The 57,671-nt window shown below is 73.0% G+C and carries 43 protein-coding genes, 1 tRNA gene and 1 pseudogene; 22 read left to right on the plus strand and 23 right to left on the minus strand.

All coding sequences use genetic code 11. The annotated features are described in order from the left end of the window. Positions 1-86: 86 nt before the first annotated feature. On the minus strand, positions 87-1,919 hold the full coding sequence (locus ABZ457_RS19765) for a 5'-nucleotidase C-terminal domain-containing protein (protein WP_359158867.1): 1,833 nt from the start codon (positions 1,917-1,919) through the stop codon (positions 87-89). A gap of 184 nt (positions 1,920-2,103) precedes the next feature. On the opposite strand from ABZ457_RS19765, the gene ABZ457_RS19770 reads away from it, so the two are divergent. Both ABZ457_RS19770 and pyk read left to right on the plus strand, forming a co-directional pair. Next, a complete protein-coding gene (locus ABZ457_RS19770) occupies positions 2,104-2,832 on the plus strand; it encodes an SIMPL domain-containing protein (RefSeq protein ID WP_359158869.1) in 729 nt (242 codons plus the stop codon). A gap of 123 nt (positions 2,833-2,955) precedes the next feature. Then, complete coding sequence (gene pyk, locus ABZ457_RS19775; RefSeq protein ID WP_359158871.1) at positions 2,956-4,383, plus strand: pyruvate kinase; 1,428 nt, start codon at positions 2,956-2,958, stop codon at positions 4,381-4,383. 125 nt (positions 4,384-4,508) lie between these two features. Here pyk and ABZ457_RS19780 read toward each other — a convergent pair. Then, positions 4,509-4,832, minus strand: a pseudogene (locus ABZ457_RS19780) (helix-turn-helix domain-containing protein); the annotation flags it as partial. A gap of 87 nt (positions 4,833-4,919) precedes the next feature. After that, positions 4,920-5,002: transfer RNA gene (locus ABZ457_RS19785), tRNA-Leu, on the minus strand. 92 nt (positions 5,003-5,094) lie between these two features. On the opposite strand from ABZ457_RS19785, the gene ABZ457_RS19790 reads away from it, so the two are divergent. Continuing rightward, the gene (locus ABZ457_RS19790) at positions 5,095-5,751 is read left to right on the plus strand and encodes a response regulator (RefSeq protein WP_018848683.1); all 657 of its coding nucleotides are present in this window, start codon (positions 5,095-5,097) and stop codon (positions 5,749-5,751) included. A 108-nt stretch (positions 5,752-5,859) separates the two neighbouring features. On the opposite strand, the gene ABZ457_RS19795 is transcribed toward ABZ457_RS19790, so the two are convergent. The 8 genes from ABZ457_RS19795 to ABZ457_RS19830 all read right to left on the minus strand — a co-directional run bounded on the left by ABZ457_RS19795 (position 5,860) and on the right by ABZ457_RS19830 (position 15,699). Next, entirely contained in the window at positions 5,860-6,576 is a 717-nt protein-coding gene (locus ABZ457_RS19795) for an ABC transporter ATP-binding protein (RefSeq protein ID WP_359158874.1), read from the minus strand. Continuing rightward, positions 6,573-7,619: an ABC transporter ATP-binding protein gene (locus ABZ457_RS19800; protein ID WP_359158876.1), complete on the minus strand. Its 1,047-nt coding sequence runs from the start codon at positions 7,617-7,619 to the stop codon at positions 6,573-6,575. Before ABZ457_RS19800 ends, ABZ457_RS19795 begins: the two co-directional genes overlap by 4 nt. Before the next feature lie 3 nt (positions 7,620-7,622). Continuing rightward, positions 7,623-9,464 carry a branched-chain amino acid ABC transporter permease gene (locus ABZ457_RS19805; protein ID WP_359158878.1) on the minus strand — a complete coding sequence of 614 codons (1,842 nt, stop codon included), beginning with the start codon at positions 9,462-9,464 and terminating at the stop codon, positions 7,623-7,625. Then, entirely contained in the window at positions 9,461-10,390 is a 930-nt protein-coding gene (locus ABZ457_RS19810) for a branched-chain amino acid ABC transporter permease (RefSeq protein WP_359158880.1), read from the minus strand. The genes ABZ457_RS19805 and ABZ457_RS19810 overlap by 4 nt, the downstream gene beginning before the upstream one ends. A 90-nt stretch (positions 10,391-10,480) precedes the next feature. After that, a complete protein-coding gene (locus tag ABZ457_RS19815) occupies positions 10,481-11,713 on the minus strand; it encodes a branched-chain amino acid ABC transporter substrate-binding protein (protein ID WP_359158882.1) in 1,233 nt (410 codons plus the stop codon). A gap of 281 nt (positions 11,714-11,994) precedes the next feature. Beyond that, positions 11,995-12,612, minus strand: a complete 618-nt coding sequence (locus ABZ457_RS19820; protein WP_359158884.1) for a Tat pathway signal sequence domain protein — start codon at positions 12,610-12,612, stop codon at positions 11,995-11,997. A 259-nt stretch (positions 12,613-12,871) separates the two neighbouring features. Continuing rightward, entirely contained in the window at positions 12,872-13,339 is a 468-nt protein-coding gene (locus ABZ457_RS19825) for a hotdog fold thioesterase (protein WP_359158886.1), read from the minus strand. A gap of 80 nt (positions 13,340-13,419) precedes the next feature. After that, complete coding sequence (locus ABZ457_RS19830; protein WP_359158888.1) at positions 13,420-15,699, minus strand: FdhF/YdeP family oxidoreductase; 2,280 nt, start codon at positions 15,697-15,699, stop codon at positions 13,420-13,422. A 240-nt stretch (positions 15,700-15,939) separates the two neighbouring features. Between ABZ457_RS19830 and polA the strand changes: the two genes are divergently transcribed. After that, complete coding sequence (gene polA / locus ABZ457_RS19835) at positions 15,940-18,597, plus strand: DNA polymerase I (protein WP_359158969.1); 2,658 nt, start codon at positions 15,940-15,942, stop codon at positions 18,595-18,597. Here the strand turns inward: polA and ABZ457_RS19840 are convergent. Then, complete coding sequence (locus tag ABZ457_RS19840; protein WP_359158890.1) at positions 18,510-19,526, minus strand: DUF4184 family protein; 1,017 nt, start codon at positions 19,524-19,526, stop codon at positions 18,510-18,512. The genes polA and ABZ457_RS19840 overlap by 88 nt on opposite strands. 251 nt (positions 19,527-19,777) lie before the next feature. Between ABZ457_RS19840 and ABZ457_RS19845 the strand changes: the two genes are divergently transcribed. Beyond that, positions 19,778-21,520: a lytic transglycosylase domain-containing protein gene (locus ABZ457_RS19845; protein WP_359158892.1), complete on the plus strand. Its 1,743-nt coding sequence runs from the start codon at positions 19,778-19,780 to the stop codon at positions 21,518-21,520. A gap of 49 nt (positions 21,521-21,569) precedes the next feature. On the opposite strand, the gene hrpB is transcribed toward ABZ457_RS19845, so the two are convergent. Both hrpB and ABZ457_RS19855 read right to left on the minus strand, forming a co-directional pair. Further along, positions 21,570-24,188: an ATP-dependent helicase HrpB gene (hrpB, locus tag ABZ457_RS19850; RefSeq protein WP_359158895.1), complete on the minus strand. Its 2,619-nt coding sequence runs from the start codon at positions 24,186-24,188 to the stop codon at positions 21,570-21,572. 189 nt (positions 24,189-24,377) lie between these two features. Next, positions 24,378-25,202, minus strand: coding sequence for a class I SAM-dependent methyltransferase (locus ABZ457_RS19855; protein WP_359158897.1), 825 nt, complete (start codon positions 25,200-25,202; stop codon positions 24,378-24,380). 423 nt (positions 25,203-25,625) lie between these two features. Between ABZ457_RS19855 and rpsA the strand changes: the two genes are divergently transcribed. The 4 genes from rpsA to ABZ457_RS19875 all read left to right on the plus strand — a co-directional run bounded on the left by rpsA (position 25,626) and on the right by ABZ457_RS19875 (position 29,429). Then, positions 25,626-27,119 (plus strand): 30S ribosomal protein S1, encoded by a 1,494-nt coding sequence (rpsA, locus tag ABZ457_RS19860; RefSeq protein ID WP_018848670.1) that lies wholly within the window; start codon positions 25,626-25,628, stop codon positions 27,117-27,119. A 206-nt stretch (positions 27,120-27,325) separates the two neighbouring features. Beyond that, the gene (locus ABZ457_RS19865; RefSeq protein WP_359158900.1) at positions 27,326-28,267 is read left to right on the plus strand and encodes a PAC2 family protein; all 942 of its coding nucleotides are present in this window, start codon (positions 27,326-27,328) and stop codon (positions 28,265-28,267) included. A 103-nt stretch (positions 28,268-28,370) separates the two neighbouring features. Continuing rightward, positions 28,371-28,970: a dephospho-CoA kinase gene (gene coaE / locus ABZ457_RS19870; protein ID WP_359158902.1), complete on the plus strand. Its 600-nt coding sequence runs from the start codon at positions 28,371-28,373 to the stop codon at positions 28,968-28,970. A 93-nt stretch (positions 28,971-29,063) separates the two neighbouring features. Further along, entirely contained in the window at positions 29,064-29,429 is a 366-nt protein-coding gene (locus ABZ457_RS19875; RefSeq protein ID WP_018848667.1) for a tetratricopeptide repeat protein, read from the plus strand. 49 nt (positions 29,430-29,478) lie between these two features. Here ABZ457_RS19875 and ABZ457_RS19880 read toward each other — a convergent pair whose 3' ends face one another. Then, complete coding sequence (locus ABZ457_RS19880; RefSeq protein WP_359158904.1) at positions 29,479-29,736, minus strand: DUF6343 family protein; 258 nt, start codon at positions 29,734-29,736, stop codon at positions 29,479-29,481. Positions 29,737-29,998: 262 nt separating this feature from the next. Between ABZ457_RS19880 and ABZ457_RS19885 the strand changes: the two genes are divergently transcribed. The 3 genes from ABZ457_RS19885 to ABZ457_RS19895 all read left to right on the plus strand — a co-directional run bounded on the left by ABZ457_RS19885 (position 29,999) and on the right by ABZ457_RS19895 (position 35,278). After that, positions 29,999-32,905, plus strand: coding sequence for a DEAD/DEAH box helicase (locus tag ABZ457_RS19885; protein ID WP_359158906.1), 2,907 nt, complete (start codon positions 29,999-30,001; stop codon positions 32,903-32,905). Further along, positions 32,902-34,362 (plus strand): SWIM zinc finger family protein, encoded by a 1,461-nt coding sequence (locus ABZ457_RS19890; protein ID WP_359158908.1) that lies wholly within the window; start codon positions 32,902-32,904, stop codon positions 34,360-34,362. Before ABZ457_RS19885 ends, ABZ457_RS19890 begins: the two co-directional genes overlap by 4 nt. A gap of 151 nt (positions 34,363-34,513) precedes the next feature. Further along, positions 34,514-35,278, plus strand: a complete 765-nt coding sequence (locus ABZ457_RS19895; RefSeq protein WP_359158910.1) for a chaplin — start codon at positions 34,514-34,516, stop codon at positions 35,276-35,278. On the opposite strand, the gene ABZ457_RS19900 is transcribed toward ABZ457_RS19895, so the two are convergent. Then, a complete protein-coding gene (locus ABZ457_RS19900) occupies positions 35,236-35,967 on the minus strand; it encodes a DUF2293 domain-containing protein (RefSeq protein WP_359158912.1) in 732 nt (243 codons plus the stop codon). The two genes, ABZ457_RS19895 and ABZ457_RS19900, sit on opposite strands and share 43 nt — an antisense overlap. A gap of 35 nt (positions 35,968-36,002) precedes the next feature. Between ABZ457_RS19900 and ABZ457_RS19905 the strand changes: the two genes are divergently transcribed. Then, on the plus strand, positions 36,003-36,980 hold the full coding sequence (locus tag ABZ457_RS19905; RefSeq protein ID WP_359158914.1) for a D-2-hydroxyacid dehydrogenase family protein: 978 nt from the start codon (positions 36,003-36,005) through the stop codon (positions 36,978-36,980). A 97-nt stretch (positions 36,981-37,077) separates the two neighbouring features. Here ABZ457_RS19905 and ABZ457_RS19910 read toward each other — a convergent pair whose 3' ends face one another. Next, the gene (locus ABZ457_RS19910) at positions 37,078-38,289 is read right to left on the minus strand and encodes a pyridoxal phosphate-dependent aminotransferase (RefSeq protein ID WP_018848660.1); all 1,212 of its coding nucleotides are present in this window, start codon (positions 38,287-38,289) and stop codon (positions 37,078-37,080) included. A gap of 87 nt (positions 38,290-38,376) precedes the next feature. Here ABZ457_RS19910 and ABZ457_RS19915 point away from each other — a divergent pair, with 87 nt between their 5' ends. Further along, the gene (locus tag ABZ457_RS19915; protein WP_359158917.1) at positions 38,377-39,045 is read left to right on the plus strand and encodes a winged helix-turn-helix transcriptional regulator; all 669 of its coding nucleotides are present in this window, start codon (positions 38,377-38,379) and stop codon (positions 39,043-39,045) included. A 71-nt stretch (positions 39,046-39,116) separates the two neighbouring features. Beyond that, on the plus strand, positions 39,117-39,758 hold the full coding sequence (locus ABZ457_RS19920; protein ID WP_359158919.1) for a uridine kinase: 642 nt from the start codon (positions 39,117-39,119) through the stop codon (positions 39,756-39,758). A 155-nt stretch (positions 39,759-39,913) separates the two neighbouring features. On the opposite strand, the gene ABZ457_RS19925 is transcribed toward ABZ457_RS19920, so the two are convergent. The 4 genes from ABZ457_RS19925 to ABZ457_RS19940 form a co-directional block, all read right to left on the minus strand. Beyond that, positions 39,914-40,861, minus strand: coding sequence for a PfkB family carbohydrate kinase (locus ABZ457_RS19925; RefSeq protein ID WP_359158921.1), 948 nt, complete (start codon positions 40,859-40,861; stop codon positions 39,914-39,916). After that, positions 40,858-41,769: a pseudouridine-5'-phosphate glycosidase gene (locus ABZ457_RS19930; protein ID WP_359158923.1), complete on the minus strand. Its 912-nt coding sequence runs from the start codon at positions 41,767-41,769 to the stop codon at positions 40,858-40,860. Before ABZ457_RS19930 ends, ABZ457_RS19925 begins: the two co-directional genes overlap by 4 nt. Before the next feature lie 150 nt (positions 41,770-41,919). Next, positions 41,920-43,179: an MFS transporter gene (locus ABZ457_RS19935; RefSeq protein WP_359158971.1), complete on the minus strand. Its 1,260-nt coding sequence runs from the start codon at positions 43,177-43,179 to the stop codon at positions 41,920-41,922. Between the two features lie 298 nt (positions 43,180-43,477). Beyond that, positions 43,478-44,008 (minus strand): methylated-DNA--[protein]-cysteine S-methyltransferase, encoded by a 531-nt coding sequence (locus ABZ457_RS19940; protein WP_359158925.1) that lies wholly within the window; start codon positions 44,006-44,008, stop codon positions 43,478-43,480. 303 nt (positions 44,009-44,311) lie between these two features. Between ABZ457_RS19940 and ABZ457_RS19945 the strand changes: the two genes are divergently transcribed. From ABZ457_RS19945 to ABZ457_RS19970, 6 genes are all read left to right on the plus strand, one after another. Continuing rightward, positions 44,312-45,205, plus strand: a complete 894-nt coding sequence (locus tag ABZ457_RS19945) for an MHYT domain-containing protein (protein ID WP_359158927.1) — start codon at positions 44,312-44,314, stop codon at positions 45,203-45,205. A gap of 153 nt (positions 45,206-45,358) precedes the next feature. Beyond that, positions 45,359-47,482, plus strand: a complete 2,124-nt coding sequence (gene uvrB, locus ABZ457_RS19950) for an excinuclease ABC subunit UvrB (RefSeq protein ID WP_359158929.1) — start codon at positions 45,359-45,361, stop codon at positions 47,480-47,482. Between the two features lie 130 nt (positions 47,483-47,612). Beyond that, positions 47,613-48,191 carry a TerD family protein gene (locus ABZ457_RS19955; RefSeq protein WP_359158931.1) on the plus strand — a complete coding sequence of 193 codons (579 nt, stop codon included), beginning with the start codon at positions 47,613-47,615 and terminating at the stop codon, positions 48,189-48,191. Positions 48,192-48,453: 262 nt separating this feature from the next. Further along, positions 48,454-50,487 carry a TerD family protein gene (locus tag ABZ457_RS19960; RefSeq protein WP_359158933.1) on the plus strand — a complete coding sequence of 678 codons (2,034 nt, stop codon included), beginning with the start codon at positions 48,454-48,456 and terminating at the stop codon, positions 50,485-50,487. A 268-nt stretch (positions 50,488-50,755) separates the two neighbouring features. Next, positions 50,756-51,784 carry a TerC/Alx family metal homeostasis membrane protein gene (locus ABZ457_RS19965; protein WP_359158936.1) on the plus strand — a complete coding sequence of 343 codons (1,029 nt, stop codon included), beginning with the start codon at positions 50,756-50,758 and terminating at the stop codon, positions 51,782-51,784. Positions 51,785-52,021: 237 nt separating this feature from the next. Continuing rightward, positions 52,022-52,768 (plus strand): alpha/beta fold hydrolase, encoded by a 747-nt coding sequence (locus ABZ457_RS19970; protein WP_359158938.1) that lies wholly within the window; start codon positions 52,022-52,024, stop codon positions 52,766-52,768. A 32-nt stretch (positions 52,769-52,800) separates the two neighbouring features. Here the strand turns inward: ABZ457_RS19970 and ABZ457_RS19975 are convergent, their stop codons facing one another. Both ABZ457_RS19975 and ABZ457_RS19980 read right to left on the minus strand, forming a co-directional pair. Next, positions 52,801-53,457 (minus strand): MBL fold metallo-hydrolase, encoded by a 657-nt coding sequence (locus ABZ457_RS19975; RefSeq protein WP_359158940.1) that lies wholly within the window; start codon positions 53,455-53,457, stop codon positions 52,801-52,803. 46 nt (positions 53,458-53,503) lie between these two features. Next, positions 53,504-54,187, minus strand: a complete 684-nt coding sequence (locus ABZ457_RS19980) for a maleylpyruvate isomerase family mycothiol-dependent enzyme (protein ID WP_359158942.1) — start codon at positions 54,185-54,187, stop codon at positions 53,504-53,506. A gap of 195 nt (positions 54,188-54,382) precedes the next feature. Here ABZ457_RS19980 and uvrA point away from each other — a divergent pair, with 195 nt between their 5' ends. Then, on the plus strand, positions 54,383-57,376 hold the full coding sequence (uvrA, locus tag ABZ457_RS19985) for an excinuclease ABC subunit UvrA (protein WP_359158944.1): 2,994 nt from the start codon (positions 54,383-54,385) through the stop codon (positions 57,374-57,376). Positions 57,377-57,671 lie beyond the last annotated feature (295 nt).

The raw sequence follows: 57,671 nt of genomic DNA on the forward strand, positions 1-57,671 counted from the left end.
CGCTGCGGGCCTTGGTAATGTCCGAGACGCACGGCGCCCCCGTGCCGGGACCGGTCCCGGCACGGGGGCGCCGTGCGTCTCGGAGCTCAGGCGGGGAACACCGGCTCGCCCGCCCGCGTCAGCCGCCACCCCACCGAGGCGAAGGCCGCCGGGTCGACCGACCCCTGCTCCCGCACCCAGTCGATGATCGTGTTCCGGATCTCCTCCGAGTTCGCCCACACCTGCCGGGCCGCCGCCACATGCGGGAAGTTCCCGCCGCCGCTCGCCCGGTAGTTGTTCACCGCCAGCACGAACCGCGCCGCCGGGTCCACCGGCTTCCCGTCGAAGGACAGGTCCACGATCCGCGACCCCGCCGGCTGCGCGATGTCCACGTCATAGGTCACGCCCGCCACCGCGTCGTAGTTGTAATCCGGGACGCCGTCCGCGTTCGTCAGCTTCGCCGGGTCCACCGGGGCACCCGGCGCCGTCCGCGCGTAGTACCGCGCCGAGAACTCCAGATAGTCCTTGAGCTGGGCGCCGGTCAGCACCCGCGCCTCCAGGGTGTTCTCGAAGACATACAGACCCGCCGCGTCCCGGATCGTCACCTCGCCCGCCGGGATCGCCGCCGTCCGCGAGAAGCACGACGCCTGCGACAGCACCGGCAGCTCCGCGAACTCACCTCCGGCCAGCGCCGCCCTCACCGTCTCGATCTGCACATGGTTGATCAGATCGATGATCGGCTCGTCCTTCCACGCCGCCTCCGCCGTGGTCATCGCCACCGCCGAGGTGCCGATCACCTGGTTGACGTACGCGACCACCTTGCGGTGCTCGTCACCGAGGAGCCGGGTGATCCGCCGGTCCTCCGCCACCGTGTTGGAGTTCAGCACCGTGGAACCGGCCCGCTCCACCGTCCAGCGGCCCCGCTCCCACACCAGGTCGAAGTCGAACAGGGTCAGCCGCTGCCCCCACTTCAGCGGCTCCGACAGCACCACCCGCTTGCCGGTCTCCTTGTTCACCACGAAGTGCTCCGCGATCTCCGTGTGCGCGTGGCCCACCAGGATCGCGTCGATCCCCGGCACCTGCTCCGCCACCAGACCCGCCGCGTTCTCCACATACGGCAGCTGGTCCCCGTACGAGGAGGTGCCCGAGGACCCGCTGTGCGCCGAGACGATCACCACGTCCGCGCCCATCGACCGCAGCCGGGGCACCCACTTCGCCGCCTGCTCCTCCAGGCCCGGGAACACCATCTTCCCGCCGACGTTCAGCTTGTCCCAGATCGCGATACCCGGGTTGGTCAGCCCCAGCACCGCCACCCGCACATCCCGCCCGCACGGGGTGCGCAGCCGGTGCATGCTGTACGGCGCGAACGCCGGGCGCAGTGTCTTCGCGTCCAGCGCGTTGGCGCCGAGCAGCGGGAAGTCGCACTGCTCCTCGAACTTGCGCAGCACCGGGATGCCGTAGTTGAACTCGTGGTTGCCGAGGGCCGCCGCGTCGTAGCCGATCGCGTTCATCGCCTGCGCCATCGGGTGGACCGGGCCGCGCCGGGCGGTGATCGGGTCCACCTTGGCGTAGTAGTAGGAGAGCTGGGTGCCCTGGATGGTGTCGCCCGCGTCGATCAGCAGGGTGTTGCGCCGGCCCTTCTCCCGGCGGACCCGCTCCACCAGCGTGGAGATCTTCGCCAGGCCCACGTCGTTGTGGTCCTTGTCGTCGAACTCCTTGTCCGTGAAGTAGTCCCAGTTGAAGACGTTGCCGTGCAGGTCCGTCGTCCCCATCACCGTGAACGAGTACCGCTTCGGGCGCGGGCCGCGACCGTGGCTGTTCGCGGGGGTCCGCTCCGCCGCCGCGGCCGGTGACGCGGCGCCCGCGGCGACGGCGACTGTTGCCCCGGCGGCGGCCGACCGCTCCAGGAACGTCCTGCGCTTCAACCGGTCCTTTGGCATACGGTTCTCCCTCGATCATGTGCACAACGCGCGTAGATTCTGGCGCAACACCTCGCGGTGCGAAAGGGTTTACGAAGGCCCGCCCCGCGACCTCCACAACCGCCACACCAACCCGCAACCCCGCCGACCCGCCCGACGTCGGCGCCCCGACGTACCGCCGACCCCCCATCCCAGGAGCCCCCGGATGAGCGACACCACCGCCGAGACCACCCCCGCCGGCCCGCCCGCCCCCTACGGAACCCCCTCCGCGCCCCGGGTCGCCGTCCGCGGCGAGGCCCGGCTCCAGTTCGACCCCGAACTCGCCACCATCGGCATCCAGGTCAGCGCCCGAGGCCGCGACCGGCGCACCGCCCTCGACGACCTCACCCGCCGCAACACCGCCGTCCTCGACCTCGTCAAGTCCTACGGCGACGCCGTCGACAAGCTCTCCACCGGCGCCCTCTCCATCAGCCCCGAACTCGGCGGCGGCCGGGGCGAACGCGTCCGCGCCTACCACGGCAACGTCCGCGTCAACGCCGTCCTCACCGACTTCACCGCCCTCGGTGAACTCGTCACCCGCCTCGCCGACCTCGAACTCACCCGGGTCAGCGGCCCCTGGTGGTCCCTGCGCCCCGACTCGCCCGCCCACGCCGAGGCCCGCCGTGAGGCCGTCCGGGAGGCCGTGCGCCGCGCCCGCGAGTACGCCGGAGCGCTCGGCGCCTCCCTGGACGCCCTCCTCGAACTCGCCGACCTCGGCGCCGAAGCCCCCGCCCCCGCCCCCGCCTACGCGATGCCCGCCCCGCCCACCGGTGTGGTCCGCGGCTTCGCCGGCGCCCAGACGGAGGCCGCCCCCGCCCTCGACCTCGAACCCCAGCGGCAGACCGTCTTCGCCCAGGTGAACGCGCGCTTCACGATGACGCCCCCGGAACTCTGAGAAATGCTCATCGGAGCGCACCCCCGCACAATTCAACAGTTGTCAATAGCCCTTCATGCAAAGGTTGTTGGGCAGTCATGAGACACCAATTCTCTACCCGTCGGTAAGCCCTAGGCTCGAACCATGCGCCGAGCAAAGATCGTCTGTACCCTGGGCCCCGCCACCGACACATACGACCAGATCAAGGCACTGGTCGAAGCCGGAATGGACATCGCCCGACTCAACCTCAGCCACGGCGTCTACGCCGATCACGAGGAGCGTCTGCGGCACGTCAGGAAGGCGGCCGACGAAACCGGCCGCAGCGTCGGCGTCCTCGCCGACCTTCAAGGCCCGAAGATCAGGCTCGGACGCTTCCAGGAAGGCCCCGTACTTCTCGAACGCGGGGATGAATTCACCGTCACCGTCGAGGAGATCGAGGGCGACCGCCACATCTGCGGCACCACCTACCAGGGCCTCGCCAGGGACGTCACCCCCGGCGAGCGCATCCTCGTCGACGACGGGAAGGTCGCCCTCGAAGTCCTCCGCGTCGACGGACCCCGCGTCCACACCCGGGTCGTCGAGGGCGGGATGGTCTCCGACCACAAGGGCCTCAACCTCCCCGGCGTCGCCGTCTCCGTCCCCGCCCTCTCCGAGAAGGACGCCGAGGACCTGCGCTGGGCCCTGAACGCGGGCGCCGACATCATCGCCCTCTCCTTCGTCCGCAGCGGCCGGGACATCGAGGACGTCCACCGCGTCATGGACGAGACCGGCCGGCGCCTCCCCGTCATCGCCAAGGTCGAGAAGCCCCAGGCGGTCGAGAGTATCGACGACATCGTGGCCGCCTTCGACGGGATCATGGTCGCCCGCGGCGACCTCGGCGTCGAGATGCCCCTCGAACAGGTCCCGATCGTCCAGAAGCGCGCCATCAAACTCGCCAAGCGCAACGCCAAGCCGGTCATCGTCGCCACCCAGATGCTCGACTCGATGATCGACAACAGCCGCCCCACGCGCGCCGAGGCGTCCGACGTCGCCAACGCGGTCATCGACGGCACCGACGCGGTGATGCTCTCCGGCGAGACCAGCGTCGGCAAGTACCCCGTCGAGACCGTCCGCACCATGAGCCGCATCGTCGAGGCCGCAGAGGAGGACGTCCTCGCCAAGGGCCTCCCGCCGCTGACCGAACGCAACAAGCCCCGCACCCAGGGCGGCGCCGTCGCCCGCGCCGCCGCCGAGATGGGCGACTTCCTCGGCGCCCGCTTCCTCGTCGCCTTCACCCAGTCCGGCGACACCGTCCGCCGCCTCTCCCGCTACCGCTCCCCGATCCCCCTCCTCGCCTTCACCCCCGACCCGGCCACCCGCTCCCAGCTCAGCCTGACCTGGGGCGTCGAGACCTTCCTCGGCCCCCACGTCGACTCCACCGACGCGATGGTCGCCCAGGTCGACGAGGAACTCCTCCGCATCGGCCGCTGCCGCCCCGGCGACGTCGTCGTCATCACCGCCGGCTCCCCGCCGGGCGTCTCGGGCTCCACCAACCTGGTCCGCGTCCACCACATCGGCGAGAGCGTGGGCTGACGGCCCTCGGCCCTTCGCCTTCGTCTCCGGCTCAGTGCTTCGGCCCGATGTGTGCGTCCATCAGCGCGACGGACGCCCGTCGGGCCACGGATATGGTGTACGACCGCCCGCCGCGGGTGCAGTGCTTCCACGAGCCCCGGCCAGGTCTGCGAACAAGTGATCATCAAGCTGGGTACGCGATGGCCTGAGTACTGGATGATGTGGCCGTCGCCCAGATAGAGGCCGAGAAGGTAGGCGTAGGCGGCCCAGTCAAGCGCGCGACCGTCGCACCGCGGGCACGCAGGGCTGCGCTTGCCGGGGGATTCACCGCGCTCCGCACGGTCCAGGTGCCACCAGTATCCGATGGTGCCGTTGGGTATGCCCAGTTTGCGCGCGACGTCAGCGTTCCTTGCTCCGGTTCGCAGTAGTGCGAGCGCAGTCTCCCGGACGTCCACAGGGTGAAGATTCATACCCATCACCCTGTGTGATGAATGGTGCCAGACGTGACAAAGAAGCGGATGTTCACGAGAACGTGAACATCCGCTTCCTGAAATGCGTACCGGGTGCGGGACTCGAACCCGCAAGCCCTCACGGGCAGAGGTGTTTGAGACCTCCGTGTATACCGTTCCACCAACCCGGCGAGGTGACCTTGTCGGAGTGTACCGGGTAATGGTCGGGGCCAGCAGCTGGGTAGTCTTTGGGGCAGTGACTGCCCCGCCAGGAGGAGCCCCCGTGACCGCCCCCGAGTCGCCCCAGCCGATCGCCGCAGACGACGACACCTCGCACGTCCCGCCGGCGACGACCCGTGTCGTCATCGCCGAGGACGAGGCCCTCATCCGGCTGGATCTGAAAGAGATGCTGGAGGAGGAGGGGTACGCGGTCGTCGGTGAGGCCGGGGACGGGCAGCGGGCGATCGAGCTGGCGCGGGAGCACCGGCCGGACCTGGTCATCCTGGATGTGAAGATGCCCGTCCTGGACGGCATCTCCGCCGCGGAGAAGATCGCCGAGGAGTCCATCGCCCCCGTGCTGATGCTCACCGCCTTCTCCCAGCGCGACCTCGTCGAACGCGCCCGGGACGCGGGCGCGATGGCGTACCTGGTGAAGCCGTTCTCCAAGAGCGACGTGGTGCCCGCGATCGAGATGGCGGTCTCGCGGTTCACCGAGCTGAAGGCGCTGGAGAAGGAGGTCGCGGACCTCGCGCAGCGGCTGGAGACGCGCAAGCTGGTGGACCGGGCCAAGAGCATCCTGCAGACGCAGTACGGCCTGACCGAGCCCGCCGCGTTCCGCTGGATCCAGAAGACGTCGATGGACCGGCGCCTGTCGATGCAGCAGGTCGCGGAGGCGGTCATCGAGGACGCCGAGGAGAAGAAGGCGGCCAAGGGCCAGTAGCCCGCGGCCCGTCACGCACAGCACGCACGGACAAGGGTCCGCGTCCCGGTCTCCCGGGGCGCGGACCCTTGTCGTGTGCGCGGTGCCTCGCGGCGGCGCGGACCGGCGTCAGTCCTCGCCGAGGTACGCCTTGCGCACCGAGTCGTCGTGCAGCAGGTCTTCCCCGGTGCCGGAGAGGACGATGCTGCCGACCTCCATCACATGCGCGTGGTTGGCGAGCGAGAGCGCGGCCTGCGCGTTCTGCTCGACGAGCAGGATGGTGGTGCCCTGTTCGCGCAGTTCCTTGATGGTCGCCATGATCTTCTGCATCATGATCGGCGAGAGGCCCATGGAGGGCTCGTCGAGCATGAGCAGCTTCGGCTGGGACATCAGCGCCCGCCCCATGGCGAGCATCTGCTGCTCACCGCCGGAGAGGGTGCCCGCGGCCTGCTTGCGGCGCTCTCCCAGGATGGGGAAGAGGTCGTAGGCGCGCTGGATGTCCTTGGCGATGCCCGCGGCGTCCTTGCGGAGGAACGCGCCGAGGCGCAGGTTGTCCTCGATGGACATGCGCGGGAAGATGTGCCGGCCCTCGGGGGAGTGGGCGAGTCCCAGGGACACGACCTGGTGGGCCGGGACCTTGCGCAGGGACTTGCCGTTGAACTTGATCTGGCCGGTGAGCGGCTTGATCAGTCCGGAGAGGGTGCGCAGCGTCGTCGTCTTGCCGGCGCCGTTGGTGCCGATGAGGGTGACGACCTCGCCGGCCTCGACCTTGAACGAGATTCCCTTGACGGCCTCGATCTTGCCGTAGGCGACGCGCAGGTCCTCGACTTCGAGAAGTGCGGTCATCGGTCGTTCTCCTTGGTGGTGCTGCTCTCGCCGGGGGTGGCGGGGGCGTCGGTGCCGGAGTCCGCCGGGGCCGGGCGGTCGGTGTCGTCCGCGGCGGCGCCGGGGGCGTCCGTGTCCGGGGCGTCGGCCTCGGGAGCGGTCGTCCCGGGGGCGTCCGCCGTGGACGTCGCGGCGGCCGCGGCGTGGGCCTCGGCGGCCTCGACCTCGGCCACCTCCGCCGCGCCCGGGTCGCCCTCGAAGGGCTCGCCGAGGTAGGCGGCGACCACGCGCTCGTCGCCCTGGACCTCGGCGGCGGTGCCCTCGACCAGCTTCTCGCCCTGGACCAGGCAGGCCACCCGGTCGCAGAGGTTGAAGATGAAGCGCATGTCGTGCTCGATGACGAGGACGGCGATGCCCTTGTCGCGGATGGCGAAGATGAGTTCCTCGGCCGCGCGGGTCTCCTGCGGGTTCATACCGGCGGTGGGCTCGTCCAGCAGGAGGAGGCCGGGCTCGCTGGCGAGCGCGCGGGCGATCTCCAGCTTGCGCTGCTCGCCGTAGGGGAGGTTGCGGGAGAGGTGCTCGGCCTTGTGGTCGAGGCCGACGAACTCCAGCAGTTCCATGGCCCGGGCCTTGGACTCGGCCTCGGCGCGGTGGAAGCCGGGGCCGCGCAGCAGGGCGGACCAGAGGCCCTCCCGGGTGCGGGTGTGGCGTCCGACGAGGACGTTCTCCAGGACGGTCATGTTGGCGAAGAGCCGGATGTTCTGGAAGGTGCGTGCGATGCCGGCCGCCGTGACCTTGAAGGACTTGGCGGGCAGCACGGTGCCCTTGTAGCGGACCTCGCCCTCGGTGGGGATGTAGAGGCCGGTGAGGCAGTTGAAGAAGGTCGTCTTGCCGGCGCCGTTGGGGCCGATCAGGCCGACGATCTCACCGGAGTTGACGGTGAGGTCGACGGACCGGACGGCGGTGAGGCCGCCGAACCGCATCGTGACGCCGCGGGCGTCGAGGACGGTCTCGCCGGGTGCGGTGACGGCTCCTGCCTCGGCGGTGGTGGTGTCGGTGGTCATCGGTCAGCCTGCCTTGGTGAGAGTGGCGGGCGCTTCGTCCTTCTCGTGGAACTCGAGCTGCCGGCGGCGGTTGGGGATGAGGCCCTCGGGGCGGAAGCGCATCAGCAGCACCAGTGCGAGCCCGAAGGCGAAGAGCTGGAAGTCGCTCATGAACTGGAGCTTGGCCGGGATCAGGAAGAGGAGCGCTCCGCCGACGAGCGGGCCGCTGATGGTGCCCATGCCGCCGAGGACGACCGCCGCGAGGAGGAAGGCCGAGTTGGGCGGGACGACGTGGGCGAACTGGTACTGCTCGGGCGTCACGGTGTAGGTGACGTGGGCCTGGACGGCGCCGGCGAGGCCGGCGAGGCAGGCGCCGAGGGCGAAGGCGATCAGCTTGGTGCGGAAGCCGTTGATGCCCATGGCCTCGGCGGCGGTCTCGTCCTCGCGGATGGCGACCCAGGCGCGGCCGATACGGGACTCGGCGCTGCGCCGGAAGACCACGACCACGATCAGGGTGACCAGCAGCATCAGGAAGAAGTAGTTCGCGAAGCGGCCGATGGTGAAGCCGGCGATGGTGTGCGTCGCGCCGAAGTCGAAGCCGAACATGTTGAGGTTCGGGATCGAGGAGATGCCGTTGGAGCCGTTGGTGATGTCGGGTCCGGAGGTGCCGTCGAGGTTGAGGACGGCGATGCGGAAGATCTCACCGAAGCCCAGGGTCACGATGGCGAGGTAGTCGCCGCGCAGGCGGAGCGTCGGGGCGCCGATGAGCACACCGAAGATCATCGAGGCGGCGGCGCCGACCAGGATCGCCTGCCAGAAGGGCAGGTGGATGCCGAAGGGGGACGACGGGGAGCCGGAGACCAGGGCGGCGGCGTAGGCGCCGACGCCGAGGAAGGCGACGTATCCGAGGTCGAGGAGGCCGGCGAGGCCGACGACGATGTTGAGGCCCAGGGCGACGGTGGCGAAGATCAGGATGTTGACGCCGATGGTCGCGTACTGGTCGTCGGACTGGGTGAACGGGAACGCGGCGGCGGCGACGAAGGCGCCGACGAGGGTGACGTTGCGGTGGCGCGCGGTCAGCGCCGAGACCCGTCCGATGAGTCCGGCCTTCTGGATCGCCGCGAAGCCGAAGCCGGCGGTGATCAGGAAGCCGATGAACAGCTCGTCGTACTCGGTGGTGATGCCGTAGGTGAAGACGATCAGGCCGAGGGCGAGGACCGCGGCGACGATCAGGATCTCGACGTACGAGGGGAGGGTCTTCGCGGGCCGGGCGGTGCCGGTGGCGAAGGCGCCCTTGTAGACGGTCCAGCGGTTGCCGAGGTCGTGCTTGAACTGCTCGAAGCCGCCGTCCTCGGGGTCGGCCGGGGTGGTGGCGGGCCGCTCGTAGGGCAGGGAGCGGGAGCCGATCCAGCCGACGAGGGTGCCCACCAGGGCGACGTACGCGCCGGGTTCGAGGTTGACGAAGCCGCCGAGCTGGGTGCTGATGGCGATCATCGTGAACCAGGCGGTGACCAGGCCCGCGTAGGCGGAGAGCCGGATCGCCGCGTCGGCGCCCTGCGGGGTGAGCCAGGTCAGGCCCTTGACCCCGTAGGAGGAGAGTCCGAAGAGGGTCAGCAGCGCGCCGCTGACCAGGACGAGCCACTGGAGGCCGCCGGGGTAGCCGTAGACCGTGAGGTTGCCGGGGAAGGCGGCGGTCCAGGTCCAGGCGAGGAAGGCGGAGACGACGGTGAGCGCTCCGCCGGCCGTGGCGGTCGCCCGCGCGAGGTGCGGGGGCAGGACGAGGGGGCCGCCGCCGGTGGCCGCGGGGGCGGCCTTGGCGGGGGCGGTGTCCTGGGTGGTGGTCTGTGCAGTGGTCATCGTGGTCACGCCCTGTCCGCGACGCGCTCGCCCAGGATGCCCTGGGGCCGGAAGAGGAGCACGAGGATGAGGAGTACGAACGCCCAGGCGTTGGCCCAGGACTGGCCGCCGAGCTGCTCGAGGCCGGGGATCTCGGAGACGTAGGCCGCGGCCATGGTCTCGGCGACGCCGAGGGTCAGACCGCCGATCATGGCGCCGTAGATGTTGCCGATGCCGCCGAGGACGGCCGCGGTGAACGCCTTGAGTCCGAGGAGGAAGCCCATGCGGAACTGGACCTCGCCGTACTTGAGGCCGTAGGCGACGGCGCCGATGGCGGCGAACGCGGCGCCGAGGGCGAACGCGACCACGATGATGCGGTCGGTGTTGATGCCCATGAGCTTGGCGGTGTCCGGGTCCTGCGCGGTGGCCTGCATACCGCGGCCCGTGCGGGTCTTCATGACGAAGTAGCCGAGGAAGGCCATCGACAGGGGGGCGGCGATGAGCAGGAAGACGTCACCGGTCTGGATGGTGACGGGGCCGAGCTCGAAGGGGCCGCCGGGGATCTCGGGGAAGGTGCGGGCGGACTTGGCGCCCGGGTACCAGGCCCACACGGCCTGCTGGAGGGCCAGCGACAGGCCGATGGCGGTGATGAGCGGGGCGAGTCGTGGTCCGCCGCGCAGTGGCCGGTAGGCGAATCGTTCCGCTCCGACCGCGATGGTGGTGGCGACGACGATCGCGCCGACGATCATGAGGGGCAGTGCGAGCAGCACGCTGGTGCCGCTGGGAAGTATGAGCCAGACCGTGAGGGCCCCGAAGCCGCCGGTCATGAAGATCTCGCCGTGGGCGAAGTTGATGAGCTGGACGATGCCGTAGACCATCGTGTAGCCAATGGCGACCAGCCCGTACATCGATCCGAGTAGCAGGCCGTTGACCAGCTGTTGCGGCAGTTCGTTCACCGCAGGTCCTCCGTGTCTTTCGCCGGATATGAGGACGCGCGGGGCGCCTGGTGCGGCGCCCCGCGCGGCCGGTGGGATGAAGGCTGGTCGTCAGCCGGAGAAGGTACCGGACTTGACCGCAGCCCAGGCGCCGTCCTTGTACTCGTAGACGGTGAGCTGCTTGTTGGTGGTGTCACCGAACTCGTCGAAGGAGACCTTGCCGGTCACACCGTCGAAGGAGACACCGCTGACGGCCTCGGCGACCTTGGCGCGGGCGTCGCTCGGGAGCTTGCCGTCGTTGCCCTCGACGACCTTCTTCACGGCCTCGATGATCGACCAGGCGGCGTCGTAGGAGTAGCCGCCGTACGCCTCGAACGGCTCCTTGTAGCCGCCCTTCTCGTAGTTGGCCACGAAGTCCTTGGCGGACGGGAGGGTCTCGATCGGCGCACCGACGGAGGTGGCGAGGTCGCCCACGCCCTCCGCGCCGGAGAGCTTCAGGTACTCACCGCTGTAGATGCCGTCGCCGCCGACGAGCGGGATCTTGGCGCCGGCCTTCTTGATCTGCTTGCTCAGCGGGCCGGCCGCCGGGTACTCGCCGCCGTAGTAGACGACGTCCGCGCCGGAGCTCTTGACCTTGGTGGCGACCGAGGAGAAGTCCTTGGTCTCCGGGTCGATGTGCTCGGTGTCGACGACCGTGCCGCCGAGCTTCTCGAACTCGGCCTTGAAGGTGGCCGCCAGACCGGCACCGTAGGTCTTCTTGTCGTCGATGACGAAGACCTTCTTCTTCTTGGCGTCGTTGAAGAGGTACTGCGCCGCGAAGGGGCCCTGGACCGCGTCCGTGGTGGAGGTGCGGAAGTAGGAGGCGAAGGGACGCTCCTTGGTGCCGCCGTTCCAGTTCTGGCCCTGGGTCAGCGAGGGCGAGGTGTTGGCCGGGGAGACCTGGACGAGCTTGGCGTCGGCCAGGACCTTCTGCATGGACTCGCCGACGGAGGAGTTCAGCGGGCCGACGACGCCGAGGGCGTCCTTGTTGGCGACCAGCTTGCTCGCGTTCTGCTGACCCGAGGAGGGCTGGGCCTGGTCGTCCAGGGCCTCGATCTTGAAGGTCACGCCGGGGACGTACTTCTTGGCGTTGGCCTGCTTGACGGCGAGGTCCACGGAGTTCTTGATGCCGAGGCCGAGCGCGGACAGGTCACCGGTCAGCGGCGCGTCCACGCCGATGACGACCGTGGCTCCACTGCTGCCCTCGGAGGCGTTGTTGCTGTCGTCGCGAGATCCGCAGGCGGTAAGCGTGAGGGCTCCCGCAGCGAGCGCAGCCGTGACGGCTATGAGCGAACGTTGACGCACGATCAGTCCTTTCACCAGGCACGGGCAGTCCCCTCATGGGACGCACCGAGTCGAGCGCGGGGAACCGAGGTAATCGGGTGGCGCGGTGACTGCCGGTGACTTTAAGCGCGTTAGTGGCATACGGAGGAGGTCTCTGGCCACAGCGTGACGCTCTTGTTATGCCGCGAGGTCACGGATAGCGGAGTTTCGCGGGTGGAACAGCCTATTTCCAGCTGTTTCGCCGTGTCCGCATGCTGAGAATGTGCAGGACTCTCGGCTCTTTTGGTCCTGACATGTGAATCCTAGCGGCATGCGGTGCCAAGAGCCTTTCCCAGGTCGCCGGCATAGCGATCTCCCAGGATGAAGCTCTGTTTCTGTATTGCGCGCGTATTGCGCAGTGTGACGTCGAGGAATGGGAGGCTGGCATTCCGTGCCACTTTCGAACAATCGGACACATGGATGCTGACGAGTACGTTGCGCGGCTTTTCGGCACGTACGGTGACCGGCCCGGCGGGTGAGGTGGTCACCCACAGGGCCGCCGAGGTCTGCTCGATCCGCTCCACGGTGACCGGCGGGCCGGTCCGGACGGTGACGCCGACCAGGAAGGTGAAGGCGGGCGCGGCTGTGCCGGGCTCCGGTGCGGGCGTCCGCGGGGCGGGCCCGGTGTAGGAGACGGTGGCGGCCTGGGCGGGCCAGGGCACGGGCTCGGGCGGGGGTGGTTCGGGGCGGCCGGCCCACCACACGGCGGTGCCGGTCGCGACGGCCAGGGCGCAGACGGCGGCGAGGAGGGCCCGGCGGCGGGGCGGGGGGAGTGCCGCGAGCCGGGCGGCCAGGGGGTGGCGGGCCCGGACGCCGAAGGACGCGGCCGGGTCGGCCGCGAAGGTGTTCTCGCCCGGCTCCACCGGGCCGATGGAGGTCATGCTGGCCGGCCGGGTGCCGTAGGGGGCCGGGCGCGGCCCGGCGTGAACCGAAGGAGTGTCAATGTCCTTGGCGCGGGCGGCTGTTGGGGGGAACGGCGACGGGGCGTGGTGCCGCTGGACGGTGCCCGTCGTCTCCTCATACGGGCACGCTAGACGCTCGTCGGCGGCCCCGGCAACGGCCCCGGCCGTCACCGGGGCCGTTGCCGGGGCGGCAGGGGGTGGCCGGGGCCGCGGGAGCCGCCGGGGCCGTGGCGGCGGGTCAGCCTGTCAGGCCCTCGGTGTCCCGGAGCAGGCAGGTGAGGCGGGCGGTGCAGACCCGCCGGTCCTGCTCGTCGCTGATGGCGATCTCGTACGTGGCGGTGGACCGGCCCCGGTGGACCGGGGTGGCGATCCCCGTGACCAGGCCGGAGCGCAGGCCCCGGTGGTGGGTGCAGTTGAGGTCCACACCGACGGCGATCTTGGACGGGCCGCCGTGCAGCATCGAGCCCACCGACCCGAGGGTCTCGGCGAGCACGGCGGACGCGCCGCCGTGCAGCAGCCCGTACGGCTGGGTGTTCCCCTCCACGGGCATGGTGCCGACGACCCGGTCCGCCGCCGCCTCCAGGATCCGCACGCCCATCCGCTCGCCGAGGTGCCCGGCGGAGAAGAGGGCGGGGAGGTCGACGCCGAGTGCCGCGTACTCGTCGATGACCTCCTGCGGGAACTTCACGGTGGACTGCTCGCCCATGGGCCTGCTCCGATCGTCGTACGGCTGTGTCCCGTCGGTGCGCCCGGCCTGCCGGGCGCACCACCTGCCTGAGCGAACGCTTAGGCGGACGGTGATTGTTCCAGACGCACCACGACGGACTTGCTCGCGGGGGTGTTGCTGGTGTCGGCGGTCGAGTCGAGGGGGACCAGGACGTTGGTCTCCGGGTAGTAGGCGGCGGCGCAGCCGCGCGCGGTCGGGTAGTGGACGACCCGGAAGCCGGGGGCGCGGCGCTCGACGCCGTCCCGCCACTCGCCGACCAGATCCGCGTACGCGCCGTCCTCGAAGCCGAGGGCGCGGGCGTCCTCCGGGTGGACGAGGACGACCCGGCGCCCGCCCCGGATGCCCCGGTAGCGGTCGTCGAGGCCGTAGACCGTGGTGTTGTACTGGTCGTGGGAGCGCAGGGTCTGGAGCAGCAGCCGGCCCTCGGGCACCTTCGGGTACTCCACGGGGGCGGCCGTGAAGTTGGCCTTCCCCGTGGCCGTGGGGAAGCGGCGCTCGTCGCGCGGGGCGTGCGGGAGGGTGAAGCCGCCCGGGCGGGCGATCTTCGCGTTGAAGTCCTCGAAGCCGGGCACCACACGGGCGATCCGGTCCCGGATCGTCGCGTAGTCCTTCTCGAACTCCTCCCAGGGGGTGGCCGAGGCGGGGCCGAGGACGGCACGGGCCAGCCTGGCCACGATCGCGGGCTCGGAGAGCAGTTGGCCGCTCGCGGGCGGGAGGTTGCCGCGGGAGGCGTGGACCATGCCCATCGAGTCCTCGACGGTGACCACCTGCCGCGCGCCCGCCTGGACGTCCTTGTCGCTGCGGCCCAGCGTCGGCAGGATCAGCGCCTGCCGGCCGGTGACCGCGTGGGAGCGGTTGAGCTTGGTGGAGACGTGCACGGTGAGACGGGCGCGGCGGACCGCGGCCTCGGTGACGGTGGTGTCGGGGGTGGCGCCCACGAAGTTGCCGCCCATGGCGAAGAGGACCTTGGCCCTCCCGTCGCGCAGCGCCTCGATCGAGCGGACCACGTCGAGGCCGTGGTGCCGGGGCGGGGCGAAGCCGAACTCCTTCTCCAGGGCGTCCAGGAAGGCGGGGGCCGGACGTTCGAAGATGCCCATGGTGCGGTCGCCCTGCACATTGGAGTGGCCGCGGACCGGACAGACACCGGCGCCGGGGCGCCCGATGTTCCCCCGCAGCAGCAGGAGGTTGACCACCTCGCGGATGGTGGGCACCGCGTGCTTGTGCTGGGTCAGGCCCATCGCCCAGCAGACGATGGTGCGCTCCGAGGCGAGGACCATGGCGAGGGCCTGCTCGATCTCGGCGCGGCCCAGGCCGGTCGCGGCGAGGGTCTCGTCCCAGTCGGCGGCGCGGGCGGCCGCGGCGAACTCCTCGAAGCCGTGGGTGTGTTCGCGCACGAACTCCTCGTCGACCGCGCCCTCGCTCTCCAGCACCAGCTTGTTCAGCAGCCGGAAGAGGGCCTGGTCGCCGCCGATGCGGATCTGGAGGAAGAGGTCGTTGAGCGCGGTGCCGGCGAGCATGCCGCGGGGTGTCTGCGGGTTCTTGAAGCGCTCCATGCCCGCTTCGGGGAGCGGGTTGACCGAGATGATCCGGGCGCCGGCGGCCTTCGCCTTCTCCAGCGCGGAGAGCATCCGGGGGTGGTTGGTGCCCGGGTTCTGCCCGGCCACGATGATCAGGTCCGCCCGGTGCAGATCCTCCAGCAGGACGCTGCCCTTGCCGATCCCGATCGTCTCCGTCAGGGCGGAACCCGACGACTCATGGCACATGTTGGAGCAGTCGGGCAGGTTGTTGGTGCCGAACTCCCGCGCGCAGAGCTGGAGCAGGAACGCCGCCTCGTTGCTGGTGCGGCCGGAGGTGTAGAACAGGGCCTCGTCCGGGGAGCCGAGCGCGCCCAGCTCCTCGGCGATGAGGGCGAAGGCGCGCTCCCAGCTCACCGGCTCGTAGTGGGTGGCGCCCTCCGCGAGGTGCACGGGGTGGGTGATACGGCCCTGCTGGCCCAGCCAGTAGCCGCTGCGGCCGGCCAGGTCGGCGACGGAGTGCGCGGCGAAGAACTCCGGGGTGACCCGGCGCAGGGTGGCCTCCTCCGCGACGGCCTTCGCCCCGTTCTCGCAGAACTCGGCGACATGGCGCTTCTCGCCCTCGGGCCAGGCGCAGCCCGGGCAGTCGAAACCGTCCTTCTGGTTGACCCTGAGCAGGGTGCGCGCGGTGCGGCCCACGCCCATCTGCCGGCGGCCGATGCGCAGGGTGTGGGCGACGGCGGGCAGCCCGGCGGCGGCGTGCTGCGGGGCCCCGACCCGGGGGGCGTCCTGGACCGGGTCTCCTTCGGGGGGCTTCGTCGCCATCGCGCTCTCCTTCGAGCGTCGTCTCCTGCTTCTCCTGCTTGCCTCTCCGATCCTTTCACGCCCCACCGACAATGGACCCGGGCCGGTGGGAATCGGTGGGGGCGCGGTCGCGCCACGGTCGGGCATGGTCGGGTCCCGGCCGCCGCCGGGTCGGGATTGTCGGCGGGGCGTGGCAGGATCGGGTCCGTGGCTGAGACGGCATCGAAGAAGACGGCAGACAACCGACCCCGCCTGCTCCTCATGGACGGGCACTCCCTGGCGTACCGGGCGTTCTTCGCGCTCCCCGCGGAGAACTTCACCTCCGCGAGCGGCCAGACGACGAACGCCGTCTACGGCTTCGCGTCGATGCTGGCGAACACGCTGCGCGACGAGGCGCCCACGCACTTCGCCGTGGCCTTCGACGTGTCCCGCAAGACCTGGCGCTCCAACGACTTCCCCGAGTACAAGGCGAACCGCTCCAAGACCCCGGACGAGTTCAAGGGCCAGGTCGAGCTGATCGGCGAACTCCTGGACACGATGAACGCGGTCCGCTTCGCGGTCGACGGCTTCGAGGCCGACGACATCATCGCCACCCTGGCCACCCAGGCCGAGGCGGCCGGCTTCGAGGTCCTGATCGTCACCGGCGACCGGGACTCCTTCCAGCTGGTCAGCGACCACGTCACCGTGCTCTACCCGACCAAGGGCGTCTCCGAGCTGACCCGCTTCACCCCGGCGAAGGTCCAGGAGAAGTACGGGCTCACCCCCGGCCAGTACCCGGACTTCGCCGCGCTGCGCGGCGACCCGTCGGACAACCTCCCCGGCATCCCCGGCGTCGGCGAGAAGACGGCCACCAAGTGGATCAACCAGTTCGGCTCCTTCGCGGAACTGGTCGAGCGGGCGGACGAGGTGAAGGGCAAGGTCGGCCAGGCGCTCCGCGACCACCTGGAGTCCGTGAAGCTCAACCGCCACCTCACCGAGCTGGTGCGGGACGTCGAACTGGACAAGCAGGTCGCCGACCTGGAGCGCGCCCCCTACGACCGCACCGCGCTCAAGGGCTTCCTGGAGGTCCTGGAGATCCGGAACCCGAGCCTGCGCGAGCGGCTGCTCGCCGTCGACCCGGGGGCCGTGGAGGAGGAGGCGCCCGCCCCGGACGCCGGCGTGGAACTGGACGGCACGGTCCTCGGAGCGGGGGAGCTGGGCCCCTGGCTCGCGGAGCACGGCGCCCAGCCGCTCGGCGTGGCCACGGTCGCGAGCTGGGCCCTGGGCGTCGGCAGCGTCAGCGAGATCGCGCTGGCCGCCGCCGGGGGGGCCGCTGCCTGGTTCGACACCACCCAGCTCGACGAGGCGGACGAGCGGGCCTTCGCCGAGTGGATCGCCGACCCGGACCGGCCCAAGGTCATGCACAACGCCAAGGACGCGCTGCGGGTGTTCCCCGAGCACGGCTGGCGGATCGACGGCGTCACCATGGACACCGCCCTCGCCGCGTACCTGGTCAAGCCGGGCCGCCGCTCCTTCGCGCTGGACGCCCTCTCCGTCGAGTACCTGCACCGCGAGCTGGCGCCCGCCGCGGCGGACGGGCAGCTCGCCTTCGGCGCGGAGGACGAGCAGGCCGAGGCCGACGCCCTGATGGCGCAGGCGCGCGCCGTCCTCGACCTGGGGGAGGCCCTCGGGGAGAAGCTGGCGGAGGTCGGCGCGACCGGGCTCCTGCACGACGTCGAACTGCCCACCTCCGTGCTCCTCGCCCGGATGGAGCGGCACGGCATCGCCGCCGACCGGGCCCATCTGGAGGCGATGGAGCAGCAGTTCGCCGGGGCGGTGCAGCAGGCGGTCAAGGAGGCGCACGCCACCGTCGGCCACGAGTTCAACCTCGGCTCGCCCAAGCAGCTCCAGGAGGTCTTCTTCGGGGAGCTGAACCTCCCCAAGACGAAGAAGACCAAGACCGGGTACACCACGGACGCGGACGCGCTGGCCTGGCTCGCCCAGCAGACCGACCACGAGCTGCCGGTCATCATGCTGCGCCACCGCGAGCAGGCCCGGCTGCGGTCCACCGTCGAGGGCCTGATCAAGACGATCGCGGCGGACGGGCGCATCCACACCACCTTCAGCCAGACCGTCGCCGCCACCGGACGGCTCTCCTCCACCGAGCCCAACCTGCAGAACGTGCCGGTCCGCACCGACGAGGGCCGGGCGATCCGCCGCGGGTTCGTCGTGGGTGAGGGCTTCGAGTCGCTGATGACCGCCGACTACAGCCAGATCGAACTGCGGGTGATGGCCCATCTCTCCGAGGACGAGGGCCTGATCGAGGCGTTCACCTCCGGCGAGGACCTGCACACCACCGTCGCCTCCCAGGTCTTCGCCGTGGACCGCTCGGCGGTCGACGCGGAGATGCGCCGCAAGATCAAGGCCATGTCGTACGGACTGGCGTACGGGCTCTCCGCGTTCGGTCTCTCCCAGCAGCTCGGCATCGAACCGGCCGAGGCCCGGGTCCTGATGGACACCTACTTCGAGCGGTTCGGCGGGGTGCGCGACTATCTGCGCCGGGTCGTCGACGAGGCCCGGGCGACGGGGTACACGGCGACCATGCTGGGCCGCCGCCGCTATCTGCCCGACCTCAACAGCGACAACCGCCAGCGCCGCGAGGCCGCCGAGCGGATGGCGCTGAACGCGCCGATCCAGGGCACGGCGGCGGACATCGTGAAGGCCGCCATGCTGAACGTGGACCGGGCGCTGACGGAGGCGAAGCTCACCTCCCGGCTGCTCCTCCAGGTCCACGACGAAATCGTGCTGGAGATCTCCCCGGGCGAGCGCGAGCAGGTGGAGGCGCTGGTCCGTCAGGAGATGTCGTCCGCGGTGACGCTCCGCGCGCCGCTCGACGTCTCGGTCGGCGTCGGCGCGGACTGGGAGTCGGCCGCGCACTGAGGCACGGGGGCGCCCTCGGCGTCCGGTGACGCGGGCGGGGGCGGGGCCACGGCCGGGGCTCCAGCGGTCCCCGCCCCCGCCCCGGCCGCCGTCCCGGCCTGCGTCCCCGGCGCGAACCCGGCCCGGTGGGGGACGCCGCCCGGGGCGAATCCGGCCCTGGCCGCGGCGCCGTACAGCACCAGCCCCGCCGCCAGACCGGCCCCCGCCCCGAAGCAGAGGGTGGGGACGATGTCGAGCGGGTTCTCGACGACGTTGCCGTGCGTGAGCCAGGTGACGCAGCGGTGCACGGCGCCGACGGCGGTGGCCGTGCCGAGGAAGGCGACGGCCGCCCGCCGGCGGGAACGGCCCGCCCCCGGCACCGGCACGGGCTCCGCCCGGCGCACCGCCGAGACCGCCCACCACCCCAGGACCGCCAGCGCGACCGCCGAACTCCCGTACTGCGTGTACGTGTAGAGCGGAAAGCCGCCGATCGCCTCGCCCAGCACCGGGAACAGCCGGACACCCCACCGGTCGAAGTGGGTGAACGCGTCCCACACCACATGGGTCGCGGCGCCGAGCGAGGCCGAGAGCCAGAACCGCCACACGAACGCCCACGGTCCCCGCCCGCGCCACCCGCCGTCGCCGCGCAGCACGGGGTGCGTCCGGGCGCGCACCGCGGCCGGCAGCAGTGCCACCAGGGGGCCGCGCACCAGCAGCCAGAGCAGCAGCAGGACCCCGGCCACGGCGGCGTCGACCGTCAGCACGCCCGGCAGGCCGTGGGTCACCTCGCCGAACTCCATGGCGGCCGGGGCGACGCTCGCGGCGAAGTAGGTCATGTCCGGGGCGATGGAGCCCAGGACCAGCCCGGAGGCGAGCAGCGGACCGCGCGCCGTGCCGTCACGGCGGAGCGCGGGCAGCACGGCCGCGGCATGGCTCAGCGTGAACGGCATGGTGTTGCTCCCGTGGCGCGGCGGTTCGATCAGCGGCGCCCAGTATGCGTGAAGCCCGCCCGGATGACGCGAACCGGACAGCCGGCTCCGCGAACCGGACAGCGGACCGCACGGCGCGGACGACCGGTTGGTGGCGAAGTGGTGAATACCGGTCAGGGGTCGGTGCCGCGGCCGGTGCCGGTGCACTAGGGTCACGAGAAGATCTCGCGCTGGGGAGCGCGTAGGGCCGTCGACGGGGAGGGACCAGACGTATGGCAGCGCAATTCGGCCGCCGACTGCGCAAGGGAGCGACGACCACGGCGGTGGCCGCGGCCGCGGTGGCCGCTCTCTCCGCCTCCCAGGCGCCGGGCGTGGCCCCGGCCACCGCGGGCGGCGGGGGCCAGGAGGCGGCCGACGCCACACCCCCGCCCGGTACGCCTGTGACGGGCAACTCCCCGTACTACACCGACCTTCCGCCACTGAACACTCCCGACAATCCGGACCTGGCGACCGGGAAGCCGGTCACCGGCGAAGGGGAGGCGGGTATACCCGCGACCGTCCTCGCCGCCTACAAGCAGGCCGAGAGGACGGTCGCCGAGACCGACCCCGCCTGCCGTCTTCCCTGGCAACTCCTCGCCGCCATCGGCAAGGTGGAGTCCGGCCAGGCCCGCGGCGGCCGCGTCGACGCGAACGGCACCACCCCCTCCCCGATCCTGGGCCCGGTCCTCAACGGCGTCGGCTTCGCGAACATCCCGGACACCGACGGCGGCCAGTACGACGGCGACGCGGTCCACGACCGCGCGGTCGGCCCCATGCAGTTCATCCCCTCCACCTGGGCGACCTGGGGCCAGGACGCCAACGGCGACGGCCGCAAGGACCCCAACAACATCTACGACGCGGCCCTCGCCGCCGGCCGCTACCTCTGCCACGGCGACCGGGATCTGACCATCCAGTCCGACCTGGACCGGGCGATCCTCGGCTACAACCACTCCCGCGAGTACCTGCGCACCGTGATGTCCTGGTTCGAGTACTACCAGCGCGGCACGCACGAGGTCCCCGACGGCACGGGTGTGCTCCCCGTGGGCAACGGCCCCGACAGCGCGACGCGTCCGACGCCCACGCCGAGCCCGGACCGCCCCGGCACCAAGCCCTCCCCGCGTCCCACCGAGCCGGGCGGCAAGCCGGCCCCCTCCCCGTCCCCGTCGAAGCCCGGCGAGGGCTCGGGCGGCGACTCCGGCGACCCGAAGCCGACCCCGGACCCGGTCGTCGTGGACACCGTGGAGAACGCGGGCACCGGCCGGATGACCGCCACCGCGGGCCAGGACTTCGCGGTCCGGGCCAAGGTCCGGGTCAAGGACTCCGAGGGCGAGGTCGTCGCCCGGCAGAAGGTCCGCTTCAGCGTCATCGGCGACACCGACTCCCGCTTCCCCGGCGGCGCCTCCAGCGTGGTCCTGCTGACCGCCGCGGACGGCACCGTCACCGCCCCCGCGCTGCGCGCCGGCGAGAAGACGGGCACCTTCGTCGTCCGCGCCGCCCTCGACGGCACCAAGCACAAGCCCGTCGACCTCGTCGCCACCGTCACCGAGTGGATGGCCGACAAGCTCACCGCCGAGCTGACGGAGCTGACGGCCGCCCCCGGGACCGCGTTCGCCGACAAGCTCGTCGTCACGGCCACCAGCAAGGGCGCCGCCGCGGCCGGTGTCACGGTCACCGCGACCGTGACCGCCGAGGGCGAGGAGACCCCGGGCGACCAGGGCCCCTACTTCAAGGACGACTCGGGCAAGCCCGTCCGCACCCTCACCGGCCTCCCGGTCGGCGAGGACGGCCGGCTGACCCTGCCCGAGCTGTTCGCCGACGGCACCGAGGGCACCTTCACGCTCCACCTGACCGCGAAGGGCGGCGCCACGCTCACGGTCGTCCTCACCGTCGAGGCCCCGGCCGAGCCCACCCCGGACCCGGGCACGACCCCCTCCCCGGCACCGTCCCCCTCTCCCTCGGAGTCACCCGCCAACTGACCCGGCGCCCGCCACCCGCCGACCGACCCTGTGCGCGCCCGCCCTCGCGCTACTCCTCCCCGCGCGCCCGGCGGGACGTGGTGTACCGGGTCGGCTGCGCGGTCGACGGGTCCTCGGGCCAGGGGTGCTTGGGGTAGCGCCCCCGCAACTCGGCCCGCACCGCGCGGTAGCCGTCCTGCCAGAACGAGGCCAGGTCCGCGGTGACCGCCGCGGGCCGCCCGGCCGGGGAGAGCAGGTGGACCAGCACGGGGGTGCCCGCCACCTCCGGTGTCCGCCGCAGCCCGAACAACTCCTGGAGCTTGACCGCCAGCACCGGCTGATCCGGGCCGTAGTCCAGCCGGATCCGGGAGCCGCTCGGCACCTCGATCCGCTCGGGGGCGAGCTCGTCCAGCCGGGCGGCCTCGCCCGTGGCCCACGGCAGCAGCCGCCGCAACCCCTCCCCGGCGGATATCCGCGCCAGGTCCGCCCGCCGCCGGGCCCGGGACAGCTCCGGCTCCAGCCAGTCGTCCGGCCGCTCCAGCAACGCCCCCTCCGACACATCCGGCCACGGCGGCCCCAGCACCCGGTGCAGAAAGGCGAGGCGCTGCCGCAGCCCCTCCGCGTCCCGCGACCAGTGCAGCAGCCCCAGGCCCTCGCTGCGCAGCCCGTCGAGCAGCGCCTCCCGCACCAGAGCCCGGTCCGGGGCCTCCAGCCGCCGGGCCCCCAACTCCACGGCGCCCAGCCGCTCCACCCGCCGTGCGACCACATCACCCTCCGCCCAGCGCACCTCCTCGAACGAGGTCAGCAGATGGGACGCGGCCTCCCGGGCCGTCTCCTCGTCCACCACCGCCCCCAGCCGCACCCGGGCCGAGGCGGCCGAGACCGGCCGGTCCGCGACCGCCACCGCGAGCCACGGCACCTTGCGCAGCCCGGACTCCCCGCTCAGCTCCGCCCGGGTGCCGGAGGCCATCAGAAACGCCCCCTCGCCGCGAGCGCGCGCCACCCGCTCCGGGAACGCCAGGGCCGCGACCACCCCCGCCGCCGTGTCCCGACCGGGCCCCTCGCCCCCGGCCCGGTCGCCCGGGTCCGTCGCCGGGGCCCCCGGCCCGCCCCGGTCCCCCGACGGAGACCCGTGCCCCGCCCCGGCAGCCGTCGCAGCCGTCACGGACGACAGGGCCTGTTCCAGGCGGCGGGCCTCGGTGCGCCAGCGCGCTCCGTACGCGTCACCGCCCCGCCGTGCCGCGCGCCACGCGGCGGACAGATCGTCCCCGTACTCCCGGGGCGGCTCCTCGCTCAGCAGCGCGACGACCTCCGCCGTGCGCCGTGCCCCGAGGCGTGGCGCGCCGTCCAGCAGCGCCCTGGCGAGGCGCGGGTGGACGCCGAGCCGTGCCATCCGCTCGCCCCGCACCGTCGTCCGGCCGCTCTCGTCCACCGCCCCCACGGCGGCCAGCACCGCGCGTGCCGCCGCCATCGCGCCCGCCGGCGGGGCCTCCGGCAGCGCCAGCCCGCTCGCCTCCGGATCGCCCCAGCAGGCCACCCGCAGCGCGAACGAGGCGAGGTCGGCGATGCGGATCTCGGGGGAGGGGAAGCGCGGCCTGCGGGTGTCCTCCGCGGCCGCCCAGCAGCGGTAGACCACCCCACGCGCCTCACGGCCCGCCCGCCCCGACCGCTGCTCCGCGCCCGCCGCCGAGACGGGCACCGTGGTCAGGGACCCCAGACCCCGGGCGTGGTCCACCCTCGGCTCCCGGGCGAGACCGGAGTCGACCACGATCCGCACCCCGGGCACGGTCAGGCTGGACTCGGCCACGGAGGTCGCCAGCACCACCCGCCGGCGCTCCCCGCCGCGCAGGACCGCCTCCTGGACGGCGGCCGGTGCGCGGCCGTGGAGTTGCAGGACCTCCGCCCCCACACCGTCGAGCATCCCCGCCGTCCGCGCGATCTCGCCCGTGCCCGGCAGGAAGCACAGGACATCGCCCGCATGGCTCGTGAGCGCCGAGCGCACCGTGGCCGCCACATGCGCCAGCAGCCGGGAGTCCACCCAGGTGCCGTGAGCCGGCCGGATCCCGGACGGTGGCGGCGCGTGGCAGACGTCCACGCCGTGACCGGCCTCCTCACTGCGGACGACCGGCGCCGGACCCGCACCCGCCCCCTCGTCCGCCGCCAGCAGCCGGGACCACAGCTCGGTGTCGGTGGTGGCCGAGGCGGCGACGAGCAGCAGCTCGGGCCGCAGGGTCGCCCGGACGTCGGCCAGGAACGCCAGGGCGGTGTCGGCGTCCAGATGGCGCTCATGGCACTCGTCCAGCAGCACGGCGTCGACGCCCGGGAGTTCCGGGTCGCGCTGGAGCCGTTGCAGGAGGACACCCGTGGTGACCACCTCGACCCGGGTGCGGGGGCCGGCCCGGCGCTCACCGCGCACCGAGAAGCCGACCTCCTCCCCGACGTCCTGCCCGAGCAGCCACGCCATCCGCCGCGCGGCCGCCCGCACGGCCATCCGCCGGGGCTCGGCCACTATGACGCTCCGCCGCGGCCCCTCGCCGGTCAGACCGGCCAGCGCCAGCGGTACCAGCGTGGTCTTGCCGGTGCCGGGCGGGGCGTGCAGGACCGCGGTCCCGCTGCTCTCCAGTGCGGAGAGCAGCGCGGGCACGGCACGGCGGACGGGGAGACGGTCGAGTGCGTCGTTTCGGATCACGTCATCAGTCTCGTACGGGGCGCCGGGGCGGCGTTCCAGGTTGTCCACAGGGACCGTTGATCATGTGCTCGTACGACCGGTTGATCCGCCACCAGCCCGTTGCGGCCCGCGCGCGGACCTCAGCGCCGATGCCTCTGCCCCGAGCCCTCAGCGCCGATGCCTCTGCCCCGAGCCCTCAGTCCCGCCCCCTCAGTCCCGTTCGCAGACGAAGATCGCCGTGCCCGGGATCAGGTTGCCCCGCAGCGGGGACCAGCCGCCCCACTCCTGCCCGTTCCACGCCGGCCACTCCGGCTCGACCAGGTCCACCAGGCGGAACCCCGCCGCGACCACGTCCCGGACCCGGTCGCCCAGGGTGCGGTGGTGCTCCACATAGACCGCCTCGCCGTTCCCGTCCTGCTCCACGTACGGGGTCCGGTCGAAGTAGGAGGCCGCGACGGTCAGGGCCTCCGGGCCGGGTTCGTCGGGGAAGGCCCAGCGGATCGGGTGCGTCACCGAGAAGACCCACCGCCCGCCGGGCCGCAGCACGCGGCGGACCTCGCGGAACACCCCGACCGGGTCGGCGACGAACGGCACCGCCCCGTACGCCGAGCAGGCCAGGTCGAAGGAGCCGTCACGGAAGGGGAGCGTCCCCGCGTCCGCCTCGACCAGGGCCAGGCCGCCGGGACCGTCACCGGGGCCGCCCCCGATGCGCAGCGCGTGCTGAAGTTGGCGGTGGGAGAGGTCGAGTGCGACCGGCCGGGCTCCCTGTGCGGCCAGCCAGCGGGAGCACTGGGCGGCGCCCGCGCCGATCTCCAGGACCGAGAGCCCCTTCAGCGACGGCGCCGGGCCGAGGAGTCCGGCCTCCGCCTCGTCCAGCCCCTCGGGTCCCCATACGAAGCGGTCGTCGCCGAGGAAGGAGCCGTGGTCCTGCTGGTACTCGTCGGCGTTCCGGTCCCACCAGCCGCGGCTCGCCCGGCTGCTCTCCGCGTCCCCCGCGTCACGCCGGGTCGCTTCCGGTTCGAAATCTTGGCTCATCGTCACCGTCGTTGTAGTTTTCGTACCGCCACCGCGTGGCCGCCCCCGCGTCGAACGCGCCGCGTCGTGCCGCCTCGTACCGGACAGTCGTATCGGGCGGTCGTACCGTGTGGCCGTACTGGGCGTCGTGGCCTCGGCGGACATGAATTGTGCCGGGAATGGGGCGTTCCGCCCCGGGTGGGCGGCTTCGCGCATTGACCGCCCCCGGCGGCCCCCGTATGCTACAAGTTGCGCTGCGGGCCTGCGCGCCTCAGACCGAGCAGGCCGCGCTCGCATCTGTATGTATGTCCCCTCGGTTCACGAGGCGCCCCGGGAGTTTCCTGGCCGGCGCTTCCTAGGCTGTCCGACTTCTGCAGTTGCGACACGGGCTCTCGGCGTAGCAGTACCTACGACTTCAATGTCCGTACCGGAGCCCTTTCCCACATGACGAGCAGCACCGAGACCACCGCCACCACCCCGCAGGTTGCGGTCAACGACATCGGTAACGAGGAAGCCTTCCTCGCCGCGATCGACGAGACGATCAAGTACTTCAACGACGGCGACATCGTCGACGGCGTCATCGTGAAGGTCGACCGGGACGAGGTCCTGCTCGACATCGGTTACAAGACCGAAGGTGTCATCCCGAGCCGCGAGCTCTCGATCAAGCACGACGTCGACCCGAACGAGGTCGTCAAGGTCGGCGACGAGATCGAGGCCCTGGTTCTCCAGAAGGAGGACAAGGAAGGCCGCCTGATCCTCTCGAAGAAGCGCGCCCAGTACGAGCGTGCCTGGGGCACCATCGAGAAGATCAAGGAAGAGGACGGCATCGTCACCGGTACCGTCATCGAGGTCGTCAAGGGTGGTCTCATCCTCGACATCGGCCTCCGCGGCTTCCTGCCCGCGTCCCTCGTCGAGATGCGTCGTGTCCGCGACCTCCAGCCCTACGTGGGCAAGGAGCTCGAGGCCAAGATCATCGAGCTGGACAAGAACCGCAACAACGTGGTCCTGTCCCGCCGCGCCTGGCTCGAGCAGACCCAGTCCGAGGTCCGCCAGACCTTCCTCACGACCCTGCAGAAGGGTCAGGTCCGCTCCGGCGTCGTCTCCTCGATCGTCAACTTCGGTGCCTTCGTGGACCTGGGCGGCGTCGACGGCCTGGTGCACGTCTCCGAGCTGTCCTGGAAGCACATCGACCACCCGTCCGAGGTTGTCGAGGTCGGCCAGGAGGTCACCGTCGAGGTTCTCGACGTGGACATGGACCGCGAGCGTGTCTCCCTGTCGCTGAAGGCGACGCAGGAGGACCCGTGGCAGCAGTTCGCCCGGACCCACCAGATCGGTCAGGTCGTCCCCGGCAAGGTCACCAAGCTCGTTCCGTTCGGTGCGTTCGTCCGCGTGGACGAGGGCATCGAGGGTCTGGTCCACATCTCCGAGCTGGCCGAGCGCCACGTGGAGATCCCGGAGCAGGTCGTCCAGGTCAACGACGAGATCTTCGTCAAGGTCATCGACATCGACCTCGAGCGCCGTCGCATCAGCCTCTCGCTGAAGCAGGCCAACGAGTCCTTCGGTGCCGACCCGGCCTCGGTCGAGTTCGACCCGACCCTGTACGGCATGGCCGCGTCCTACGACGACCAGGGCAACTACATCTACCCCGAGGGCTTCGACCCCGAGACCAACGACTGGCTCGAGGGCTACGAGACCCAGCGCGAGGCGTGGGAGACCCAGTACGCCGAGGCGCAGCAGCGCTTCGAGCAGCACCAGGCCCAGGTCATCAAGTCCCGCGAGGCCGACGAGGCCGCCGCTGCCGAGGGTGGCGCCGCCGCTCCGGCCGCCGCGCCGACCGGTGGTTCCTACTCCTCGGAGTCGGACGACAACTCCGGCGCCCTGGCGTCGGACGAGGCGCTCGCCGCCCTGCGCGAGAAGCTGGCGGGTGGCCAGAGCTGACGCTCTGACCCCGACTGTCGCAAGCTGAAGCGAGGCCCGCTCCCTGCAAGGGGGGCGGGCCTCGCCGCGTCTGCGGTCCTTCGCGGCCGTGTCCTCCCGGCCTGCCGCCAACCGAGCGGTAATCCGGGACCGTTCACCCCCTGGCCCGGGAATGCCCCTCCGTCACCGGGCGTTGACGCAAGCGGACACGAGGAGGAGCGGTAATCGTGCTTGATCCGCAGGGACTGTACGAATGGGACCCCAAGGGGCTCGCGGTCGTCGACATGGCTCTCGCGCAGGAGTCGGCCGGCCTGGTCATGCTGTACCACTTCGAGGGCTACATCGACGCGGGGGAGACGGGTGAGCAGATCGTCGACAACCTGCTCGGCACGCTTCCGCACCAGGTCGTCGCGCGGTTCGACCACGACCGGCTCGTGGACTACCGCGCCCGCCGCCCGCTGCTGACCTTCCGCCGCGACCGCTGGGCCGGCTACGACGCGCCCACGCTGGAGGTGCGTCTCGTCCAGGACACGACCGGCGCCCCGTTCCTCCTCCTCTCCGGCCCCGAGCCGGACGTCGAGTGGGAGCGCTTCGCCGCCGCCGTGCGCCGGATCGTCGAACGCCTCGGGGTACGCCTCTCGGTCAACTTCCACGGCATCCCCATGGGCGTCCCGCACACCCGCCCCGTGGGCCTGACCCCGCACGGGAACCGCACCGACCTGGTGCCGGGCCACCGCAGCCCCTTCGACGAGGCGCAGGTGCCCGGCAGCGCCGAGGCCCTGGTCGAGTACCGGCTGATGGAGGCCGGCCACGACGTCCTCGGTGTCGCCACCCACGTCCCGCACTATGTGGCCCGCTCCGCCTACCCGGACGCGGCGCTCACGGCGCTGGAGGCGATCACCGCGGCGACCGGGCTGGTCCTGCCCGGCGTGGCGCACACCCTGCGGACCGCCGCCCACCGCACCCAGACCGAGATCGAGCGCCAGATCGGCGAGGGTGACGAGGAACTGGTGGCCCTCGTCCAGGGGCTTGAGCACCAGTACGACGCGGTCGCGGGGGCCGAGACCAGGGGAAACCTGGTCGCCGAGCCCGTCGACCTCCCCTCCGCCGACGAGATCGGCCTCCAGTTCGAGCGCTTCCTGGCCGAGCGCGAGGGCGACACCGGGTGATCGGCTAGGCTGCGCTCGCCGCTCCCGGGCGGAGGGCACCGGTCTGCCACCGGAGGCGGGCGTCCCGGGCGAGTGGAGGCTGTGCGCGAATGGAGGGTATGCCGTGCTGACCGTGGGCCTGACCGGTGGAATCGGCGCAGGCAAGAGCGAGGTGTCCCGGCTGCTGGTCTCGTACGGGGCCGTGCTGGTGGACGCCGACCGGATCGCGCGCGAGGTCGTCGAGCCCGGGACCCCCGGCCTCGCGGCGATCGTCGAGACCTTCGGGCCCGGTGTCCTCACCCCCGAGGGCACCCTCGACCGGCCCCGGCTGGGCTCGATCGTCTTCGAGGACCCCGAGAAGCGGGCCGCGCTGAACGCGATCGTGCACCCGCTCGTCGGCGCCCGCTCCCAGGAACTCCAGGCCGCCGCTGCCCCGGACTCCGTCGTGGTCCACGATGTGCCCCTGCTCACCGAGAACGGCCTCGCCGGCCTCTACGACGTCGTCGTGGTGGTGGACGCGGCGCCGGAGACGCAGCTCGACCGGCTGATGACGCTGCGCGGGATGTCCGAGACCGAGGCACGGGCGCGCATGGCGGCCCAGGCGAACCGCGAGGAACGGCTCGCGATCGCCGACCATGTGATCGACAACGACGGGCCGCTCGCCGAGCTGGAGCCCCAGGTCCGCAAGGTCTGGGAGGAACTGGTCCGCCGCGCGACCGCCTGACGGGCCGGGCCGCGGAACCCGGGGGCCGGGCCCGCGGAATAAGCCCCTTCGGCTCCGGTGTTCGGACCACCGGACGAGGGGAAGGATCCGAGCGTGCCCGACAGCAACCCTGAGACACATGTCATCGACTTCCGCGCCGCCGAGCAGTTGCTCGCCGCGCGGGACCCGCGGGGTGCCGTGAAGCTGCTGGACTCGGTGATCGCCGCCCATCCCGAGAACACGGCCGCCCGACTGCTGCGCGCCCGGGCGTTCTTCGCGGCGGCGCAACTGCGACCGGCGGAGCTGGAGTTCGAGCTGGTCCTCGAACGCGAGCCGGACAACGCCTTCGCCCACTTCGCGCTGGCCCGCACCTTCGAGCGCTCCGGGCGGCCCGAGCAGGCCAAGCGCCACTTCCGCCTGGCGGCGGCCCTTGACCCCAACCCGGAGTACCTGCGCGCGGCCCGCTTCGACGACGCCTGAGCGCACGGCACGGTCGGCGCGCCGATGCGGTGTCGTCCGGCGGCCGGGGTCACTCGCGGTCCGGTTCGTACGGCGGGACGTCCCGGCCCGGCTGGTAGTGCGGCCCCTGGCGGATGTGCCGGACGACCATCACCACGTCCACGACGACCACCAGGAACAGCACCCCGCAGGCCACGGCCCAGCCGGTCCGCCCCACGAGGGCGAACGCCACTGTGCCGCCGGCCGCCCAGAGCAGGCCCCACACGCCGAGCACCAGGCGCATCCGCAGAGGGCTGCGGGCGGTGGCCGGTTCGTTTCCTGATCGCATGGCTGTCACCTCCCCGACTCCAGCGTGCACCCGTCACCCCTGCGGGTACCCGCCACACGCCGCTGATCCCGCTGATCCCGCCGGGCCCGTGCTCCGCGGCGGTCGCTGGACGGATACATGCAGGTCAGCGGCGTGCGGACGGGCGTTGTCAGACCCCGCCCGTAAGGTCGTCCTTGTCGCCGGAGACATCAGAGGCGTCAGAAGCGTCGTCGGACGGGCGCGCACGAGGAGTGCCGCCCGAACAGGGGAGGAGGTGTTCGTCATGACCGCGCCCAACGCGCCCGCGCCCGAGAGCGTCCGGGCGGTCACGCACGGCCTCCTCCGCTGCGCCGCCGTCTTCCTCCCGGGAGCCCTGCCGCGCGAGGGGCGAGTCGCCTTCTGGGCCCCGGACGGCGGCGAGGTGCCGGGCGCCGACGGCTCGATCACCGTGGTCCGCGCCCACGGCCGGGGTGTCCGCAGCCGCACCGTGCCCGCCCGCCTGCTCACCGTCACCGACGCCCTCCCCGTCCTCGTCGCCGCCCGCCACGACCCCCTCGCCCACCCGGCCGCCGCCTGCTGGGGCGCGGCCGCCCTGCACGCGCTGCACCTCGTGGCGCGCGGCCGCCTCCTGCCCGGTCTGACCGACACCGACCACGACGCCTGGCGGGCCGGCCCGCTGGACGCCGACGACATCGCGCAGCTGCGCGCCATCGCCGCCGCCATGCCCCCCGAGGCCCACGCCGTCCCGGTCCCCGGCCCGCCCCCGCTGCGGCTGCCCGAGCCGGAAGCCCTCGTCCGGCAGCTGTTCGACGCGGTCGCCGACGCCCTGCCCCGCACCCCGGCCGCCGCCCACGCGGCGGGCGCGCCGTTCGCCGCCACCGCCCCGCAGCACCTGCCCCACGCCCGGAGCTGGGCCGCCGAGGCCGCCGCCGGGATGGACGCGGGCGTGCGCGTCTCCCTCCGGCTCGACCTCTCCGCCTTCACCCTCTTCGACGCGGCCGACCCGCCGGAAGCGGGCCACGACAGAGGCGGCCTCGCGGAGGAGGACGCACGGCGCAACGCGGCCGCCGCCGTCGTCCAGGTCCACAGCCTCGCCGACGCCGCCCTGGTCGTCGACGCCGCCGGCCTGTGGGCCGGCGAGGCGGAGGAGCAGTTCGGGCCGCGCGCCCGGATCGACGCCCTGCTCGCCCTCCGCCGCGCGGTGCGGGTCTGGTCGCCCCTCGGCCGGCTGCTGGAACAGAACGTCCCGGACGTCCTCGCCCTCACCGAGGCCGAGCTGTACGACCTCCTCGGACCGGGCGCCGCCCGGCTGGACGCGGCCGGGATCGCGGTCCACTGGCCACGGGAGCTCGCCCGCACCCTCAGCGCCGCCGCCGTGGTCCGCCCCGCCCCCGGCTCGGCGACGGACGGCACCCCCTTCTTCGACAGCACGGAACTGCTCGCCTTCGACTGGCAGCTCGCACTCGACGGGGATCCGCTCACCCCGGGCGAGATGGACGCCCTCGCCGAGGCGCACCGGCCGGTGGTGCGCCTGCGCGACCGGTGGGTGGTCGTCGACCCGGACCTCGTCCGGAAGGCGCGCAAGCGGGAACTGGGCCTCCTCGCCCCGGTCGACGCGCTCGCCGTCGCCCTCACCGGCACGGCGGAGGTGGACAGCGAGACGGTCGAGGCCGTCCCGACCGGTGCCCTCGCCGCTCTGCGCGACCGGCTCGCGGCCGGTACGGCACCGGTGCCCCAGCCGCCGCCGGGGCTCGCCGCGACCCTGCGCGACTACCAGCTCCGGGGGCTCGGCTGGCTGGATCTGATGACCTCGCTCGGCCTCGGCGGCTGCCTGGCCGACGACATGGGCCTCGGCAAGACCGTCACGGTGATCGCCCTCCATCTCAGACGCGCACGCCCGGAGCCGACCCTCGTGGTGTGCCCCGCCTCCCTCCTCGGCAACTGGCAGCGGGAGATCACCCGGTTCGCGCCCGGCGTCCCCGTCCACCGCTTCCACGGCACGGACCGCGAACTCCCCGCGTCCGGCGGCGGCTTCGTCCTGACCACCTACGGCACCATGCGCGGCAGCGCCGAGCGGCTGGCCGCGCACGGCTGGGGGATGGTCGTCGCCGACGAGGCCCAGCACGTCAAGAACCCCTTCTCCGCGACGGCCAAGGCGCTCCGGACGATTCCCTCGCCCGCCCGGGTCGCCCTGACCGGCACCCCCGTGGAGAACAACCTCTCCGAGCTGTGGGCGCTGCTGGACTGGACGACCCCCGGGCTGCTGGGCCCGCTCACCTCCTTCCGCGCCCGCCACGCGCGGCTGGTGGAGAGCGGAGAGGACCCGGCCGCGGCCGAGCGGCTCGCCCGTCTCGTCCGGCCGTTCCTGCTGCGCCGGCGGAAGTCGGACCCGGGCATCGTCCCCGAACTGCCCCCGAAGACCGAGACCGACCATCCGGTGCCGCTGACCCGGGAGCAGGCGTCCCTGTACGAGGCCGTGGTCCGCGAGACCATGGCCGCGATCGAGGCGGCCGACGGAATGGCCCGGCGCGGGCTGATCATGAAGCTGCTGACCGCCCTCAAGCAGATCTGCAACCACCCCGCCCAGTTCCTCAAGGAGCACGGCGGCAGCGGCCCTGGCACCCGGGGCACCGGCGCCGCGGGTCCGGCCCGGCTCGCCGGGCGGTCCGGCAAGCTCGCCCTGCTGGACGAGCTGCTCGACACCATCCTGTCCGAGGACGGCTCTGTCCTCGTCTTCACCCAGTACGTCGCGATGGCCCGCCTCCTCGCAGGCCACCTCGCCTCCCGCGCGGTCCCCGTCCAACTGCTGCACGGCGGCACCCCGGTCGCCGAGCGGGAACGCATGGTGGACCGCTTCCAGTCGGGCGAGGTCCCGGTGTTCATCCTTTCCCTGAAGGCCGCGGGCACCGGGCTGAATCTCACCCGGGCGGGCCATGTCGTCCACTTCGACCGCTGGTGGAACCCGGCGGTGGAGGAGCAGGCCACCGACCGGGCGTATCGCATCGGGCAGACCCAGCCCGTCCAGGTGCACCGGCTGGTCACCGAGGGCACCGTCGAGGACCGGATCGCCGAGATGCTCGCCGGGAAGCGGGCCCTCGCCGACGCCGTGCTCGGCTCCGGCGAGGCGGCGCTCACCGAGCTGACCGACCGTGAACTGAGTGATCTCGTCTCGCTCCGGAGGGCGTCATGACCCCGCCCCCGCCCCCGCCACCTCCACCGCACTCGTCTCCCCGGGGCCGCCGGGCCGGGGCCGCCGGGCCCGCCCGCCCGGCCCATGACGACCTGCGCCGCACCTTCACCGCCGAGACCTTCACCGGCGCGGCCTCCGCCGGCGCGGCCTCCGCCGGCGGGGCCGAAGCCGGTGACGGGGAGAGCGCCGGCACCTGGTGGGGGAGCGCTTGGGTGGCCGCCCTGGAGGACACCGCCCTCGACCCGGCCCGCCTGGAGCGCGGCCGCCGCTACGCGCGCCAGGGCATGGTCGCGTCCGTCACCGTCACACCCGGCCGGGTCACGGCCTATGTACAGGGCAGCCGCATCCGCCCGTACCGCACCGAGATCCGGCTGCGCACCCTCGGCGACGAGGAGTGGGACCATCTGCTCGACGAGGCCGCCGCCCGCCCCGACCATATCGCCGCGCTGCTCGACAAGGACGTGCCCCAGGCCCTCGCCGCCACCGCGGACCTGCTGCCGGCCCCCGGCGACCTGGTCACCGACTGCTCCTGCCCGGACGACGGCCTGCCCTGCAAACACGCCGCCGCCCTCTGCTACCGCACGGCCGCCCTCCTCGACGAGGACCCCTTCGTGCTCTTCCTGATGCGGGGCCGCGGCGAGCGCCGGATCCTGGCCGACCTCGCCCGCCGCAACGCGGGCCGCTCCGCCGCCGAGCGCGCGCAGGCACCCGCCCCGCCGGCGACGGTCACCGCCCGGGAAGCGGTCCACGCCGCCGACCGGTCCGCGCTGCCGCCGCCGTTCCCTCCGCCACCGGGGCCCGGGCGTCCCCCCGCCTGCCCGGACGCGCCCGGCGCACCCGATCCGCTCGCCCTCGACCTCCTGGCCGGGGAGGCGGCGGCCCGGGCCCATGCGCTGCTGACCACCGGAGACGATCCGGTCGCCGGGCTCACCCCCTGGCAGGACGCCGTCCGGCTGGCCGCCGCCCACCCGGGATCCGGGCTCACCGCCTCCACCCGCGCCCTCTACCGCGACCTGGCCGCCGCCACCGGTCGCACACCGACGGACCTCGCCCGTGCGGTCGCGGCCTGGCGTCAGGGCGGAGCCGTCGCGCTGGAGGTGCTGGAGGCACCGTGGGACCCGCCGGCCGGTCCCTTCGACCGGGCCCGGCCCGCACTGGCCGCGGCCGGCCTGACGGCCTTCCGCCCCTGGCGCAACCGGCTCTCCGCCCCGGCCCTCCAACTGCGCCTGGGGCGGGACGGGCTCTGGTACGGCTATGAGTCGGACCGCGGGCGTGAGGACTGGTGGCCACGCGGCACCCCCGGCCCGGACCCGGTCGCCACCCTCGCGACCCTCCTCGGCGGGGACCTCCCCGACCCCGGCCCCGACCTTGACCCCGGCCCGTCCCCGGACTTCGAGGCGGGCGCGTACAAGGACGTGGAGCCGGGCCCGGACGCCTGGTCCGACGCCCGCGCGTGACGCTCGTACGCCGCCTCCGGTTCCCGGCGTTCGAGAGTTCTCACACCATGGGGTGAACAGCCCGATCGGCCGAACCTTCAGGCCGTGTGGCGGCGTTGAGTCAGGTGCGGGCAAGTGCCCCGCGAGGTACTTCTGAAGGCAGGGACGACGCATGAGGCAGGTTCACCGAAAGGGCCTGGTCACCGTGATGCTCACGGGTGGCGCGCTGGCCATGTCCACGGGGTGGGCGCAGGCGGACTCGACGGCGGACGGCACCGCGGCCGGTTCCCCGGGCGTCCTCTCGGGCAACTCCGTCCAGGTGCCGGTGCACGTCCCGGTCAACGCCTGCGGCAACACGGTCAACGTCGTCGGCCTGCTCAACCCGGCCGCGGGCAACTCCTGCGCCAATGTCTCGCAGGGCGGCGGCTCGCACTCGGGCGGCTCCCAGAACGGCGGCTCCCAGAACGGCGGCTCGCAGAGCGGCGGTTCACAGCAGGGCGGGGGCTCCCAGCAGGGTTCCGGCGGGCACAACTCCGGCGGCGGCGCCACGGCCGGCGGTGACACCGCCAACTCCCCGGGCGTCCTCTCGGGCAACGGTGCGAAGCTCCCCGTCGACCTCCCCGTCAACGTCAGCGGCAACTCGGTGAACGTCGTCGGCATCGGCAACCCCGCGGTGGGCAACACCTCCACCAATGTCTCGGGCAAGCCCCCGGTGAAGCCGGTCACCCCCGCCAAGCCCACCCCGCAGGCCCCGAAGCCCGCCGCGGCGCAGAAGCCCGCCGCTCCGGCGGGGGAGCCCGCGCCCGCCGGCGCCTCCCTCGCCCGGACCGGCGCCGACTCCCTGGCCTTCGCCGTACCGGCCGGTGCCGCGATGCTCCTCGGCGGTGCCGTCCTCTACCGCCGCTTCCGCCCCGCGTCCGGCGGCGCCTCCGCCTGAGACGGAGGCCCGCCGTCCAACGGCGGCCGCCGCGCCGCCGGTACGGCCCGCCAGGAGGCCAGCACGGCGTCCACCGCGTCCGCCACCCGCGCCCGCGCCCGGTGGCGGACGACCCCGGCCGCGAGCAGGGCGTCGTACGGGGTGTCCAGATGGCGCACCGAGGCCCGCACCGCCGCCGTCACCGCGCCCGGATCGAGGGCGCGTCCCGCGGCGGTCCGGCCGACCCGCCCGCTGCCCCGCACCGAGGCATGAGCCGCGATCCCCGCGGCCCGCTCCCCGGGACACCCCGGGTACAGCCGCTGGATCTCGGTGGCCAGGGCCTCGGTGAAACGGCGGTCCGCGGCCGCCCGGCGCTCGGCGTCCCGGGCCCGCCGCCGGGCCCGCGCACCCGCGTCGGCCAGGCAGGCGGCCTCCGCCGAGGTGAGCGCCGCCTGCTCCACGAGCAGCCCCAGCCGCTCCGGCCGGCCGTGGCGCCGGTCCGGCCGGACGACCACGGCGAACAGCGAACTGCCCGCGCGGGCCCGGCGGGTGAGCGCCGCGTCGCCACGCGGCAGAAAGACCAGATGGCCGAGATCGGCGCAGTCCAGACAGACGGGCACACCGGCCTCCACCGTGTACATCGGCAGCGGTCCCCGGCGGCACCCGGCGCAGTGCCGCCCCCTGCGCAGCTGGAAGACCACCGGCGCCATGGGGGAGTTCTACCCACCGGGTACGCTCGGCTCCCATGACCCTGCGCTGCGCCGTGCTCGACGACTTCCAGGACGTCGCCCTCACCCTCGCCGACTGGAGCGTCCTCGCCGACCGCGTCGAAGTCCGTTCCCACCAGGAGCACTTCACCTCCGAGGACGCCCTGGTGCGGGAGGTCGGCGACTGCGAGATCCTCGTCGTGATGCGCGAGCGCACCCCGGTCACCGCGTCGCTCCTGGCCAGGCTGCCCCGGCTGCGGCTGCTCGTCACCTCCGGGATGCGCAACGCCTCGATCGGCCTCGACGCCGCCGCCCGCCACGGCGTCACCGTCTGCGGCACCGCCAGCAACTCCGAACCGCCGGCCGAGCTGACCTGGGCGCTCATCCTGGGCCTCGCCCGCCATGTCCCCGCCGAGAACGCGGCCCTGCGCGAGGGCGGGCCCTGGCAGTCCACCCTCGGCACCGATCTGCACGGCGCCCGGCTCGGCCTGCTGGGCCTCGGCAAGATCGGCGCGCAGGTCGCCCGGGTGGGCCGGGCCTTCGGCATGGAGGTCATGGCGTGGAGCCACCACCTCACCGACGAACGGGCCGCCGAGCACGGCGCGGTCCGGGCCGGTTCCCTCGGCGAGCTGCTGGAGCAGTCGGACGTCGTCTCCGTGCATCTGCAACTCGGTGACCGGACGCGCGGGCTGATCGGCGCCGACGAACTGAAGCGGATGCGCCCGACCGCCTACCTGGTCAACACCTCGCGCGCCGCCATCGTCGACCAGGCGGCGCTGCTGGAGGCCCTGCGCGAGGGATGGATCGCGGGAGCGGGGTCGGACGTCTTCGAGCACGAACCCCTGCCCGCGGACGACCCCCTGCGCACCGCGCCCAACTTCCTCGGGCTGCCCCACCTCGGCTATGTGACCGGACGCAACTACCGGGGCTACTTCCGCGAGGCGGTCGAGGACATCGCGGCCTATCTGGCCGGAGACCCCGTCCGCGTCCTGGTCGCCCCGGCCCCGGCGGCCTGAAACCCGGACCGCCTGAAACCCGGCCCCGGCGGCCTGAAACCCGGCCCGCCCGAGCCCCCGGGCCCCCGGGCCGAGCGGCCCCCCGCCCCGGCAGCGCCTACTGCCGGTAGCCCTTGAGGAACCGCCCGATCCGGCTGATCGCCGCGTCGAGGTCGTCGGCGTACGGGAGGGTCAGGATCCGAAAGTGGTCCGGGCGCGGCCAGTTGAACCCCGTACCCTGCACCACCTGGATCTTCTCCCGCAGCAGCAGGTCGAGCACGAACTTCTCGTCGTCGTGGATCGGGTACACCTTCGGGTCCAGCCTCGGGAACGCGTACAGCGCGCCCTTCGGCTTCACGCAGGAGACTCCCGGGATCTCGTTCAGCCGCTGCCAGGCCCGCTCGCGCTGTTCGTGGAGCCGCCCGCCGGGGGCGACCAGTTCCCGGATGGACTGCCGTCCGCCGAGCGCGGCCTGGATGGCGTACTGCGCGGGCGCGTTGGCGCACAGCCGCATCGAGGCCAGCATCGTCAGCCCCTCCAGATAGCTCCGGGCGTGGTGGCGCGGGCCGCTGACGACCAGCCAGCCGGAACGGAACCCGGCGACCCGGTAGGTCTTGGACAGCCCGCCGAAGGTCAGCACCACGAGGTCGGGGGCGAGGGTGGCGGTGGGGTGGTGGACGGCGTCGTCGTAGACGATCTGGTCGTAGATCTCGTCGGCGAAGACCATCAGCTGGTGGCGCCGGGCCAGTTCGAGGATGCCCTCGACCACCTCGCGCGGGTAGACCGCACCGGTGGGATTGTTGGGGTTGATGATCACCACGGCGCGCGTCCGGTCGGTGATCTTCGCGGCCATGTCGTCCAGGTCCGGGTACCAGTCGGACTCCTCGTCGCACAGATAGTGCACGGCCCGGCCCCCGGCGAGCGTGGTCACCGCCGTCCAGAGCGGGAAGTCCGGCGCGGGGATCAGCACTTCGTCGCCGTCCTCCAGCAGGGCCTGCACGGCCATGGAGACCAGCTCGGAGACTCCGTTGCCGAGGAACACGTCGTCCACGTCGATGTCCGCGAGGCCCATCGCCTGGTAGCGCTGGACCACGGCACGGCGGGCGGAGAGGACGCCCCGGGAGTCGGTGTACCCGTGCGCCTGCGGCAGCATCCGGATCATGTCCTGGACGATCTCCTCCGGAGCCTCGAAGCCGAAGAGGGCCGGATTGCCGGTGTTCAGGCGCAGGACGCTGTGACCGGCCTCCTCCAGCGCGTTGGCGTGCTCGATCACCGGGCCGCGGATCTCGTAGCAGACCTCGCTGAGTTTGCTCGACTGCCGGAACTCCATGCCGTGGCCTCCCAGGACTGAAATGGCGTACTTGGTTTTACCAAGTAGGAGCTTGGAAAGTCCAACAACATGTCTAGACTGCGTCGCATGCCACGTCAGACCCGCCGCCGGAGTTACGACCAGTACTGCGCCGCCGCCCGCGCCCTCGATGTCGTCGGAGACCGCTGGACGCTGCTCGTCGTACGGGAGTTGCTGGCCGGACCCCGCCGCTACACCGACCTCCACGCGGACCTGCCCGGCGTCAGCACCGACGTCCTGGCGGCGCGCCTCAAGGACATGGAGCAGACCGGCCTGGCGACGCGACGCCGCCTGCCGCCTCCCGCCGCCGCCTCGGTGTACGAACTCACCGGGCGCGGGCGGGCGCTGCTGCCGGTGCTCGGCGCGCTCGCCGTCTGGGGCGCTCCCGAACTCGGCGCGCCCCGGCCCACGGACGCGGTGCGGGCGCACTGGTTCGCCGTGCCCCTGCTCGGCCTGCTGGCGGCGGGGGCCCCGGCCGGTCGGTCCGGTGCGTCCGAGGTGGTGGAGGTCCGGGTCGACGAGGGCGTCTTCCATGTGCGGCTCGGCGCGGTGAAGAGCGAGGACGGGCCCTACGGGGACGGTCCCGCCGCGTCGCCCGGCGCGGTGCTGACGCTCGACACGGCGACCTGCCGGGAGCTGATCGCCGGTGAACTGACCCTCGGGGAAGGCGTGGGCGCCGGCCGGATCAAGGTCGAGGGCGACGCGGCCCTCGTCGGCACGGACCCGGCCGCGACCTGAGGGGCCCCGGCCCGTTCCCGGCCCGTTCCCGGCCCGGCCCGTTCCCGACCGGCCCGGGTGATGATGGAGCCGTGCGAGTCGAGCCGATCACCTGGGACCTGCTGGCCGCCCGGATCGCGGAACGCCTCCGGGAGGCGCGGCCCGCCGGCGGCGGCCCCTGGCTGCGCGTCGGCGTCGACGGCGCCCCGGCCGCCCGGCCGGGCGAACTGGCCGGGCGGATCGGCGAGGAACTGCGCCTGGCCGGACACGGCGTGCTGGTCGTCGGCACCGACGGTTTTCTGCGCCCCGCCTCACTGCGGTACGAGTACGGGCGCGAGGACCCGGACACGTACTACGGCGGCTGGTTCGACACCGGCGCCCTCTGGCGCGAGGTGATCGGACCGCTGGACACCGACGGGGACGGCCGCGTCCTGCCCGACCTGTGGGACCCGGCCACGGACCGGGCGACCCGCTCCCCGCGCGTCGCCCTGCCGCCGGGCGGAGTGCTGCTGCTGCACGGGCCGTTGCTGCTCGGGCACTGGTTCCCCTTCGACCTGACCGTGCATCTGCGGCTCTCCCCGGCCGCCCTGGAGCGCCGGACCCCGCAGGGCGAACGCTGGACCCTGCCCGCCTTCGCCCGCTATGAGACGGAGGCCGACCCGGAGCACGCGGCCGATGTCGTGGTCCGCGCCGACGACCCCCGCCGCCCGGCCTGGACCGGCCTGCCGACCTGAACCACGACCCGCGACGGGCCCGGGCCGCTCAGCTCCCGCCCGCGAACCACGACCCGCGACGGGCCCGGGCCGCTCAGCTCCCGCCCGCGAACCACGACCCGCCCGGGCCGCTCGGCGTGCCAGGCCGCGCCCGCCAACCCCGGCCCGCCCGGCGCTCAGCCGCCCGATCCCGCCGCCCCCGCCCGACCCGGTCTCCCGCCCACCACCGCGACCGCACGCGCCCCCGCCCGGCAGCCCTCCCTCGCCGCCGACGTGGCGTCCGCGCCCCGCAGCCGGGCGGCCAGGAACGCCCCCGTGAACGCGTCGCCCGCGCCCGTCGAGTCCACCGCCCGGGCCGCCACTGCCGGGACCCGGGCGGTGACCCGGCCCGACTCCGCGACCAGGGCGCCCTGCGCGCCCAGGGTGACGACCGTCAGCCGGGCGGTCCGGCTGAGCCGGACCGCCGCCTCGTACGGGTCCGGCAGGCCGGTCAGCAGGCGCGCCTCGTCCGCGTTCGGGAGGAGCACATCCGTGCCGTCGAGCGCGGCCAGCAGCCGGTCGGGCCCGTGCTCGGCGATGAATCCGGCCGACGCGGGGTCCACGCTCACCGGAATGCCCCGCTCCCGGGCCGAGCGCATCGCCCGGTGGGCCGCCTCCGCGCTGCTGTCGGCGAAGAACAGATAACCCGACAGATGTAGATGTCCGACGCCCTCCAGGAGTTCGGGCGCCCAGTCCGTGTGGGAGAGCCGCAGCACCGCCCCGCTGTCGGTGAGAAAGGTGCGCTCGGCCGACCGGTCGACGAGCGCGATGACCGTCGCCGTGGGCGCCTCCGCGTCCGGCACCAGCAGCGGACGCACCCCGGCCGACCGCAGCCGCTCGGCGTGCCAGCCCACGTCCGCCGCACCGGTCCGGGCGAGCAGCCGGACGTCCTCGCAGCCCCGGTCCGCCGCCCAGCAGCACACATTGGCCCCCGCGCCGCCGGGCACGATCCGGATGCGCGCGGCGGTGTCCGTCCCCGTCGCCAGTGGCGCCTCGTACCGGGCCACCACGTCCGTGACGACATCGCCGACGACGAGCAGCCCGCGCGCGTCCGTGCCGCGCGTCGAGCCCGGCCCGGGGTTCACGCGTAGGCGGCGGCGATCCGGGCCGCCAGCACGACGTTCCCGCGCACCGCCGCGAGGTTGGCCTCCAGGGAAGCGCCCTCCGTCCAGCGCGTCAGCCGCTCCAGGAGGAACGGGGTGACCGCCTGGCCGGTGATCCCCTCGCCCTCCGCCTCGGCCAGCGCCCGCGCCAGCACCCGGTCGTGCAGCTCCGGGTCCAACTGCTCGGCCACCGGCACCGGGTTGGCCACCACCAGGGCCGCGCGCGGCGCGCCCAGCAGGTCCTGTGCCCGCATCACGGCCGCGACCTCCTGCGGGGTGCGCACGGTCCAGTCGACCGGCTCCCCGGAGGAGGCGAGGTAGAACCCGGGGAAGTGGTCGGTCCCGTAGCCGAGGACGCCCATGCCCAGGGTCTCCAGCCGCTGGAGTGTGGCGGGCACGTCCAGGATCGACTTGACGCCCGCGCAGACCACGGTCACCCCCACCCGGGCGAGAAGGCGCAGATCGGCGGACTCGTCCTGGGTGTCGGTCCAGCCCCGGTGGACGCCGCCGAGCCCGCCCGTCGCGAAGACCCGGATGCCGGCCGCCTCGGCGGCGAAGGCGGTGCCCGAGACGGTCGTCGCGCCGCTCGCACCGGCGGCGAGGGCGGGCGCCAGGTCGCGGTGCCCTAGCTTGCGCATCCCGGGATCGCTCGCGACGCGCTCCAGGCCGGACTTGTCCAGGCCGACATGGAGCCGGCCGTCCAGGACGGCGACGGTGGCGGGCACCGCGCCCTGCGCCCGTACCAGTTCCTCCAGTTCGCGCGCGACCTCGTGGTTGCGGGGCCGCGGGAGCCCGTGCGCGATGATCGTCGACTCCAGGGCGACCACGGGGGCGCCGGAGTCGAGGGCCGTGCGTACCTCTGCGGAGACTTCTGCGGCGGTGTTCGGCATGTCTCATCCCTGGCACGGCGGCACGGCGCCCAAACACCCGCCGTCCCGGACCCGGAGACCTTCGGACACCCCCGCGCGGTACGGGCGTTGCCCCTGCGCCGGGGTACGCCGAGGGGCGCGTGCCCCCGTGCCCCCGCGCCCGCCGGGGACTCAGCCGCGGGCCGTCGTCGCCCGGCGGATCGCCAGCACGGCCATCGGCAGCAGCAACAGCGCCCCGACCGCGTTCAGCCACCCGTATCCCGCCTGCGCGACGATCAGTCCGGACGCCGCCCCGCCGATGCCCGCCGCCGTGTTCATCGTCAGGTCCGACAGGCCCTGCGCCGCCGCTCGGGAGGGCGGGGGAACGGCGTCGGTGAGCAGCGCGGAGCCGGCCACCAGCCCCGCCGACCAGCCGAGGCCCAGCAGGAACAGGCCCAGCGCGGTGCGGGTGTGGTCGGCCCCGGCCGTCCCGGCGAGCAGGGCCGCGACGGCCAGCAGACCGGCCGCGAGACCGATCACCGAGAGCCTGCCGATCCGGTCGGCGAGCCAGCCCATCAGCGGGGAGAAGGCGTACATGCCCGCGATATGGCCGCTGATGACCAGGCCGATGAGCTGGATGTCCGCCCCGTGGTGCCCGAGGGCCACGGGCGTCATCGTCATGATCGACACCATCGCCGTGTGCGAGACCGCGACCGTGAGCAGGGCGAGGCGCGCCATGGGGGAGGCGCGCACGGCCGCGAGACCCGCCCGCAGGGAGCGCCCGGCGGGCGAGTGGTCCTCCGCCGACAGCGCACGCGCCGTCAGCAGCGGGTCGGGACGCAGCAGCACCAGCACCAGGACCGCGGCGGCCAGGAAGACCCCGGCCGCCCACACGAAGGGGCCCGCGGCGGCGGGGACGCCGAAGCCGGAGACGCTGTCGCCCGCGGGTGAGGCGATATTGGGGCCGAGGACCGCGCCGATCGTCGTCGCCCACACCACCAGGGAGATGGCCCGCGCCCGGTGTTCGGGTTCGGCGAGGTCCGCCGCGGCGAAGCGCGCCTGCAGATTGGCCGAGGAGGCCGCCCCGAACGCGGCCATACCGGCCAGCAGCAGCGGGAAGTTCCCGATCACCGCGGCCAGCACGACGACTCCCGCCCCGAGCGCGCCGACGAGGTAGGCGAGGGCGATGCCCGGGCGCCGCCCGCGGGCGGTCATCAGCGCGGCCATCGGCACCGAGAGGACCGCCGTCCCGGCCACGGTCGCCGTGGGCGCGAGACCGGCGAGCGCCTCCGTGCCGCTGACCTCCTGGGCCAGGACCGTGGCCAGCGCGATGCCGGTCGCCACACCGAGCCCGCCGAGGATCTGGCCCGCGACGAGCACCGCGTTGATCCGTCGGCGCAGGGCGGGCAGGTCCGCGGCCGCCACGGGCGGGGCGGGCGGCGCGCCCGCCACCTCGGCGGTGGTGGTGCCGGGTGTACCGGTGGCGTCGGCGGCGTCGTCCGACGCGCCGCCGGGGGTGTCGGGTGTCTCGGGCCGGAGGGTCACCGACGCAGTGTGCCAGCCGTCCACCGCCACGGGAACGGCCGGTCCCCGGCCCGGACCGGCGGCGGACGAGGAGGCCGCGAGGGGTGGTGGACGACGACGCCGCGAGGGCCCGGCGCGCCCCGGCCCGTGCCCGGCCGTGCACACCGCAGCGGCCGGAACCACCGAGACACCGCAACGGTGAGGCCCGCCGGCACACCCCCGGCCGTCAGAACAGCGGTTCCGGCAGCACCCCCTCCAGCGCGAGCAGCCGCCGCTTGGTCTCCCGGCCGCCCCCGAAGCCGCCGAGCCCGCCGTCCGTCTCGACGACCCGGTGGCACGGCACCACCACCGGAAGCGGGTTGGAGCCCATCGCCGCGCCGACCGCCTGGGCCGCGCCCGGCTGGCCGACCCGCGCGGCGAGGTCCCCGTACCCGACGACGGTGCCGTACGGGGCGGCGGCCGTCAGCTCGCCCAGCACCTGGCGGTTGAAGCCGCCGGAGAGCGACCAGTCCAGCGGGAGGTCGAACTCCCGCAGCCCGCCCCCGAAGTACGCCCGGAGCTGGCGTATCGGCTCCGCGAGCCGGCCGGAACCGGAGTGGACCGGCTCCGCGCCGAGCCGGTCCGCGAGCTGTGCCACCGCCCGGTCGCGGACCGCCTCGTCCGCGTGGAAGACCACGGTGACCAGCCCCTCGCCGCTCGCGGCGAGCAGCAGCGGCCCCACGGCCGTGTCCAGGACGTCCCATTCGAAGGTGCTCATGAACCCACGGTAGGACCCGGCACCGACAACGGGCCGGGGCCCGCGGCCGCCCCCGGTGACCGGGCGGCCGGGGACGGTCGAGAACCGGCCACCGCGGGCATCCTGGCAGACACGCGGTGTCGCCGGGGACCGGAGCCGGCCGCCCGATCCCCGTCCCCCCGTTTCCAACCGCCCCGCGGGGTCGTAGTCTCGCCCGAAACGGACGCACCATCAGCGATCGCGGGGATCGCCGGCGGAGCGCGGGGACCGGGACGGACGGGACCGGGGGACGCAGGGGAAGCACGCGGGGCGGAAGGCGCACGGATGCAAGGCACGGTGGACGGATTCGGGTACGGGCTGGTCACCCCGGTGGTGGCCTATCTGATGGCCTGCCTCGGCGCGGCCCTCGGGCTGCGCTGCACCACCAGAGCCGTCCGCCGCGGCGGACGGCAGCGGCCGCTCTGGCTCGCGCTCGGCAGCGCCGCCATCGGTTCCGGGATCTGGACCATGCACTTCGTCGCGATGATGGGCTTCAGCGTCGCCGAGGCCCCGATCGGCTACGACCGGGCCACCACCTTCGCCTCACTGGCCGTGGCCGTCGTGATGGTGGGCGTCGGGATCTTCGTCGTCGGACGCCGTCGCGTGACCGTGATGGCGCTGGTCACCGGCGGTATGCTCACCGGCCTCGGCATCGCGTCGATGCACTACCTCGGAATGGCCGGAATGCGCTTGCGGGGCACGCTGGAGTACAACACGTTCCTCGTCGCGCTGTCCGTTCTGATCGCGGTCGTCGCCGCGATCGCCGCCCTCTGGGCCGCCGTGTCGCTGCACGGCCTGCGCACGACCCTGGCCGCGAGCCTGGTGATGGGGGTCGCGGTGAGCGGGATGCACTACGCGGGCATGGCCGCCGTGAGCGTCCACCTCCACCCCGCGACCGGGCCCGCCGACGCGGGGGAGCCGGCCACCACCCTGCTCGCGCCGGTCCTGGTCGGCCCGGTCCTCTTCCTGCTGCTGGCCGCCGCCGTGGTGCTCTGGGACCCCCTGCTGGTGACGGGCGGCGCGGACGCCCGCGGCGACGAGGCGGAGGAGAGCCGCCGCCCGGGCATCCCCGCCCAGCGCACGGCGGCACCGCCCCCGGGACGCGCGGCCTGGGCCGCCGACGCCGCCCGCCGCCACGGCTACGGCGGACCGCCCGACCACCCGGGCCACGACGGCTGACCACCCGGGCCACGACGGCTGACCCCCCGGCACCCGCCCGCACCGGCGCCCCGCCCGGCGCCGCGGGGCCCGGAGCCCACCCCGGGCCCCGCCCGGCCCGGTCCCGGTGCTTCTCCGCGCCCGTTGTCAGTGGGGGGTCGTACGGTGGAGACCATGCGGCCCGTTTCCAAGATCGAACGTTCGGTGGCGCCCTTCGAGGTCGTCAGCTCCTACCAGCCCAGCGGCGACCAGCCGACGGCCATCGCCGACCTGGAGCGGCGCATCCGCGCGGGCGAGCAGGACGTCGTCCTGCTCGGCGCCACCGGCACCGGCAAGTCGGCGACGACGGCGTGGATGATCGAGAAGCTCCAGCGCCCCACCCTGGTGATGGCGCCGAACAAGACCCTGGCCGCCCAGCTGGCGAACGAGTTCCGCGAGCTCCTGCCGAACAACGCGGTGGAGTACTTCGTCTCGTACTACGACTACTACCAGCCCGAGGCGTACGTCCCGCAGTCGGACACCTACATCGAGAAGGACTCCTCCATCAACGAGGAGGTCGAGCGCCTGCGGCACTCCGCGACGAACTCGCTGCTCACCCGCCGTGACGTCGTGGTGGTCGCCTCGGTCTCCTGCATCTACGGCCTCGGCACCCCGCAGGAGTACGTGGACCGCATGGTCCCCCTCACGGTCGGCGACGAGATCGACCGCGACCAGCTGCTGCGCCGCTTCGTCGACATCCAGTACACGCGCAACGACACCGCGTTCCAGCGCGGCACCTTCCGGGTCCGCGGCGACACCATCGAGATCTTCCCGGTGTACGAGGAACTGGCCGTCCGCATCGAGATGTTCGGTGACGAGATCGAGGCCCTCTCCACCCTCCACCCGCTGACCGGCGAGATCCTCAGCGACGACCGGTCCCTCTACGTCTTCCCGGCCAGCCACTATGTCGCCGGCCCGGAACGCATGGAGCGCGCGGTCAACGACATCGAGGCCGAGCTGGAGCGGCGCCTCGCCGAGCTGGACAAGCAGGGCAAGCTGCTGGAGTCCCAGCGGCTGCGCATGCGCACCACCTACGACATCGAGATGATGCGCCAGATCGGCTCCTGCTCCGGCATCGAGAACTACTCCCTCCACTTCGACGGCCGCGACCCGGGCTCCCCGCCCAACACCCTCCTCGACTACTTCCCCGAGGACTTCCTGCTGGTCATCGACGAGTCCCATGTCACCGTGCCCCAGATCGGCGCGATGTACGAGGGCGACGCCTCCCGTAAGCGCACCCTGGTGGACCACGGCTTCCGGCTGCCCTCCGCCCTGGACAACCGGCCGCTGAAATGGGAGGAGTTCACCGAGCGGGTCGGCCAGACCGTCTACCTCTCCGCGACGCCCGGCGCCTATGAACTCTCCCGCTCGGACGGCCATGTGGAGCAGATCATCCGCCCCACCGGCCTGGTCGACCCCGAGGTGGTGGTCAAGCCGACCGAGGGCCAGATCGACGACCTGGTGCACGAGATCCGGCTGCGCACCGAGAAGGACGAGCGGGTCCTCGTCACCACCCTCACCAAGAAGATGGCCGAGGACCTCACCGAGTACTTCCTCGAACTGGGCATCCAGGTCCGCTACCTCCACAGCGACGTCGACACCCTGCGCCGGGTCGAGCTGCTGCGCGAGCTGCGGGCCGGCGAGTACGACGTCCTCGTGGGCATCAACCTCCTGCGGGAGGGCCTGGACCTCCCCGAGGTCTCCCTGGTGGCCATCCTCGACGCCGACAAGGAGGGCTTCCTGCGCTCCGGCACCTCACTGATCCAGACCATCGGCCGCGCGGCGCGCAATGTCTCCGGCCAGGTCCATATGTACGCGGACAAGGTCACGCCCGCGATGGAGAAGGCCATCGACGAGACCAACCGCCGCCGCGAGAAGCAGATCGCGTACAACACCGAGCACGGCATCGACCCGCAGCCGCTCCGCAAGAAGATCAACGACATCGTCGCGACCATCGCGCGCGAGGAGATCGACACCGAGGAACTGCTCGGCACCGGCTACCGCCAGGCGAAGCCCGAGCGGGCCGGCAAGGGCGGCAAGGTCCCGGTGCCCGCGCTCGGCGGCCGCACCGGCGGCAGGAAGGGCGAGGTGCTCACCGACCGCCCCGCGTCCGAACTGGCCGCGATCATCGAGGAGATGACCGACCGGATGCGGGCCGCCGCCGCGGAGCTGCAGTTCGAGGTGGCGGCACGACTGCGCGACGAGGTGGGGGAGTTGAAGAAGGAGCTGCGCCAGATGAAGGAGGCGGGGCTCGCCTGAGCCGCGCCCGGACGGTGTGTTGCAAGACCGACACAAATTCGGGCGGACGGTACTGCGCCGCCGTCATCACTCGTAGGGTGCAGGTCAACCGCGTATGGAAGCGGTGGCAATCCGAAGAAGGGGACAGCGCGTGACGGTCAACATGACCAAGGGCCAGGCCATCAGCCTGCAGAAGAGCGACGGGGGCACCCTCACGGCTGTGCGGATGGGGCTCGGCTGGCAGGCGGCGCCTCGCCGCGGTCTGTTCGGCTCGCGCACCCGCGAGATCGACCTGGACGCGTCGGCGGTGCTCTTCGCCGACAAGCAGCCGGTGGACGTGGTCTTCTTCCGCCACCTCGTCAGCGACGACGGCTCGGTCAAGCACACCGGTGACAACCTGGTGGGCGGCGCGGGCTCCGGAGGCGACGACGAGGCGATTCTCGTGGACCTCCAGCGGGTCCCGGTCCACATCGACCAGATCGTCTTCACGGTGAACTCCTTCACCGGCCAGACGTTCCAGGAGGTGCAGAACGCCTTCTGCCGCATCGTCGACGAGTCCAACGGCCAGGAGCTGGCCCGCTACACGCTCGACGGCGGCGGCCAGTACACGGCCCAGATCATGGCCAAGGTGCACCGCGCCGGAAGCGGCTGGAAGATGACGGCCCTCGGCAACCCGGCCAACGGGCGCACCTTCCAGGACCTGATGCCGGCGATCCTGCCGCACCTGTAGGCGCCACCGGTCCCGGGCGCACCCGGGGCCGCGGACCCGCAGCTCCCGGAGGCCCCGGCCGCCGGGAGCTGCACCGCTTGCCCGCCCGCGGCACCGCACGACGCGGCGCCACCACAGGCACCACACGGCACCGCGCCACAAGCACCACCAGCACCGCAGCACAAGCACGGCACCGCGCCACGCACCACACCGCAAGCACCGCACCACTCCACAGACCGCACCACACGGCACGACACGGCAGAGCACCGAGGGGACACCGAGCATGACGGCCGAGCTGGTCAGGGGGCAGAACCACCCGCTGCCCCACACCCGACTGGACATCCGGGTGTCCGCGGCCCACCCGGTCATGGCCTGCGTCTCCTGTGTGGACGCCGGTGCCACCGCCCGCCCGGAGTGGATCGCCCACCCCGGCTCCCCGGCCCTGCCCGGCGTCGAGGTCCCGTCCTCGGCGGACCGGACGCCCCGCTACGGCCTCGATCTGGGCGCCCTCCCCGACGACGTCCACCAGGTCAACGTGCTGCTGGCGCTGACCGGTTCGGGCACCCCCGACCGCTTCGGCGCGACGGCCGCCCCCTTCGTCGCCGTGTCCGGCCGGGACGGCGAGGAGATCGCCAGCTTCACCGTCACCGACCTCGACTCCGAGACCGCCGTCGTCGCCGTCGAGGTGTACCGCCGCCAGGGCGCCTGGAAGGTCCGCGCCGTGGGCCAGGGCTACGACGGCGGCCTGGCCGCCCTCCTCGCCGACCAGGGCCTGACGGCCGCCCTCGCCCAGGACCTCGCCACCGCCGCCCGGACCGCGGTGGCCCCCGCCGCCCCGCGCACCGAACCCGCCCGTCTGCACACCCGGACCGACCAGGCGGGCCCGCCCCAGGCCGCGCCCCCCTCGGCCCCGTCACCGGCGACGGGCGCCGGTGGCCGGCCCGGTGACCCGGCACATCCCGGCACCCCCGCCCGCGACGGCGGTCTCTCCGTGCCCGCCGCCCAGGCCGCCGCCTCGGCCGGAAACCCGGCCCCGGCCCCCGGCGACCCCGCCACCGCCCCGCCGGACGGACCGCAGGTGCCCTCCGGCGGCCCCATCGACTACTCCCACCCCCGCCGCCGCCAGACCGGGGCCCCGCCCACCCCGCCGCCCGCCGCGGGCCCCGCCGAGCCCGGCCGCCCGGCCGCGCCGGTGGCCGGCGACGCCACCGGCTGGTCCATGGAGGAGCGCCTCTACAACCAGGTCTGGGGCATGTTCGAGGACCTGGCCCGGACCGTCGCCGCGTACCGGAGCGCGCTGGAGTTCGCCGAGAACCGGATGGACAAGGAGCTGGACCAGGTCCTGTCCGACCCGCGTAGCCGCATCGGCAGCGGCGGCGACGCGGCCCGGGCCGCCGCCCGCGCCAAGTACCAGGAGCTGGCCGACCAGGCCCGCCAGGTCCTCGACCGCGATCTGGCCCAGCTCACCGCCGAGTCCGAGGTCGTCGAACCCGCCCTCCCCGCCGCCTATGCCCGCTGGGACAACCCCGTCTGGCACGCCTACCGCGTCCCCATGGAGATCCCCATGGCCCTGCGGATAGGCGACATCCACCTGCCGGAGAGCCCGCAGCTCAGGCTGCCCCTGCTGGTGCGCCTGCCGCTGGAGCGGGGCCTGTGGGTGGACAGCGGCCGCTCCAGCTCCGACGCCGCCCTGGCGATGGACGAGGGCGCCCTGCGCAGACAGGCGGCCGAGACGGCGGTGGCCGTCGCCGCCCGTCTGATCGCCGTCTACCCGCCCGGCGAGTTCACCGTCCATGTCGTCGACCCCGCCGGCTCGGCCTCCGCCGCCCTGGCGCCGCTGGTGGACTCCGGGGTGCTCGCCGCGCCCCCGGCCGCGGGCGCCGCCGGGGTGCAGTCGGTGCTCGCCCGGCTCACCGAACGGGTCGACCTGGTGTCCATGGCCCTGCGCGGCGGGGCCTCCGACGCGCTGCCGCCGGACCTCGACCGGGCGGAGCAGCTCCTCGTCGTCAACGACTTCCCGCACGGCTTCGACGACCGGGCCGTCAACCAGCTCCGCTACCTCGCCGACGAGGGCCCGGCCGTCGGCGTCCATCTGATGATGGTCGCCGACCGCGAGGACGCGAGCGCCTACGGCCCGGTCCTGGACCCGCTGTGGCGCTCCCTGCTCCGGATCACGCCCGTGCCCGACGACCACCTCGCCGACCCCTGGGTCCGCCACGCGTGGACGTACGAGCCGGCCACCGTGCCGCCGGGCAGCGGGGTGCTGCGGCAGGTGCTCGACCGGGTGACGGCCGCCCGGCGGTCCTGGGGGCGCTGAGCCCGGCCGGGGCCGTGGACCGGCGGGCCCGCCCACCGATGCTCTCGGCAACCCTCTCACCTGCGGTTTTACCCTTTTCTTTACCTTTCCTTGGGTGTGCCTGTACTGTTCCTGGCAGCGGAGGGGAGTACTCCCGACTCGCGGCGTGCCCGTCAGTACGGACCGACAGAGAGGTCCCGGGGCGTCGGCCCGCGCGCGCGAGCGCCGGGTGGAGGAGACCTCCGGCAGCGACGACGCTGATCAGTAGCCGTACGACGCCGGAGGCGCAGTGGACGTTTCATTCAATGTGTGGTTGCTCACGATTCTCGGTCTGAGCGCCCTCATCGCCGTCGACTTCTTCATCGGGCGCAAGCCCCATGACGTGTCGATCAAGGAAGCGGGCATCTGGTCCGTGATCTGGATCGCCCTCGCGATCTTCTTCGGTCTGGGCCTGCTCTTCGTGGGTGAGACCCAGGCGTCCGGCGAGTTCTTCGCCGGCTTCATCACCGAGAAGTCCCTCAGTGTGGACAACCTCTTCGTCTTCGTCCTGATCATGGCGAAGTTCGCGGTGCCCTCCCACCTCCAGCAGCGGGTGCTGCTGATCGGTGTCCTGATCGCCCTGGTGCTCCGCGCGATCTTCATCGCCGCCGGCGCCGCGATCATCGCCAGCTTCTCGTGGGTCTTCTACATCTTCGGCGCGTTCCTCATCTACACCGCCTGGAAGCTGATCCAGGAGGCCCGCGCGGACGAGGAGGAGGACGAGTTCGAGGAGAACCGCCTCCTCAAGTCGATCGAGAAGAAGTTCGGCGTCGCCGACCGGTACCACGGCACCAAGCTGTTCATCCGGAACAACGGCAAGCGCGTCCTCACCCCGCTGATGGTGGTCATGCTGGCCATCGGCACCACCGACGTGCTGTTCGCGCTCGACTCCATCCCCGCGATCTTCGGCCTGACCCAGGACCCGTACATCGTGTTCACGGCCAACGCCTTCGCGCTGATGGGTCTGCGCCAGCTCTACTTCCTGATCGGCGGACTGCTCAAGAAGCTGGTCCACCTCAGCTACGGTCTCTCGGTGATCCTCGGGTTCATCGGCGTCAAGCTCGTGCTGCACGCGCTGCACGAGAGCGGCGTCCACGTCCCGGAGATCTCCATCCCGTTCTCGCTGGCGGTCATCTGCGGCGTCCTGGTGATCACCACGATCACCAGCCTGATCGCCTCCAAGAAGCAGGCCGAGCGGGAAGCCGCCGAGGCGGCCGTCTCCGGTGCCGCCGACGGCGGTCCCGAGGGCGGTGCGAAGAAGGACAGCGTCGAGGCCTGACATCCGGCGCACCGGACCCCGGCGGGACGGACCTCGTGTCCGCCCGGCCGGGGTCCGTCCGCGTCCGGGCTCGGTCCGCGTTCCGGGGGCGGCCCGGCGGGCGGGGCGGCCACCGGGGGACCCACCAGTCCTTCCGGGCCGCCGCTCCGAATACCGTGGGCAGACCTTTCGCCGCCCCGGGCCGACAGACCCTTCGCCGCCCCGGGCCACCGGGCGGCACCGACCACCACCGAGGACGTGACCGCCATCGCCATCCGACCGCAGCCCCGTGCCGGCGAGCCGCCCGCCCTGGTGCTCGACCGCGCGGAGCCGACGCCCCGGGCGGCCGTCCTCGTCCTGCACGGCGGCCGTGCCGACGGCCTCGGGCCGCCGACCGCCGTCAACCTCCCCGGTCTGCGGATGCGCCCCTTCACCGCCGCCCTGCTGCGCGCCACCGCCGGGCAGGGCGTCGCGGTCGGCCGCGTCCGCTACCGCCACCGGGGCTGGAACGGCGCCCGCGCCGACGCCGCCCGGGACGCCGAACGGGCCCTCGCGGAGCTGGCGGCGGCCACCGGCCCCGTCCCGGTGGTCCTGGTCGGGCACTCCATGGGCGGCCGGGCCGCCCTCGCTGCGGCCGGCCGGCCCGGCGTCCGGGGGGTCGTGGCGCTCGCCCCCTGGTGCCCCGACGGCGAACCGGTGGACCACCTCGCGGACCGGGACCTGGTCCTTCTGCACGGCGACCGCGACCGGATCACGGACCCGGAGGAGACCTGGCGGCTGGCCGCCCGGGCCCGCCGGGCGGGCGCGCGGACCTGCGCGCTGCGGATGCCGGGCGGCGACCACCCGATGCTGCGGGACGCGGGCGCCTGGCACACCCTGACCACCCGGCTGGTCACCGGGCTGCTGGGGCTCGCGCCCCTGCCGGAGCAGGTGGCACGGCGGCTCGCGGACACCGGCCCGGCGGACACCGGACCCGCCGACGCCACGGCCGTGACGACGGGCTGAACAGGTCGGGGCCGTGGGGCGGGCCCCGCCGCTCACCAGCCCCGGGCGCGCCACTCCGCGAGGTGCGGGCGCTCCGCGCCGAGGGTGGTGTCCCTGCCGTGCCCGGGGTACACCCAGGTCTCGTCGGCCAGCGGCCCGAACAGCTTCTCCTCCACGCCGTCCAGCAGGCTGACGAACGCCACCGGGTCCTTGTGGGTGTTGCCGACCCCGCCCGGGAACAGGCAGTCGCCGGTGAAGACGTGCGGGTGGCCGTGCGGGTCGTCGTAGACCAGCGCCACCGAGCCCGGGGTGTGGCCCACCAGGTGCCGGACGGTCAGCCCGACCCGGCCGACCCGGACCGTGTCGCCGTCCTCCAGCGGGACGTCCGTCGGGACCGGGATGCCCTCGGCGTCGTACCGCCCGGCGCAGGTCCGGGCGCCCGTCGCCGCCACGACCTCCGCCAGCGCGCCCCAGTGGTCGGCGTGGCGGTGGGTCGTGACGACGGTGGCGATCGAGTCCTCGCCGATGAACCGGAGCAGGGTGGCGGGCTCGGCGGCGGCGTCGATCAGCAACTGCTCACCGGTGGCCCGGCAGCGGAGCAGATAGGAGTTGTTGTCCATCGGGCCGACGGCGATCTTGGAGATCATCAGATCGGCCAGCTCGTGCACATCCGCAGGACCGCCGACCCTCACCGCTCCGCTGTATGTCATGCGTCTCACCCTAGCCGGGCGACCGGTGTGCCCGGCGGCCCGCGGACTACAGCGGCGGCAGGGCGGGCAGCGGGCCCCCGGCCGTCTTCAGGGCCGCCCCGTCACGGCGGCCGGCGAGCCAGCCGACCACGTCCGCGGGGGAACCGGTGACGGTCACCTCGCCCCCCTCGGTGCCCCCGGTCCGCCACTCGCCGCGCTCGGTGACGATCCGGGTCGGCGGCACGTCCGCGCGACCGGTGAAGCGCTCCGCGAGGAACGCCGTCTCCCGGTCGGTGAACTCCTCCGGCAGGTCCTCCAGCTCGTAGCCGATGTCCAGGTCGACATGGTGGAGCTCGATCTCGACGAGCCGGCGGAACGGGATACGGGCGGCCCGGTCGGTGACCCCGTTGCGCAGCTCGACCGTGCGCCCCCAGTCGCTCTGCGCCGCGGCCGCGGCGTCGAAACGGGCCGCGCTCTCGCGGAGGTCGTCGAGCTGGGCGGGCATCGGACGGGGCGCGTCCCGCTCGATGTCGGCCTCCCGGGCCTCGCCGCTGACGTACATCGGCAGATCCCGGAGAACATTCACGATGGCGTCGGCGTTACGGGAGAGATGGGCCAGTACGTGGCCCCGGCTCCAGCCGGGAAGGCGTGACGGCGCGGCCGCCGCCGCGTTGTCGATACGGGCGGCTGCGTTCAGCAGCCGGTCGGTCGCCTCACGTACAGAGGCCAGGTCATGCACATGGTCGATCATGCGCCTGACGATAGCCCCGCCACACGATCGGGTGAAGCGGGTGCGGAGCGTCCGTAAATCGAATGTGCGTGCTATAGGCTCGATGGAGGCATCCTTGAAAGTCAGGCATGCAGCTTCCTGGCGGCCCCCGCGTTCCGACAGCATTCCGGGACGGGGGCTGTGCCTCCGCTTCTCTCAAGAAAGGTGCGGACCGGCGTGGCCGACCGTCTCATCGTGCGTGGCGCGCGCGAGCACAATCTGAAGAACGTCTCGCTCGACCTCCCGCGGGACTCCCTCATCGTCTTCACCGGGCTCTCGGGGTCGGGCAAGTCGTCCCTCGCCTTCGACACGATCTTCGCCGAGGGGCAGCGCCGCTACGTCGAGTCGCTCTCCTCCTACGCCCGGCAGTTCCTCGGCCAGATGGACAAGCCGGACGTCGACTTCATCGAGGGCCTCTCCCCGGCCGTCTCGATCGACCAGAAGTCGACCTCCCGGAACCCCCGCTCCACGGTCGGCACCATCACCGAGGTCTACGACTACCTCCGGCTCCTCTTCGCCCGGATCGGCAAGCCGCACTGCCCCGAGTGCGGCCGGCCCATCTCCCGCCAGTCGCCGCAGGCGATCGTGGACAAGGTGCTGGCCCTGCCCGAGGGCAGCCGCTTCCAGGTCCTCTCCCCGCTGGTGCGCGAGCGCAAGGGCGAGTTCGTCGACCTCTTCTCCGACCTCCAGACCAAGGGGTACAGCCGGGCCCGGGTCGACGGGCAGACCGTCCAGCTCGCCGAGCCGCCCGCGCTGAAGAAGCAGGAGAAGCACACCATCGAGGTGGTCGTGGACCGCCTCACCGTCAAGGAGAGCGCCAAGCGACGGCTGACCGACTCGGTGGAGACCGCCCTCGGGCTCTCCGGCGGCATGGTCGTCCTCGACTTCGTCGACCTGGCCGAGGACGACCCCGAGCGCGAGCGGATGTACTCGGAGCACCTCTACTGCCCCTACGACGACCTGTCGTTCGAGGAGCTGGAGCCCCGGTCCTTCTCGTTCAACTCGCCCTTCGGCGCCTGCCCGGACTGCACCGGCATCGGCACCCGTATGGAGGTCGACCCCGAGCTGATCGTCCCGGACGAGGACAAGTCCCTGGACGAGGGCGCGATCCACCCCTGGTCGCACGGCCACACCAAGGAGTACTTCGGGCGCCTGATCGGAGGGCTCTCGCAGGCCCTCGGCTTCCGCACCGACATCCCCTGGGCCGGGCTGCCCGCCCGCGCCAAGAAGGCCCTGCTGTACGGCCACAAGACCCAGGTCGAGGTCCGCTACCGCAACCGCTACGGCCGCGAACGCGCCTACACCACCCCCGCCTTCGAGGGCGCCGTGCAGTTCGTCAAGCGGCGGCACTCCGAGGCCGAGAGCGACTCCAGCCGCGAGCGCTTCGAGGGGTACATGCGCGAGGTGCCCTGCCCCACCTGCGAGGGCACCCGCCTCAAGCCGATCGTGCTCGCGGTCACCGTGATGGAGAAGTCCATCGCGGAGGTCTCCGCGATGTCGATCAGCGACTGCGCCGACTTCCTCGGCCGCCTCCGGCTGAACGCCCGCGACAAGAAGATCGCCGAACGGGTCCTCAAGGAGGTCAACGAACGGCTGCGCTTCCTGGTCGACGTCGGCCTGGACTACCTCTCCCTCAACCGCGCCGCGGGCACCCTCTCCGGCGGCGAGGCGCAGCGCATCCGGCTCGCCACCCAGATCGGCTCCGGCCTGGTCGGCGTCCTCTATGTGCTGGACGAGCCCTCCATCGGCCTGCACCAGCGCGACAACCACCGGCTCATCGAGACCCTGGTCCGGCTGCGCGACATGGGCAACACCCTGATCGTCGTCGAGCACGACGAGGACACCATCAAGGTCGCGGACTGGGTCGTGGACATCGGCCCCGGCGCGGGTGAGCACGGCGGCAAGGTCGTCCACTCGGGCACCTTGAAGGAGCTGCTGCGCAACAAGGAATCGATGACCGGCCAGTACCTCGCGGGGAAGCGGTCCATCCCCACCCCGGAGCTGCGCCGGCCCGTCGACCCCGCGCGCCGCCTCACCGTCCACGGCGCCCGGGAGAACAACCTCCGGGACATCGACGTGTCCTTCCCGCTCGGCGTCCTCACCGCCGTCACCGGGGTCTCCGGCTCGGGCAAGTCGACCCTGGTCAACGACATCCTCTACACCCACCTCGCCCGCGAGCTGAACGGCGCGAAGTCGGTCCCCGGGCGCCACACCCGCGTCGACGGGGACGACCTGGTCGACAAGGTCGTCCATGTCGACCAGTCGCCCATCGGCCGCACCCCGCGCTCCAACCCGGCGACGTACACGGGCGTCTTCGACAACGTCCGCAAGCTCTTCGCGGAGACCATGGAGGCGAAGGTCCGCGGCTATCTGCCGGGGCGCTTCTCCTTCAACGTCAAGGGCGGCCGCTGCGAGAACTGCTCGGGCGACGGCACCATCAAGATCGAGATGAACTTCCTGCCGGACGTGTACGTCCCCTGCGAGGTCTGCCACGGGGCGCGCTACAACCGCGAGACGCTGGAGGTGCACTACAAGGGCAAGTCCATCGCCGAGGTGCTGGACATGCCGATCGAGGAGGCGCTCGACTTCTTCGAGGCGGTGCCGACCATCTCCCGCCATCTGCGCACCCTCAACGAGGTCGGCCTCGGGTACGTCCGCCTCGGGCAGCCCGCCCCGACGCTCTCCGGCGGCGAGGCGCAGCGGGTGAAGCTCGCCTCGGAGCTCCAGAAGCGGTCCACCGGCCGCACGGTCTACGTCCTGGACGAGCCGACGACCGGTCTCCACTTCGAGGACATCAGCAAGCTGATCAAGGTCCTCTCGGGGCTGGTCGACAAGGGCAACACGGTGATCGTCATCGAGCACAACCTCGATGTGATCAAGACGGCGGACTGGGTCGTGGACATGGGCCCCGAGGGCGGCAGCGGCGGCGGCCTGGTGATCGCCGAGGGCACCCCGGAGGAGGTCGCGGGGGTCCCGGCCAGCCACACCGGCAAGTTCCTGCGGGACATCCTGGACGCGGACCGCATCAGCGACGCGGCGGCGCCCGCGCCCGCGCGGGGCGGCCGGGCGCGCAAGACGACCGCCGGCGGGGCGAAGGGGGCGGCGAAGGCCGCGACCGGCGCCAAGAAGACGACGACGGCGGCGCGCACCCCGCGCCAGCGCAAAGCCTGACGGGGGCCGGGCCCGCCGCCCGGCGGGCGCCCGCACCCGTGCCGGGCCGTGCGGACCGGGTGCGGCGCGCACCTGGACCGGGCCGGTCCGGGCCGCGTGTCGTGACGCGGATCGCCCGGACCCGGACCCGGATCCGGGTCCGGCCTGGCGCCCCGCGACGCGGTGCGGTGCGGCTCCGGGCCGGCACTTCGCAGACGCGGGTGCCTCGCCAGGCGGGGCGAGCGGGTTCACCCCGGGCCGACCCCGTGACGTGGGGCGGCCCCGGGCAGCGCAGCAGTCGGCAGGGCGCACCCGC

This window comes from Streptomyces sp. NPDC005805 (assembly GCF_040630445.1).
GTDB lineage: Bacteria > Actinomycetota > Actinomycetes > Streptomycetales > Streptomycetaceae > Streptomyces.

Excerpts from the sequence above, each read along its gene's own strand:
- ABZ457_RS19765 (WP_359158867.1), bottom strand. The coding sequence starts at position 1,919 with ATGCCAAAGGACCGGTTGAAGCGCAGGACGTTCCTGGAGCGGTCGGCC.
- ABZ457_RS19770 (WP_359158869.1), top strand. The coding sequence starts at position 2,104 with ATGAGCGACACCACCGCCGAGACCACCCCCGCCGGCCCGCCCGCCCCC.
- pyk (WP_359158871.1), top strand. The coding sequence starts at position 2,956 with ATGCGCCGAGCAAAGATCGTCTGTACCCTGGGCCCCGCCACCGACACA.
- ABZ457_RS19795 (WP_359158874.1), bottom strand. The coding sequence starts at position 6,576 with ATGACCGCACTTCTCGAAGTCGAGGACCTGCGCGTCGCCTACGGCAAG.
- ABZ457_RS19800 (WP_359158876.1), bottom strand. The coding sequence starts at position 7,619 with ATGACCACCGACACCACCACCGCCGAGGCAGGAGCCGTCACCGCACCC.
- ABZ457_RS19820 (WP_359158884.1), bottom strand. The coding sequence starts at position 12,612 with ATGACCTCCATCGGCCCGGTGGAGCCGGGCGAGAACACCTTCGCGGCC.
- ABZ457_RS19825 (WP_359158886.1), bottom strand. The coding sequence starts at position 13,339 with ATGGGCGAGCAGTCCACCGTGAAGTTCCCGCAGGAGGTCATCGACGAG.
- ABZ457_RS19830 (WP_359158888.1), bottom strand. The coding sequence starts at position 15,699 with ATGGCGACGAAGCCCCCCGAAGGAGACCCGGTCCAGGACGCCCCCCGG.
- polA (WP_359158969.1), top strand. The coding sequence starts at position 15,940 with ATGGACGGGCACTCCCTGGCGTACCGGGCGTTCTTCGCGCTCCCCGCG.
- ABZ457_RS19840 (WP_359158890.1), bottom strand. The coding sequence starts at position 19,526 with ATGCCGTTCACGCTGAGCCATGCCGCGGCCGTGCTGCCCGCGCTCCGC.
- ABZ457_RS19845 (WP_359158892.1), top strand. The coding sequence starts at position 19,778 with ATGGCAGCGCAATTCGGCCGCCGACTGCGCAAGGGAGCGACGACCACG.
- ABZ457_RS19855 (WP_359158897.1), bottom strand. The coding sequence starts at position 25,202 with ATGAGCCAAGATTTCGAACCGGAAGCGACCCGGCGTGACGCGGGGGAC.
- rpsA (WP_018848670.1), top strand. The coding sequence starts at position 25,626 with ATGACGAGCAGCACCGAGACCACCGCCACCACCCCGCAGGTTGCGGTC.
- ABZ457_RS19880 (WP_359158904.1), bottom strand. The coding sequence starts at position 29,736 with ATGCGATCAGGAAACGAACCGGCCACCGCCCGCAGCCCTCTGCGGATG.
- ABZ457_RS19885 (WP_359158906.1), top strand. The coding sequence starts at position 29,999 with ATGACCGCGCCCAACGCGCCCGCGCCCGAGAGCGTCCGGGCGGTCACG.
- ABZ457_RS19890 (WP_359158908.1), top strand. The coding sequence starts at position 32,902 with ATGACCCCGCCCCCGCCCCCGCCACCTCCACCGCACTCGTCTCCCCGG.
- ABZ457_RS19895 (WP_359158910.1), top strand. The coding sequence starts at position 34,514 with ATGAGGCAGGTTCACCGAAAGGGCCTGGTCACCGTGATGCTCACGGGT.
- ABZ457_RS19900 (WP_359158912.1), bottom strand. The coding sequence starts at position 35,967 with ATGGCGCCGGTGGTCTTCCAGCTGCGCAGGGGGCGGCACTGCGCCGGG.
- ABZ457_RS19905 (WP_359158914.1), top strand. The coding sequence starts at position 36,003 with ATGACCCTGCGCTGCGCCGTGCTCGACGACTTCCAGGACGTCGCCCTC.
- ABZ457_RS19910 (WP_018848660.1), bottom strand. The coding sequence starts at position 38,289 with ATGGAGTTCCGGCAGTCGAGCAAACTCAGCGAGGTCTGCTACGAGATC.
- ABZ457_RS19915 (WP_359158917.1), top strand. The coding sequence starts at position 38,377 with ATGCCACGTCAGACCCGCCGCCGGAGTTACGACCAGTACTGCGCCGCC.
- ABZ457_RS19930 (WP_359158923.1), bottom strand. The coding sequence starts at position 41,769 with ATGCCGAACACCGCCGCAGAAGTCTCCGCAGAGGTACGCACGGCCCTC.
- ABZ457_RS19940 (WP_359158925.1), bottom strand. The coding sequence starts at position 44,008 with ATGAGCACCTTCGAATGGGACGTCCTGGACACGGCCGTGGGGCCGCTG.
- ABZ457_RS19945 (WP_359158927.1), top strand. The coding sequence starts at position 44,312 with ATGCAAGGCACGGTGGACGGATTCGGGTACGGGCTGGTCACCCCGGTG.
- uvrB (WP_359158929.1), top strand. The coding sequence starts at position 45,359 with ATGCGGCCCGTTTCCAAGATCGAACGTTCGGTGGCGCCCTTCGAGGTC.
- ABZ457_RS19960 (WP_359158933.1), top strand. The coding sequence starts at position 48,454 with ATGACGGCCGAGCTGGTCAGGGGGCAGAACCACCCGCTGCCCCACACC.
- ABZ457_RS19975 (WP_359158940.1), bottom strand. The coding sequence starts at position 53,457 with ATGACATACAGCGGAGCGGTGAGGGTCGGCGGTCCTGCGGATGTGCAC.
- ABZ457_RS19980 (WP_359158942.1), bottom strand. The coding sequence starts at position 54,187 with ATGATCGACCATGTGCATGACCTGGCCTCTGTACGTGAGGCGACCGAC.